We start from the raw sequence: 57671 nt of genomic DNA, 5'->3' as shown, positions 1-57671 counted from the left end.
TCCGGCCTGGCGCGGAGCCGGCCGGCCGGGGACGGTCTCGTTCCGCCTCCAGTACCCGCGTTGTCTGCCGCGTTCTCGTCGGTCGTGGGGATGCCGTCCATGATGACGCCCTTCTCACCGGTCCACTAAAGGTCCAATAAAAACGAAACGCGGCCGCGGTTTCTTGAAGAGCACACAGAGCAGTGCGTAGGCGCATCGCCGAAGAGAACCTGTGAACGCTGCAAAGAACTGCGGGATTATTTGCATGGGACATGGAGGAGCGCTGTCACATTAGAGAGGCGCATCAGGGCCGGTCAACCCTCGTCATTAGCGCCTGACCTGCACCTTTTAGCGATCGGGAGGGTTTTGGATCACATCCTTAGCGTAAATTTAGGGAAGCAATAGAGCTAAATAAGCACACGCCCGCCTTGTATATGAACGGAAGATTGAATCGCGTCCGGGTGCGTCGTTCCCCGGAGCCCGTCGAGGTTCCCGTTGAGTTGTGCGGGACCGCCGGAGGGGTTGTCAGCAGGGCAGCCGTGACGGGCTGCGCGCCGATATCGAGCCGGCGAAAGGGAATCGGTGCCTACGGCTGAACCGCCGTGCTGCCACCCGAGGAGGGATCACTTTCGGGCCAGCGCCGTCGAACTGCTCGCCAGGCGGCAGGAAATGGTCCACAGGCCGATTTCGGCCGCCTGTCGGCCCGCCGCCTCCACCTGGGCGCGCTCCTGCTGGTACCAGGCGAACGGGTCCGCCAGCAGACGGTCGACCAGGCTCCGCGGCATCGCGTGGCAGCGGATGGGCTCATCCGATACGGGCGGATCCCCGTACCCGCCGCGGCGCTGTGCTTCTCCGGTGAGATACGCCAGGGTGTCGAGAACGCGCCGCAGTGCCGCCCGCTGCTCCTGCGGCGACTCCTCGGCCGCCAGGCGTTCCAGGGCGAAGGCCCGTACGAAGGCGGGGAAACGGTACCGGACGGCTCTGGACGCCTGGTCCACCACCGCTTCGAGCAGATAGGACTCGGTGAGTTCGTCCAACAGGTCCTGGGCGCGATGCGGTTCGCATTCGAGCAGAGGAGCGCCGATCCAGGGGGCGAAGTCGGGTATCTCCAGCTGGGCGAGTTGGCGCAGGGCCCGCTGGGCCTCCGGACTGAGCGCCCCGTAAGCCGGGGTCATGCACATGCGGACCGCCTGCTCCACGTGGCGCAGCTCGTCCGGGCGGCGGGCCGCGTCGGCGCATCGGCCCACCGCCTCGGCCTGGGCGACGGCGTCCGCCACGGTCCGGTGCGGCCGGGCGGCCAGACGAGCTGCGACCGCGCGCAGCACGAGCGGCAGATCGTCGCAGGCACGGCAGAGCTCCTCGACGGCCAGCGGTTCGGCGGCGACCCGCCGCCGGCCGATGATCTTCATCAGCATTTCCACGGAGCTTTCCCGTCGGAACCGGGAGAGCTCGATGCGGGTGTCCGCGGGCAGCCCGGTGAAACGCCGCCACGAGGTGATCAGCACCCGCGATCCGGACGACCCGGGGAGCAGTGGGGCGACCTGGCACTCGGATGCCGCGCCGTCCAGCACGACGAGGACCCGGCCCTCCGCCAGCAGGTCACGGTACATCTCGGCGCGCTCCTCGACGCTGCCAGGGACGGCTTCGTCGGTCACCCCGAGCGCCCGCAGGAAACGCCGGAGCACCTCGGCGGCGCTTGTCGGGTGGCCCGGGGCGTCGGACAGTTTCGCGAAGAGCTGCCCGTCGGGGTAGTCCGGAGCGAGCCGATGGGCGACGTGTACGGCCAGGGTTGTCTTGCCGGAGCCACCCCGGCCGGTGATCACGGTGACGGGGACGACGGTTCGGGGTGCGTCGGTGCGGGTGGAGGCGGCCAGGATGCGCCGGATCGCTCGCGCGCGGCCGGTGAAGTCTGCGATATCGGCGGGCAGCAGCCGCGGAATCCTGTGCGCCTGAGGTGCCGGAACCGCCGGAAGTGCCGGAGATTCCGGGACCGCCGGGCCGCTGCCGGGCCCGTTCGGCTGGGCGGCGTCCGCCGTCACCATGATGAAGGGCTGGATCCGGGGTGGCGTGCCCCACTCCTCTTCCCCGGCCAGGATCATGCGGTGCAGTCGCTGCAGTTCCGCGCCGGGCTCGATGCCGAGCCTCTCGACGAGGGCCGCCCGCGCCTGGCGGTAGGCGTCCAGGGCCTCGGCCTGCCGTCCCGCGCGGTGGAGCGCGGTCATCAGGAGCACCCGCAGGCGTTCCCGGAGGGGGTGGGCGACGACCAGAGCGCCGAGTTCACTCACGGCGCGGCGGTGATTGCCGAGCCGTAGTTCGAGTTCAAGACATTGTTCCTGTACGGCGAGGCGGCGCTCGTCGAGTTGGACGGCCTTCGCCCGTACCGGCTTGCTGCTGATATCGGTCAGGGCGTGTCCCTGCCACAGCTCCAACGCGGCCCGTAACTCCTTTACCGCCTGCTGGGGTTGCTGGGCGGCAGCGGCCCTTCCGCCTGCGGTGACCCGTTCCTCGAAGGCATGGAGGTCGAGTTGCCCCTCGGTCATCCGTAAGAGATAGCCGGGCGAGCGGGTCACGATCGGGCCGGGCTGGGATCCCGCGGGGAGTATGCGCCGCAGCGCGCAGATGCCGATCTGTACCTGGGTGCGGCTCGTCGCCGGGGGCTTCCGCTCCCATATGGCCTCCACCAGACGGTCATTGGAGACGACACGTCCCGATTCGAGAAGCAGCATCGCCAGAACCGTGCGCTGACGCTGCCCGCTGACATCTATGCGCCTGCCGTCGTCCACGACTTCGAGCGGCCCCAGAATCCTGAACTGCATGGGCGCCCCTTCGAGGTGGTGACGGCTCGCAGAGGGCGATGGCGCCCGGCCTGACGTACAGGCTCGCCGACCTCCACCGCGCCTGGCGCGTTCGAATACTGGTGCAAGGTGTACGAAAAGCGGATACGGGATGTGCATTCGAATGATTGCATGATCGAAAGGCGTCAGTCAACGACTCACTTTCCTGGCCGCGCCTGTCAACTTCTTTTCTGCTCGGACGCGTTATGGGGCGAGTCTCTCTGCAAGTTCCGGAAAAAGAACGTCCGAAATTCCATGTTTGAAGTGCGGGCGCCCGGGTTTTCTCCGGGCGCGATTCCCTCGGGATGCTCGTACCCGCGACAGGCGATATGCCTGGTATGCGTGTCGAATTGTGGCCCCGGGACGCCGTCCCCCGTGTCGTTCGAGAACCTGTCCGGACCCTTTGGCATACGGGACAACCCTCAGCGATTCGGCGGCGGCCTCGGAGCCCGCTCCCGGCGAGCTGGGCCCGTACGTCTGAAGTGTCCGATGGAACAAGCCGTCCAAGCACGGAATTGCCCGGGACCCGAAGTTTCTGTGCGGTGGGCCGAGATGCCACAGAAGGACCTGCGCCGCCCCGACAGCGATCACCGGTTCTCCGTCGGCAGCAGCACGACCAACCGGGCGCCGGGCCGGTTGTCCTCGATGCGGGTGCTGCCGTGGTGGGCCCTGACGATGTCACGGACGATGGCGAGGCCGAGGCCGCTGCCGCCGGTGTCACGGGCGCGGGCGTCGTCCAGGCGGGTGAAGCGTCCGAAGACGCGCCCCCGGTCGGCCTCGGGGATGCCAGGGCCATCGTCGGCGACGACCAATTGTGCGGTGCCGTCGCGGTTGCGGAGGCTGACGTCGACGCGCGTGCTGGCGTAGCACAGGGCATTGTCCAGCAGGTTGCGTACGACACGGACAAGGGCGTCCTCATCGCCCGCCACACGTGCCGCGCCGACGGCGCGCTGGTCGATGACGAGCAAGGTGCGGCGGCGAGCCTCACGCACCTCGGTGAAGACGATGTCGTCCAGGTCCACAGGGCGCGCGGGCGGTTGGGGTCGGGCGTCCAGCCGGGCGAGTTGGAGCAGGTTGTCGACGAGCCGGGTGAGACGTTCGGTCTCGTGGAGCAGGCCGGGGGCGAGGGTCCGCCAGTCGGCGGAACCGGGATGACGGGCGGCGACTTCCAGACGAGTGTGCAGGGTACTGAGAGGGCTGCGAAGCTCGTGGGCGGCGTCCGCGATGAATCTTCGCTGGCGCTGGGTCGCCGTGTCCAGACGGGCCAGCAGGTCGTTGAAGGTCCTGGCCAGCCGCCCGAGCGCGTCGTCGGCGGGCGGTTCGCCGAGGCGATGACTGAGGTCCGACGCGGTGATCTCGGCGGTCTGGGCGCGCATGGCGTCCACGGGGCGCAGCGCGCGCCCGGTGAGCTGCCACACGACTGCGGTGAGCAGGGCGATGACTGCCGGCACGCCCGTGGCCAGACCGGTGGCGAGCTGGGCCAGACCGTGGTCCACGCTCTCGGTGGAGACGGCCACGTAGACGGTCATGGGGTTGCGGGCCGTGCCGGCGGGGAAACCGACGGCGCGCCATGTCCCGCTGTACCCCACAGGAATGTCGTGGACGGTGTGGGCCCGTGGGTTGCCGGACTCGCTCGCCGGAAAGTCGAACGCCCGCGGCCGGTTGCGCAGATTGGCCGAGCTGGAGAGCACGTTTCCCTTGCTGTCGACGATCTGCACCGCGACTTCTCCGTGGCTGGTGACGGGTATTTCCACGGGGACCCGGTCGCTGTCCGTGCTCGCTGCCACGACCTGGGCGCGCTGCAGGGCGGTCTGGTCGAGACCGCTGATCAGGCTGGTGTGCAGCCAGACGGAGAGCAGCACGGCGGCCCCGGCCAGTGCGACGGCCATGACCAGGGCTGCGGCGGCGCTCAGCCGCAGCCGCAGCGACCGACGCGCCCACCAGGACCGGACGCCGGCGGCCATGCTCACCTCGCACCGCTGCGCAGCAGGTAGCCGGCACCGCGGACGGTCTCGATGGTGCAGCGGCCGAACGGGGCGTCGATCTTGCGCCGGAGGTAGCTGACGTACACCTCGACGATGTTGGTGTCGCCGTCAAAGTGCTCGTCCCACACGTGGGTGAGGATGTCCGTCTTGCTGATCACCTCGTCGGGGTGCCTGAGCAGGTACTCCAGGAGTGTGAACTCCCGTGCCGTCAGATCGATGTCATGGTCCCCGCGGCGGCAGCGGCGGCGTGCGGGATCCACGGTGAGGTCGTCGGCGGCGAGCACGGCGGGCCGGGCGGGTGCCCCGCGCCGCAGCAGGGCCCTCAGGTGGGCGACGAGCACCACGTAGGAGAACGGCTTGCTCAGGTAGTCGTCGGCGCCGAGGTCGAGGGCATCCGCTTCGTCGTGCTCCCCGTCCTTTGCCGTGAGCGTCAGCACCGGCGTCCAGATCTTGGCGGCTCTCAGCCGTTTCAGGACCTCGTACCCGGACAGGACGGGCAGCATGATGTCCAGGACGATCACGTCGTAGGGCTCGTGGAGAGCACGCCACAGTCCGTCCGCCCCATCGTGTGCGAGGTCGGCGACGAAGCCCTCTGCGGCAAGTCCGTCGGCGATGGCCTCGGCGAGTGCGTGTTCGTCCTCGATGATCAGCATCCGCATGGCAGCCTCTCTCCATCCACCGTAGCTCCGGACCAGCGGCTGTTTGATCGAGAGGATCCTGAGGATCGGTTCGGCTCTCAGCTTCCTCTTAGCGCCGCGGTCACAGGCTGGAATCGTCAAACAGGCTCGGACAGGCAAGGTGAGGAACGATGAAGAGCCTCCGAGACGAGCGCCGGGACCGGGATACCAGGGAGCGCATGCGACGCGACGACGACCGCGACCGGCGGTCAACCACCGACGTCCGGCGAGTCGGCGGGCGGCCCGAGGGACGGCGGGAGACGGACCTCGACGAGCGGGAGTACCTGGTGCGCACGTCGCGCGTAGCCGATCGGCCGTTCGGCTGACAGGGGTGGGGACAACCGAAGAATCGAGGACTGTCCGACGGCGATCACGGCCGGTTCGTGCCGTACGGAGCACGGACCGGCCGCGTGCGCCGTCAACAGTGGCGGACGGCGATCGCTGCGACACGGTCCGAGTCCACGGCGACGTCCGCGATCGTCCAGCCCTCGGGGCATTCGGCCGGTGCCGTGCCCGTGCCGACGTAGTCGGCGGACAACCCCAGGGCCAGGCCTGTGCCGAGGCCCTTGAGGTAGGCCTCCTTGCGTACCCAGGCCCTGGCGAAGGCCGGGGGCCGTTCGTCCTCGGGCAGGCCTGCGAGCTCGGCCCGCTCCACCGGGTGCAGGTCAGCGGCGAGTCCGCTCACGACGCCGGACGGCGGGATTCGCTCCATGTCGACGCCGACGGGTGTGTCGGCGAGCGCGATCAGGCAGAGGCCGCCGCTGTAGGCCAGGGAGAAGTACGGTGGTGTGCCTCCCGCCACTGTCGGCCGGCCGTGCGGACCGCCGCACACCGGGCACGGCTCGCGAGTGAGCGCCACCTGCCGGGGCGGGACACCGAGCCGGGCGGCAAGGAGGCGGCGCAGTGCAGCGTGCCCGGCGACGTACCGGTTGCGGACCGCGTCCTTGGCGAAGGCGCGGGCCCGCCGCCGTTCCCCGGCGTCCAAAGTCGTCGGCGCAACCGGCGTGTCCGCGCGCACGAGCCACAGGGCGGGCGGTGCTGTCACCCCTGCATCACCGCTTCCACCAGGTCCAGGGCCAGGTCCAGGGTGTGCTGAACCTGCAGGCCGTGGTCGGTGTACCAGTCATCCGTGGCCTCCGGGTGTGGTCCGGTGACCGCCACAGGACCGCTGCCGAACCGGGTCACGAGGGCGGCGGGGGTGCCGTTGTCGTAGGTGGCAAGGATCCTCGCGTCGGCGTTCTCTTCGAGGACGAAGAGGGGGCCGTCCTGGAAGAACACCGTGCGCGGGCGACCCCGCCACGTCACCTGGACCAACGTGTTGCCCTCGTCGTGGACTGTGGCCCCCGGAGAGCGGATGTACTGGTCGGTGTCGCCCGGAAGGAGACCAAAACCCGGGGTGACCCCGGCGAGGTACCCGCCGAGGCAGAAGCCCAGATAGCGCCCGCCGCCGTGGACGAAGTCCCGGATCGTTCGGCGCTGCCGACGCAGAGTCCGCCAGGCGGCGGCGAGTGTGCCCCCACCGGGCTGGGCGTACAGCACGGCGCGGGACAAGGACTCGGCAGACAGCGGGCAGGTCTCGTCCGGGCCGGTGAAGCGGACATCCAGGCCCCACGGACCGGAAGCGAGGAGTCCGGCGACCGCCTCGGGACAGCCGGGCAGCGAAGCCGGCCCGCGATAGACGAGAGCGAGGCGACGGTGCCCGGCCAGGGGCTCGGCGGCAGCCATGGCAGCCTCACCGCACCTGCTTCGTCGGCCCGGCAGGAACGGACCGCACGGTGGGCCGCACGTCGAGCCCTTCGGCGGGGAGCCCGTGCCAATTCGTTCCCGGCGTCAGCCGCTCGCCCTTCATGACCAGGGACAGCGCCCCGAGCCGGACACCGGCACCCACCACCGCGTCGTAGAGCACGATCGTCCGCGGGCCGATGCTCGTGCCGGGGCCGACGGTCACCGTCGACATCTTCATCACGCGGTCCTCGAACAGGTGGGTCTGCAGTGAGACGTGCAGGCCGATCGCGGCGTCGTCGCCGACCTCCACCAGGTCGAACTCGGTGAGGTACGTGGTGCCGATCCAGGTGCGCCGCCCGATGCGGGCGCCGAACCGGCGCAGCACCGGGGGCAGGAACGGCGTTCCCGCCAGGACACCCACACCTGCCGGGACCGCGGCCGCCTCGAACAGGCCGGTGACGAACTCCGTACGACGCACGAACAGGCTCCACAGGGGCTCGACGCGCGGCCGGTACCGTCCGGCGACCACCCACTTGGCCAGCGCGCAGTACCCGATGACGGCCAGCGTGGCGCCCATGGCGAGGAGCGGCGACACGAGCAGCGGCACCAGCGACCCCGTCCGGTCGGCGATGCCGGCCAGGACCAGGAGGTAGAGGCAGGCACTGGTGGCGAGCACAGAGGCGGGCACGGTGGCGCGGAAGAACTCGATTGCCAGGCGGACGAGCACCGCCCTGCGTGTGGGCCGGAAGGTCAGTTCCTCGGGAAAATTCCCACTGCTCTGGCGCACCGGCAGCCGCAGTGCGGGCGAGCCCAGCCAGGTGCTGTCGGCGGGCACACGGTCCTGGGACGGCACCGTACCCACACCGATCAGAGAGCCCGGGCCCAGCCGGGTGCCGGCGGGAACGAGCGCCGCGTTGCCCACGAATGCGCGCCGGCCGACTTCGGTGGGCACGAACGCCACGCGGTCGACCGCGAAGGTGGCGACGCCGATGCCGGCCATGTCGGCGACGAAACTGCCGTCGCCGAGGTCGAGCAGGTCCGGGTCGATGTGTGCCGCGGTGGAGACCTCGGCGCTGCGGCCCACGCGGGCGCCGAGCAGCCGCAGCCACGGGGCCGTGTAGAGCGTTGCGTAGAGCGAACTGGTGAGGAAGAGGCTGTGCTCGAGCAACTTGTCGACGAACCACTTGCGCACGCCGAGTGCCGAGCGGGCCGGGTGGATCCCGGGGGGTGTCCTCCGCAGGACCGCCCGCTTCCCGACGGCGACGATCAGGCACGCCGTGGTCACGAAGAGCGGGCCGGACAACGCGGCGGCCACCAGACCGGCGGCCGGTCCGCTGTACAGCCAGGCCCACCAGAACAGGGCGACGCCCGGCAGTGCCATGGCGACCACCGCTGCTTCGAGCACGGTCAGGCCGAGCACGACGGCGGCCAACTGCCGTGGGCGCCAACGGTCCGTCCCGGCCCCGGTGCTCAGCATCTTCTCGACGAGCGGGGAGAGTGCCTCCACCGGGCGCGCGGGCGATCCGGCACGGCGCGCCCCGGCGGGAACCGCCTCGTCGGGGCCTGCCACGGACTGCTCGCCGAGCGCGGCCCGGGGGCCCAGGCACGCGCCGGGTTCGAGGACCGCGTTGGCGCCGACGTACGCCCGCTCTCCGACGGTGATCGGGGCGACCGTGACCCATCCGTCGGAGACCTGCCAAGGGCGCAGCGTGGCGCCGTAGCCGATCGCGGCGTCACGGTCGATGCGCAGCAGTGTGGGCAGGCCGACGAAGCTGGTGGCGATGGTGGCGCCAGGGCCGATGCGTGCGCCGAGAAGCCGCAAATAGTGGCCCATCAGAGGGGACCCGCTCAGTACCCGCAAGGGGCCGATGCCGTGCAGCAGCACGTCCAGCGCCCACAGACGCAGATACGTCGCTCCCCACAGCGGGTACCGGCCGGGCCTGATGCCCGCCGCCAGCGGTCGTGCCAGGGCGAGGGGAACGAGCCAGCGAATGGTGGTGTAACCGGCCAGCACGGCGAGCGTCGACACGACGGCCCCCCAGCCCGATGTCCGGCCGTGGTTCAGCGCGTAGGAGATGGCCACCGGTCCCGTGAGCAGGAACAGCAGCCCGTAGAACGCCGCCGCCTGGGCCAGTCCGGCCCGCGCGATCCGTGCGCGGCCGTGCCGGAGCGGCGCGGGCCGGGCCCGGCCCATCGGGCGAGGCGCGTCTGCCGAGGAACGCAGGCGTGCCGCGAACGTTCGCACGGTCGGGTTCTCGTACAGGTCGCGCAGGGTCGGGCCGGTTCCGCCGTCCCGACCCCGCAGCAGCGATACGACGCGGGCGGCGAGCAGGGAGTGACCGCCGAGGTCGGTGAAGAAGTCGGCCTCCGCCGAAAGCTCCTCGGGGGCGATGCCGAGCGTCTGCGCCCAGGCGTCCCGCACCGTCGTCTCCAACTCGCCGCGGGCCGGCGTCACGCGGCCGGTGTCGATGAACCGGCGGCCGGTCGGTGCGGGCAGCCGCGTGCGGTCGGCCTTGCCGCTCGGCATGACCGGCAACCGGTCGAGGAAGTCCAGTGTCGAGGGCACCATGTAGGCGGGCAGCGAGCGGCGCAGGCGCTCGTCCAGCCGTCCGGCGAGGATGTCGTCAGGGATCACGCCGTCCTCGGCGCGCACCACGTAGGCGGCCAGAGCGCGGTCACCGTCGTACCCGTTGTGCCGGGCCACGAGAGCGGTGGCCGCCTGGGCCACCCCGGGGTCTTCCAGCAGTACGTTGTCGATCTCGTCCAGCGACACGCGGTAGCCGCGGATCTTCACCTCGGCGTCGGCCCGGCCGAGGTAGTCGATCTCCCCGTCGTCGGTCATCCTCCCGAGGTCTCCGGTGCGGTACAGGCGGCCGCCGGGCGCCAGGCGGTGATCGACGAAACGGTCGGCGGTCAGGTCCGGCCGGCCCACATAGCCCCGGGCAAGGCCCGGACCGCCCAGACAGATCTCACCGACGGCTCCCTGCGGCACGGGCCGGCGCCGCTCGTCGAGGAGAACGACCGAGTACGTCGGCAGGGGGCGTCCTATGGTCACCGGGCGGCCCGGCCGGAGTTCCTGCCAGGTTGCCGTGACCGTGGCCTCGGTCGGCCCGTAGGTGTTGAGGATGCGCCGTCCTGGCCTGCTCCACCGTTCGACGAGCGAGGCAGGGCACGCCTCACCGCCCACGACGACGCTGCGGATCCGCGGAAGGTCGTACGGGATCGTCGCCAGCAGCGTCGGCACGCAGTACAGGACAGTCACGTTCTGGTCCTGCAGGAAGTCGGCGAGTTCGGCGCCCAGCCGTCCCGGACCGTCCGGTCCGGCAACGAGCGTGGCACCGGCCGTCCAGGTCGGCCAGATCTCCTCGATGGAGAAGTCGAACGAGATGGTCATGCCCTGATACACCCGGTCGTGCGGCCGGACGCCGTAGATCGGGGACACGACGCGCAGGAAGTTGCAGATGCTCGACTGAGCGATCTCCACCCCCTTGGGCCTGCCGCTGGATCCCGAGGTGTACATGATGTACGCAAGCGGATCGTCCGCGCCCCGGTCCTCGGCGGCCGGGCGCGAGGACGGCAGCGGGACGAGGTCTCCGGCGCACGCATCGATCTCGATCACCGGGCACACCTGGCGCAGCCCCGCCCAGGCGGCGCCGGCAGCGAGAGCGGACGTGGTCAGCACCGCGGTGGCGCCCGCGTCGCCCAGGATGAAGGCGACCCGGTCGGGCGGCGCAGCGGGGTCGATGGGAACGAACGCCGCGCCCGTCTTGCAGACGCCCAGCAGGCACACGTACATGTCCACGGACCGGGGCAGCAGCAGGGCCGCGCGGCTGCCCGAGCCAATGCCGCTGCGGCGCAGACGGTGGGCGACTCGATTGGCTCGGGCGTCGAGTTCTGCGTAGGTCAGGCGGCGCGGGCCGCATTCGAGGGCGACGGCCGACGGCGTGCGGTCGCAGGCATCCTCGAAGAAACGGTTCAGTCTGCCGACGGTGCCCGCCGTCCCCGAGGTGGTGCGGTCTCCCGTAGGAACGACGGGCGGGGCGGCGGTGTGGGAGGCCATGGGTTCTCCCTTTTCGATGCGAAAGGTGCGTGGTCATTCCCAGTGACTCTTTCAGCCTGGGTGATGCCCGCTGAGAGGACGCTGAGAGGCGGATCCTCGCGGGATGGCACAGCATTCGCGGACGCCCGCGAACAGAGGGAACTCCGTCGGTCCACAGCTGTCCGGCGTCCCCCACGACTGCGACCCGGCAACTTTCCGTGATGGTGACAGCGCATTTTCAGGCGCAGGCCGCTTCCGTGTAAGCCGGTTGTCGAACCGGGCGATCAACTTTGACGCACCATGTGACGCCGGACGTTGAAGATCAAGTTGGGGAACAGGGAAACCTCCGCTGTCCGCTGCAGGTAGTCAGCCCCGGATGTGCCGCCGGTTCCGGGTGCGGAGCCGATGATTTTGAGTGTTATTCCCCAGTGAGTGCGCTTCGACATGTGCCAGCCGGCATCGAGTCTCCGCATGCTTTCCTCCAGCCTGGTGACGGTCTGCGGGGGAAGTCCGGGCAACTGTCGCTCGAAAACTTCTTGCAGTGTTTCGCCTTCGGGAGCGAGAAGCGGTGCTTGAGGAGAATATGAGCCGGGATCTCGCGGCGCGCTCAGCAACTCCACCCGTCGATACGAGGTGGATTGAACGGCGCTCCTGCCGTAGGTGTTCTCGCGGATGACGGCGAATGCCTCGCGCGGCATCGTGGTCAGGACGCGGAAGAGCGCAGGCGTGGCCTCGAGCCGATGTGCCGCGTCACTCAGTTCGTCGCGGCAACCTTCGGCATCACCGTTGTCCAGGGCGGTGATGGCACGTCCGAGGCAGCGGCCGATATGGACGTACAAGCCCTCGAAGATCTGAATGGTCCTGATGAACATCTGCTCGTCATGAAGCCGGGTCACAGGCAGCATCGTGGCTTCCACGAGGCGTCGGACGGGCTGCTCGATCCGATCGGCCGCTGCCGAGATGGCCCTGGACGCGGCAGCCATCAGGGCTTCATCGCCATTGAGATCGTCCTCTGTGGCGAATGGGCCGGCCTTGCCCTCGAACTTCGCTCCCCAGGCGGGTGCGAGAGCGTTCATGCCTCTCAGGAGCCGGTAGGTCGCGCGCGCCCTGGTCCGCTGCCGTCGGCTGGGCTCGGCGGCGAGAGCAGATGTCTCGATGGAGAGAAGGTCCACGGCGAGAGCTGCCATGATGGTGTCGGAGAGGATGTCGCCCTTTTCCCCTTCCGACCGTTCCCTCATTCTGTCGTAGAGGTGGGTGCCCACGTAGGTGTGGTAATCACCTCCCTCCTGGTCGAAAGTGAGACGCAACCAGGAGGACAGCGGCGGCGTGCTCACCTCCTCGTCCTCGGGTGGTGCCTCGCTCTGCATCGAGGCGTGGAGAACGCGCAATTTGGCGATGAGAGCAGGGAGCGCGGCGCCACGCCCCACGCTCCGAAAGTGCTCGATGACGTCCCCGAAGGGGAATTTATCGGTTATCGTCCGGTATGACCCTTCGCTGTCGACCGCACTGCACCATTCCTCGACTGCGTGCAGGGCGCGAGTTCCAACCGCATCTGTGAATTCCGCCTGTACTGCATGCCGGCTCAGGGCCGCCACACCGATACCGTCAAGCAATGGTCCGGCAGGTCCTGATCCTTTCGCCGCGTTTGCGCTCATAATTCATCTCATTTCAGCGAACGCTATCGTCTGTGAAAAGCCTGAATCTGCCGATCGCTTCCTCGGTGTTCGCCGTTCTCGGTACGGCTCACGGGCTCGATGAGGCTCTTGGGGCGCATATCGGTCCAGTCGGCCGGACTCGTCTTCTGAATCGCGTGGTCGATCTCGACGTCGATACGGGTCGGCGCGGGGTGGGTGAACGGTCCGCTTCACAGGACCGCGGCGAGGGTGTCGAGGAGGGCGGCGGCGAACGGCGGCTTCGCGGACGGGGCCGCCGGTGGCGGCGTAGCGATCGAGTGCGTGGCGTGTCTGGGTGAGCACGTGCTGGGCGGGGCAGTGCTCGGCGCCGGGCCGGCCGGGGACGGCGCCGGGGGCGCCGAGGTGGGTGCGGTCGAAGAGGGAGGTGTCGGAGACGATCAGGTCGTCGGTGCCGCGGATCCAGCCGATGGGCGGTCTGGCGTCGATCCGGTGCAGGTCGTCGATGCGGAAGCGGGTGGGGGCCATGGCGTTGAGGTCACCTGGGGGACCGGGGCGGTGCCACGGTAGGACGGTGCGGGGGACCTTCCTATGGGGTGAGCGGTCACAGATTGGGGCGGGAGCGTGTGTGGTGTCGCCATCTGCCGGGGACGGGAGGGGCAGCGTCGCGCCCTGCATGCGGCCGGGCGCTCGACGCAGAAGTTCTCCAGGAGCGTGGGTGCCAGGTTGATGGCCGGCACGAGGGTGTTGCGCCGCTCGCCCGCGCTCCGCGCGCGGGCCGGTTGGCGGGGCGCGGGATGTTCCGCGCGGCCGTGCGCATTCGCTGGCACAGAGCCTGCTCGGCAGTGGTGCCGGACGACCGACTGCCGGGCGGCCTCAGCCCGAATCCGGGCCCGCTGGTGCTTGGATTCCGACCACTCACGCGCAGGGCTGCCTGGGGCCGCGGCACAGCCGGCCGACCTCACTGGCCCTGCGCCGTTCACCTTCGCCCGACCGGCGACGAATTGGTGGAGTCGTCGCGGATGTCACTCGGACTCGGAAAACGTCCCGTTCTCTCCCACATGCGGTGGTTCGGCGGCCGTCGTGATCTCAACTCGGCGGAACCGTCCCGTGACCGAGGAGATTCTGTGCCGTGAACCCCAGCAGCCTCCGCGCGGCCGAGGTGTCGACCGGCGCCGCACGACCCGGCAGCGGGCGCCGCAGCACAGTGGTGGGGTGATAGCGGCGCAGCAGCTCCTCCGTCGGGTACGGCACGATGATCTCAGGGGCGCAGAGATGTACCGCGTGCGCCGCACGGCCGGGTACGTCCAAGGCCAGCAGCGCGGCCCTCGCCGCGTCATGGACCTCGAGGTACGTCCACAGGTCCCTTGCCCCCGCGGCCGGGTCGGCCGTGAGCCGGGCGGCGTGGGCGTGCAGCCGTTCCTCGAATCCGCCCACGTACGGATAGCGCAGGCACACCACGCTCATCCCGTGCCGTCGCGCCATCATCTGCGCAGTCAGCTCGTCGACCTGTTTGGACAGGCCGTAAGGGTCGGCGACCTGGGAGGCCATCGCCTCATCGACCGGTGCGTACGGCGGATGCGGATCCTCGACGTCCGTCCAGGGCAGGCCCGTGACACCCCAGGAGCTTGCCACCGCCGCATGCCGGATCCCGGCCCGGCCGGCCTCCTCCAGGACGGTGAAGGTGGAGAGGCTGTTGCCCGCGAAGACCTCAAATGCGGTGTTGCGTGCGGGAGTCGGGATCGCCGCCAGGTGGATGACCGCGTCAGCGCCTTCCAAAGCCGCCCGCACGGTCTTCGCGTCGGCAGCGTCACCGGTCACGACCAGGCGCGCCGCGAGATCACCGGGATCATCGAGGACCAAGGCGTTCGCCTCGATCCCGCGCTCGGCGAGCAGCGCAAGGACCGCTCGCCCGATCCGCCCGGCGGCCCCGGTGACCATCGCTCTTCCGACCATCCAGTCACTCTCCTGCGTCGGTGCTGCTACTCGTAGGCGCGCACGGCGACGACGTGCGCCGACGCCGCCCCGTTGGTGGCTTCGACGACGATCCGGATCGCCGATGTGGTGACCGGCTCCGCCGGCGTGTGCGTCTCGCGTCGCCGGCGATTCTGCGCCGCACGGGCGATGATGCGCCAGGTGCCGTCAGTATCCAGTGCCTCGACGCGGTAGTCGCGAAGGAGGGTGGGGAGGGTGTCGAAGGGCGTGCGGTGGTGGTGCAAGTTGATCAGATCCTCGTTGACGTCGTCGTCGGCGATGACCTCGATCCGGCCCAGAGCGACCGGTTCGGGCCAGGCCAACTCGAGCCAGGGAGAAGGTACGTCCGCCAGGGGTGCGGAGACCCACATGTGCGGTCCCGCGTACGGGCGGGCATAGCCGTCGGTGGCCTTGGCGGGGGAGTAGGCCGCGGTCTCTCCCGTACGGAGGCAGAAGGTGCGGCGCAGCAGACCCACGTCCGTCCACTCGCGCAGCGGCTGCGGCGATTCGTCCGACGGGCGCAGCGGGGCGCGCGTGAAGCACAGGACGCCGGGGGTCGGGCGGTCGGAGCGGTGCAGAGCGAGGGCGTCATTGGCGCGGACTACCAGGAAGGCGTTGCGCGGGGTTTCGGGAGACCAGTCCAGGCCCGTCTTGAGCCACTGCCGGGCACCGGCGGCGACGGGCAGGGTGGTGGAGGTGACGAGGCGGCGAGGGACGTAGTTCTGGCCGAGTTCGGGGTCGTACAGATCGATCACGATCTCGGTGTCGCGATCGGCGTCGACGAGCAGTTCGACCCCGGAGAGGTCCGGGTCCGCGGGGAGGACGAGTCCGGCGTCCGCCGCGAGCGGCCACAGCGCGTCGGAGTCCTCGACTGCCAGGCCGGTCAAGGTGGATGAGGCGGTGGCCCTCGCCCGCAGGGCCAGGTCCTCCGGGTCCGTCGAGGCGAGGCCGATGAGCGAGGCATCGTGGCGCAGCAGCGCCCGGTGCAGCTCGGGTACGGGGAGTTCGCGCGGGGTGACATCTGCGGTGGCGCAGAGTGCCGCCGCCGTGCCGGCCGCCTGGCCCATCGTGGCGCAGGTCGCCATGACGCGGGTCGAGCCGAAGGCGACATGGCTGGCGGAGATGTTGCGCCCGGCGAAGAGCAGGTTCTCGGTGTTCACCGAGTAGAGGCTGCGGTACGGAATGTGGTAAATGCCGTCCGCGTAGAGCTGTCTGGCCCCTGCCTCGGTGGCGAACATGCCCTGCGGCGGATGCAGGTCGATCGACCAACCGCCGAAAGCGACCCGGTCGGCGAACTCGGTCTGGCCGAGGATGTCGCCCTGGTGCAGGACGTAGTCGCCGAGGAAGCGCCGGTACTCCCGTTTTCCGGGGACCGAGCCCACCCACTCCAGGGTCATGTTCGCCGCGTCGAACTCGCCGGAGTTCTTGATGTGGTCCCAGATGCCGTGGATCACCGACCACAGTTCGTCGCGGATGCGCTCGTTGTCGTGGACGGTGTCGAGCTCGCCACCGAACTCGATCCACCAGTACGCGCAGCCGTTGTCGCCCGCCTTGATGATGCGGCGCTGCGGGATGGAGGTCCGGGTGATGTCCTTGGCGAAGTTCGGCGGCACGAACTTGACCGGGTGACCGGCATCCTTCGTGTAGAAGAGGAGAGTTGAGCCCAGAGTGATGTCGTCGGCCGTCTCCGGAGCCCATGCCTCGTCGTACTCGGCGCGCGATTCCCGGCCGATGCGATGACGGGCGCCCGCCAGGTGGCCGATCAGGCCGTCTCCCGTGCAGTCGAGGAAGAGCGAGCTCTCGAAACGAATCCGCCGCTCCGAGCCCATCATCCAGCCGGTGACCGCGGTGATCCGCCGGGTCTCGTCCGGACCTTCGGCGTCGACCTCGCGCACGTCGGTGTTGAGGTAGAGCGTGATGCCGGGCTCGGCGCGCACGGCGTCCAGGACCACGGCATCCCAGTAGTAGGGGTTCCCGTCCGGGTTGCGGAACTGGTTCTCCACGAGCAACTCGCCCATGATGCCGCCCTCACGGGCATGGTGATTCTTGCCATGGCCGGTCGCGCCGCACACCCAGACCCGGACCTCGCTGCTCGCGTTGCCGCCGAGCACCGGCCTGTTGTTGATCAGCGCGACGCTCCGGCCGAGCCGGGCCGCGGCGATCGCCGCGCAGACCCCGGCCAGGCCGCCGCCGACGACGGTGATGTCGTGCCGTGCCGTTTCATTCCTCATGTCGTAGGTCACTCACTTCCAGTCGGGATTGGCGGCGAGACCGTAGTAGACGCGCGGGGCGCCGTCGAGGGTGAGGGTGATCTTGCCGCCGGAGGCTTTCAGGGAGCGCTCCTGGCCGATGCAGTTCAGCTCACGGACCGTGCCGTCGACCGTCCCCGAGTGGGCCACGACCGTGGTCCTGGTCGTCCAGGTGTCGATCCATGGCTCTGGCGATGCGTACCAGGGATCCTCGCCGTGCTCGGGGTTGAGGATGTATCCGTCCTTGCGGCTCCAGATGATCGACACCGGCCCGTCCGGAGTGGTGAAGACAAGCCCCTTGATGTCCTGGTCCGCGAAGGCGAGATGCCGGACGAACTCGGCCTCGTCCAGGACCCGGGCGGCGGTCGCGAAGGCGAGGAGCGAGGGCTTGGCGCTGGTGTCGCGGTTCATCAGGCCGTAGTGGTACTCGGGGTCGGCCGGGTCGGCCTCCTGGGGGTGGTGGATCGTCGAGTCGTGCAGCTGGTACCAGTTGACGGCGCGTACCTTCTCCGACTTGGCGAGAGCGAGCGTGAGCAGCGTGTTCTCGGCGGCGTGCCGGTAGGTGTCGCTCCACCACGCGTTGGGCCGGGTCGGTGCGTACGCCTCGGTGAGCCACAGCTCCTTGTCGCCGCCGTACTCCTCCAGGACCTGGTTCGCCTTGCGCAGTGCGCCGAGGAAGTTCCAGTACGAGCCGGACGACCCTTGTGTCCACTCCTCGGGAGGCGGTGCGAAGTCGGGCGTGAAGTTGCCGCGACCGGGGTGGAAGGCGAAGGCGTCGATGAGGTCCCAGCCGCCCGCGTCATGGAAGTTCTTGGTCCATACGTAGTCCATGCCGCCGAGGCCGGCGTTCATGACCTTCATCCGCGAGCCCGCCGCGTCGAGGCGCGTGGTGACCTGGCGCAGACCGTCCCGGACGTAGGCGTCGGCGCCGCGGCCCGACATCCAGGGCTGGTTGACCTCGTTGCTCACCTCGAAGTACGCGGCCTCGGCGTCCAGGGCCTTGGCGACATTCGTGTCGGCCCAGGCCGCGATCTGCTCCGGACTGCCGCCCACGGGGATGCCGCTCAGCTCCACGTTGTGCCCGATACCGTTCGCGTCCAGAGTCGCGGTGTCGATGCCCGGGGCACCCGCGTAGGCGATGCGGATCCACTTGATGCCGAGCGTCCTGACCAGCCCGAGTACTGCGTCCTTGCCGGGCTTGAGCAGCCAGGGGTAGTTGGCGAGGCCGAACATCGACTCCTTGCCCGCCTTGTACGTGAACTCCGGGAGCACGCTCAGATTCGTGCGGGCCAGCGCCTTGTCATTGCCGCTGACCGCTTCCACCTCGGTGAACACGATGTTCTGCGAGGGCGAGGTCAGGGGAAAGGAGGCGTTCCAGGCGGCGCCCGCCGCGAGGCTCTTGGAGAGCGTTCCGCAGGCGATCTTCTTGCCGCCGAAGTCCCGCGCCCACCAGGTGAGCGTCACCGTCCTGGCCGCGGCGGAGCCGTTGACGACCTGCGCCTTGAGCGTCATCGTCTGCCCGGCCGCCTGGTAGAGGTTGAACGGCTGGTCGGTCCACACCTCCACGCCGAGGGGCCTCTTGGCAGCGAGCGCACCCGCCCCGCGCGGCCGCAGATCGCCGAGGACCAGATCGGCTTCGGTGACCGCGGTGCTCGCGCCGGTCGAGGTGCCGGGGGAATGGACCCATGTGGCGTTCGTGCTCGCCGGGTTGGTGGAGGAAAGGCAGAAGAAGCCCTTCGATCCCGCCCACGTCTCCACGTACGCGCCGCCCGCGTTCACCTCGTACGGAATGCCGCCTCGGGCGTCCCGCTCCCAGATGGTCAGCGCTTCGTACGACTCCGCCGCGCTCGCTTCGTACACTGTGCGGGAGAACATGAAGCCGGCCGGTGTGAGTGTGCTGGAGCCGCTGACCTCCCACTTCATGTGTGCCTTGTGAGGGGTGACGTCGAAGGTGCCGCGCACCGTGACTCCGGGCACGCCGCTCGCCATCGTGTACGTGACCTGAATCGCGGGCCGCCCGTCGGGGAGCGTGATCCGGGCGGGCGTGCCGCCGAAGGTGCGCTGCTGGCCGAACGCGCTGTCCTTGATCATGAAGTGGTTGAGCAGGATGCGATCGGCGCCCGTACCGTCCTGCACGAGGACGCTGCCGTCGCCACGGCCGACCAGGGTGATGCCGTCGGCCCCGATGGTTACCGGGTCCGCGGCGTACGCGGGATCGGTCGGCAGCAGTGCGGCGCCGGTGGCGGCAGCCGTGCCCTGGATGAATCTGCGGCGGGCGACTGACATGGAGGTGCCCTTCTCTTGGTCGGGGTGTTCCGGATGCTCCGAAGGCTCCGAAGCGGGAGGTGTGGTAGGGGAGTTGAGGGCCCGGCCGTCGGCTCCGGTGGAACTCAGCCCTTGACTCCGGTGAAGCCGAGCCCGGCGACGATGTACTTCTGGCAGACGACGAAGACGAGCACCGGCGGGGCGACGGCGAGCACCATCGCGGCGATCAGCTGGTCCTGCGGAGCCTGTGTGGCGAGCTGGGCGAGAGCGACGCTGATCGGCTGCTTCTCGGGGTCGGTGATGGCCACCAGCGGCCAGATGAAGTCCTTCCAGGAGTGCATCACCGCGAGCAGACTGATCACGGCGAGCACCGGCTTGCTCATCGGCAGCACGATCTTGGTCAGCAGTTGCCGGGTACTCGCCCCGTCGACCCGCGCCGCGTCGAACAGCTCCTTCGGCAGGGCGTCGAAGAACTGCTTGGCGAGCAGCACCGTGAAGGCGTTCGTGCCGGCCGGCAGCCAGATCGCCCAGTAGGTGTCGCCCAGGTTGAGGTGGAGGAACGGCACATCGATCACGGTCATGAAGAGGCTGACCATGTTCACCGTGTACGGCACGAACATCGTCGCAAGGATCGCCCCGTAGACGGCCTTGCCGAACCTCGGCCTGAGCACCGACAGGGCGAAGCCCGCCGTGGCCGAGACGAAGAGCTGCACGAACCACGATCCGCCGACCACCAGGAAGGTGTTCATCAGATAGCGGCCGACACTCAGATCGGTGTACGCCGCCGAGAAGTTGCCCAGGGCCGGCCGGTCCGGCCAGAGGGCCAGGGGCTGAGTGGTGAGCTCGGTGGGTGTCGAGACCGCGCCCTTGACCATCCAGTACAGCGGTCCGATGCCGATGAGCAGCAGCAGGATCAGGGCGAGCACCTGGATGGAGCGCACTGCGGCGCGTACGCCGGGGCGTCGGTGGTCATTGGTGGAGACGAAGGTGGTGAGCGTGGTCATGACGTGCTCCAGCTGCGGGTGGCCCGCAGATACACCGCGGAGAGCAGGGCGAGGGCGAGCACCATCAGGAAGGAGAGTGCGGCGGCCTGGCCGTACTCACCGTCCTGGAAGGCGTACCGGAAGATCAGCAGCAGGACCGTGAGGGTGGAGTTCTCGGGTCCGCCGCCGGTGAAGACGTACGGCTCGGTGAAGACCTGCACCGTGTTGATCAGCTGCACCAGTAGCAACAGTCCGATCACAGAACGGAGTTGTGGCAGCATCACATGCCAGATCCGCCGCCGGATCCCGGCGCCGTCCACCTCGGCGGCCTCATAGAGTTCGCCGGGGACGCCGACCATCGCCGCGAGGTAGATCAGGACGGCGCCTCCCATGCCCGCCCAGGTGGCCTCCAGGACCAGCGAGAGCATGGCGCTGTCGGAGGACTCCAGCCACGAGTACGGGCCGAGCCCGACCTTGCCGAGGACGTTGTTGAAGAGCCCGCTCCCGGGATCGTAGAACCACTTCCAGAGCAGGATCGCCACCACTGGCGGGATGACCACCGGCAGATACACCAGGAAGCGGTAGACGCCCGCGCCGCGCCGCACCGTCGACATGATCGCGGCCAGGATCAGCGGCGCCGGGAAGCCGATCAGCAGGCCGAGGACCACGAAGAACAGGGTGTTCCCGACGGCGGTGCCGAGCAGCGGATCGTCGAACAGGGCACGGAAATTGTCCAGGCCGACCCAGACCGCGGGCTCGACGAGGTTGGTCTTCTGGAAGCTGAGCAGCAGGCTGCGCACGATCGGCCACCAGGCAAAGAGCCCGAAGACCAGCAGCGCGGGGACGAGGAACAGCCAGGCCGTGAACTGTTTGCGGGAGCCGGTGCCACGCCGCCGCTGCGGCAGGGTTCGCGGCACGGGCTCCTCGGCCACAGCGGCCGGGCGCCGGGACGGAGTGAGCAGGGCCATGGGCCGACTACTTCTGGTCCGCGGCGAGCTTGGCATTGACGTCCTTCTCGGCCGAGGCCAGCAGGGAGTCGATGTCGGCGTCGCGCTTGGTGAGCACGGCCTGGACCACCGGGTCGAGCACGGTGTACAGCTTCTGCGCCTGGTACGGCGGCTCCGGCTTCGGTTTCAACGAGGAGAGACCGTCGATGTACGGCTTGAAGTTCTGCAGCTTCACATTGACGTACGGCTTGATCGCTGCGTCGATCTCGGTCTGCCGTTCCTTGTCGAAGACCGGAAGCGTCGGCACGCCCACCGCGGACTTCGGGTCGGCGGAGAGCGCCTTGGCCTGCTCGGCGGCGATGTCGGTGCTGTACTGCGGCTTGGCGTAGGCGAAGGTCAGCCACTCGACGGCCGCTGCCGCGTGCTTCTTGTCGGCGGACTTCGGGACCATGTAGATGTCGCCGCCGGTAAGTGTCGCATCGCCGCCGGACTGCGGCATCGGGGCCACTCCGAAGGCGTCGGTGTTCTCCATGCCGAACTGCATCTTCGCCAGCCGGTACGTCCCCGGGCTGCCCATGAACATGCCGACCTGCCCGGCCGCGAACTGCTTGATCACGTCGTTCTGATTGTTGAGCAGGGTTCTGCCGAGCGAATCGTCCTTCCAGCGCATGTCCTTGAGCAGCCGCAACGCCTTCCTCGTCGGCTCCCCGGTGAGCGTGGCGGCGTACTTGCCACCCTGCTCCTTCTCCAGCTCGCCACCGAAGGCGTACGACAGCATCGTCAGCTGCCAGCCACCCTGGTTGTCCTTGGACTCGTGGACGAAGCCCGCCTTGCCGGTACTGTCGCTGATCCTCTTGGCGGCTGTCCGGACCTCCGCCCAGGTGCTCGGCGGTCTGTCCGGGTCGAGGCCGGCCTTCTCGAAGAGCTCGCGGTTGTAGACCAGGCCCTGGGCGTATGGATTCTGCGGTACGCCGTACACGTCGCCGGCGCTGTCGGTGAGCGGCTGGAGGACCTGAGGGTTGAACTCCCTGAAGTGCTTCCACTCCTTGAGCTGCCCGGTGATCGGCTGCACCTGCTTCTGCTGGATGAGCCGCTGCGGCTCGGTCAGCGGCACCTTGATGACGTCCTCGACATTGCCGCCGGACAGCTTCGCGGAGAAGGTCAGCGGGTCGAAGACCGTGGTCGAACCCTTGACCTCGATGCCCGGGTTGGCCTTTTCGAAGTCGGCCACCTGCTTCTTGAACAGGGCGACCCCCGGCTTGTCGGTGGCCGGCGGCATGCCCTGCACGCGCAGCACGAGATCGCCGTCCCCGCCGGCGCTGCTCGGGGTGAGGGAGGAACAGCCCGCGAGGGTCGCGGTCAGCGCCATGCAGCCAAGTATGGCCGCACAGCGGGAGTTTCTGGGCATAACGGCTCCAAGAAGGGCAGGAGTGGGCTCGGTGCGGTGGAGTGCGGTGCTTTGCTCGTTGTGGTGGTGTGCGCCGTGGTTCAGTGGGCGGGTGCGGGGCCGGTCGAGGCGCGGGGGATCAAGCGGGAGCCGATCTCCACGACGGGGGAAGTGACGTCAAGTCCGCGTCCAGCACGGTCTGTTGCGCTCGCGATCGTCTCGATCAGGAGGTCCCCCGCGCGCGTGGCGATCTCTTCGGGGTCGATCCTGATCGTGGTGAGGCTGGGGGTGGAGACGGAGGCGAGCAGCGTGTCGTCGATGCCGATGACGCTGACGTCGCGCGGCACGCTCACGCCGAGGTTGGCCATCTGGTGCAGCACGCCGAGGGCGACCAGGTCGTTGTGGGCGATCACGGCCGTCGCGTCGTGGGCGGCGACGAGGGTGGCGGCGTGCACACCCGTCTCGAACCGCGGCTCGTACGGGCCGAGCTCGGACAGGGAGAGGTCGAGCGCTTTGAAGGACTCCTGGATGGACTTGCCGCGGCTCAGCTCGGCGCGGGACGCGTTGATGAAGACGCAGCGCCGATGGCCGTACGCCTTCAACTGCTCGGCGGCCTGTGCGATGCCGGCGGACAGTGAGATCCGGACCTCGGGGATACCCGGCACATGACGGTTCACCACCACCAGCGGCATCTGGCCCGCGAGTTCATGGAGCCGGTCCTCGGTGAGGGTGGAGGCCCACAGGATCAGGCCGTCGACCCGCTTCGACACGGCCGCGATGACGGCCAGCTCGTCCGCCTCGCGCTCGTCGCTGTCGGCGACCAGGACCGTGTAGCCCAGGTGCCGGGCGCGGGCCTGCATCGCCTTGATGATCGGCGGGAAGAACGGGTTGGCGATGTCCGGGACGATCAGGCCGAGTGTTCCGGTGCCGCCGCCGCGCAGTGAACGGGCCGCCGGGTTGGGGGAGTAGCCGAGCTCGGCCGCGGCGTCGAGGATGCGCTGCCGCGTCGTCGGCTGCACCTGGTCGGGTGCGGTGAACGCACGGGACACCGTCGACACCGAGACGCCCGCGGCGCTCGCCACCTCCCGGATCGTGACTGCCACGGACGGCCTCCTCGTCTTTTGAGCCGGGGGAACCCGGTCGTCTCGCATCTGGATCCTGCGAATGCGGTTGATGTTTGCGAACGTTCCCAGAGCGTGTCAAGACGTCTGGCGAGACTATTTCATTGAGGAAAACCGTCTGGATGCACGGGACTTGTGCTTCGACTCGACTGCTGCCGATGATGTGTTCTCAAGAACGGTGCTGAAATTGCGGGAACGTTTTCATAGAGGAGTGGCATGAAGATCACCGGCCTGGAAGTGCTGACTCTCCCCGATCACGGCGACAGCATGATGCTGGTCGTGGTCGACACCGACGAGGGCATCCACGGCTTGGGCGAGGTCGGCATCAGGTCGCGCCAACGGGCGGTCGCGGGCGGCCTCGAGCACCTCGCGGAGCTGATCGTCGGCGAGGACCCGCGACGGATCGAGCACCTGTGGCAGGTGATGTTCCGGCGCGGGTTCTTTCCCGCCGACCGCATACTCGGCGCCGCCATCGCGGCGGTGGACGTGGCGCTCTGGGACATCCGCGGCAAGGCGCTCGGCGTTCCGGTGCATGAACTCCTCGGGGGCCGGGTGCGTGATCACGTACCCGCCTATGTGCATGTCGGCGACGGCTACCACGACCGCGCATGGTTCCTGGACCGCTGCCGCGACCTGGTCTCCGAGGGCTGGCGTCATCTGCGGTTCGCCTCGCCGCACGACGCCGACGGCACGCTCGACGCGCGCCGCTGCCTGCGCGACTCGGTCGACCTCTTCCACCAGGTACGGGACGCGGTCGGTGACGAGGTGGAGCTGATCCTTGACGTCCATACACGCCTGGACCCGCCGGAGGCGCTGACCCTGTGCCGGGAGATCGAGGCGGCCCGCCCGTACTTCGTCGAGGACCCGCTGCGCTGTGAGAACCCGGACAGCTACCGCATGCTGCGGACCCGTACCGGCGTACCACTGGCCGCAGGTGAGCAGTACGGCTCCAAATGGGAGTTCAGAACGCTCATCGAGGACGACCTCATCGATTACGCGCGCGTGGACGTCGGGGTGGCCGCGGGCCTGACCGAGGCGAAGAAGATCGCGGCCATGGCGGAGGCCCACCACATCAAGCTCGCCACCCACAACCCGCTCGGCCCGGTCACCGCCGCTTCCTCCCTCCAACTCAACCTGGCCTGCGCCAATGTGGCGATCCAGGAGCACCAGACCGACCCCGATCCGGCCATCGCCGGCCTCTTCACCGCGCGGCCGACGATCCTGCCGGGGCGGGTGGAGCCGAGCGAACTGCCCGGCATCGGCGTCGACATCGACCGGGAGGCGGCGCGCCGGTACCAGGCCGCGGCGGCCGAGCGTCCGCACCTGCGCACGGCGGACGGGGCGTTCACCAACTGGTAGCCGGGCAGGGCCGGTCGGCAATGCGGGCCCGCCCGCCCCTGCGTAATCGAAGCCGTGCACAACCCTTGTGTCCCCTCCGGTACCGAACAGGAGGCCGGACGAGGAGCGCGTCCCTTCCGGTTACTGGCTGGGAAGCAGCACACCATGACGACGGGGCATTCGTACCACTGCCCCGGCGGGCCCACGGCCCGCGTCTGCACACTGAGCACGAATCCCGACTGCAGAAAGTGAGGCGAGTTCCGTCGTGTCGTTCACAGGAGCCGCGAGACCGGTCGAACTGGGCCTTGTCGGAATGGCGTTCATGGGCGTGCTGGTTGGCGCGTCGGCGACGCCGGCCGGCAGCCAGGAACGCGAGAAGCTGCGGGTGACGGTCGTGTCGTCGCGGCCCGGCACGGTGTCGGGAGACGACGCCCTGATACGTGTCGAGGTGCCCGCCTCCGTAGCGGCCGACAACGTCCGGGTCGAGGTGGAGGGCCGGGACGTGACCTCGAGCTTCCGGTCCTCCGGCGAAAATGCGCTGATGGGCGTGGTGAAGGAGCTGTCCAAGGGTGACAACAGGCTCACGGCCAGGGCTCGGGGCGCGGTCTCCGGACAGCTGACCCTGAAGAACCACCCGATCACGGGGCCGGTGTTCGCCGGGCCGCACGAGCAGCCGTTCGTCTGTGACACCGCCGAGTTCAAGACGGTCACCGGCGGCACCCTCGGGCAGCCGATCGACAAGGACTGCTCGGTCAAGACCCGCGTCGACTACATGTATCGCACCACGGCCGGCAAGTTCGTTCCGTTGCCCGACGAGAACGTCCGTCCCGCCGACCTGGCGACCGCCACGACGAGTGCGGGCAAGAAGGTGCCGTACATCGTCCGCGTCGAGACCGGCACCATCAACCGCGGCATCTACGAGACGGCCGTGCTGCACGACCCGGACGCCGGTACCCCCGACCCGCTGCAGCGTGGACCGGGCTGGAACGGGCGCCTCGTGTACGGCTTCGGCGGGGGCTGCAACGGCGGCTGGTACGTCCAGGGCCGCAACACCGTCGGCATCATGAACGACACGTATCTGAGCAAGGGCTATGGCGTCGCATCGTCCACGCTGAACGTCTTCGGCAACAACTGCAACGACCTGTTGGCCGCCGAGACCGTGAGCATGGTCAAGGAACGCTTCGTGGAGACGTACGGCGAACCCGCCTTCACCATAGGAAACGGCTGCTCCGGCGGCTCGTACCAGACCCACCAGATCGCCGACAACTACCCGGGTCTGCTGGACGGCATCCTCTCCGGCTGCAGCTTCCCCGACGTCGGCTTCGGGACGATTCACACGCTCAGCGACGCCCAGCTCCTGAACCACTACTTCAAGGAAGTCGCGCCGGACGCTTTCACCAAGGAGCAGCAGAGGGCGGTCTCCGGGTTCGGGAAGTGGGAGAGCATCGGCAGCCTGGCCAGGGCCGGCGGCCGGATCGACCCCACGGTGTTCTGCCCGTCCCAGCTGCCCGAGGGACAGCGCTACGATCCCGACACCAACCCGGACGGTGCCCGCTGTGACGTGTACAGCCACGCCGTGAACGTCTACGGCGAGGTGCCGGAGACCGGGAATGCGCGCAGGCCGCTCGACAACACCGGTATCCAGTACGGACTTGAGGCCCTGAACGAGGGGACCGTCGACATGGACCAGTTCATCGACCTGAACCGGCGCATCGGCGGGCTCGACGAGGACGCCAAGCCCGCCGCGGAGCGCACCGTCGCCGATCTCAAGGCGGTACGGACGGCCTACCGCACGGGCCGCATGCTGAACGGCGGTGCCGGCCTCGCCGACGTTCCGATCATCGACTACCGCGACTACACGGACGACGCGGCGGCCGGCGACATGCACATGCGGTTCCACTCCTTCTCCACCCGGGCACGCTTGGACAAGGCCAACGGCACCCACGCCAACCAGGTCATGCTCACCCGCTCCAATGGGCACGGATTCACTCTCGCCGGGATGCTGTCCGACATGGACCAGTGGCTCACCGGCATCAAGGGAGACGCCGGCAACGACGCCCCTATCGAGAAGATCGTCCGTCACCGGCCGCAGGGTCTCACGGACGCCTGCTGGACCCGTGGCATCGGTGCGAAGAAGATCGCGGAGCCCCAGGTCGAGGGCATCGACAACACCGAGTGCAACACCCTCTACCCGGTGTGGACATCGCCGCGGATGGTCGCCGGAGCCGATGTGGCCAACGACATCATCAAGTGCCGCAAGCGTCCCGTGACCCGCTCCGACTACCGAGTGCCGGTGACCGACGACCAGTTCAAGGATCTGAAGGCGATCTTCCCGGACGGTGTCTGCGACTGGTCCAAGCCCGGAGCGGGCCAGCAGGACCTCGCCGGTACATGGCTCTCCTTCGACCGGAAGTGACAGGATCGCGGCAGGTGAGCCAACACGGGGCAGGCGCGACCTCCCGCTTTGGTGTCAGTGGTGGTGCGCTCCCGCGTTCGTCGAGGGCAGTGCCTCTTTCCGGTCCGCTGAATCATCGTCACCCCTCCTTGTCGTCAGTGGGGGAGGAGAGCATCGGGGGGGGTGCCTCTATGTCCTTCGTCAAGTTCGTGCTGCCGGTTTTGAGGGTTTTCATCCTGGTCATGCGGCGAGGGTGACGGTGGGGGTTCGGGACTCGTAGAAGGTGCCGTCTCGGAGCATGGCGAACAGGACGCTGGTGCGTTGGCGGGCGAGGCGGAGGAGGGCCTGGGTGTGGGTTTTGCCGCGGGCGCGTTGCTTGTCGTAGTAGGTGCGGGAGGCGGGATCGGCGTTCATGCAGGCGAAGGCGGAGAGGAACATGGCGCGTTTGAGTTGCCGGTTGCCGCCTCGGGGTGCGTGCTCGCCGTGGATCGATGTGCCGGACGATTTCGTGGTGGGGGCGAGGCCGGCGTAGGAGGCGAGGTGGGCGGCGGTGGGGAAGTTGGTGCCGTCTCCGACGGTGACCAGCAGGACGGCGGCGGTCCTGACGCCGACGCCGGGCATCGACGTCAGGACCGGGGAAAGAGGGTGAGCCTCCAGCAGGGTGTTGATCTGGGCTTCCAGGGCCCGGCGCTGTTCCTGGACGGCCGCGAGCGAGCGGGCCAGGGAGGGAACGACGATGTCGAGGGTGCCGGTCCCTGGCACGACGACGGTCTGCTCGTCGAGCGCGTCGAAGACGTCGTCGATCAGCCGGGTGGCCATGCGCGGGGCCTTGGGCCGGACGAGTTCGACGAGGCGGCGGCGTCCGGCCTTTCGCAGTGCGGCCGGGGATCCGTGGCGTTCAAGAAGCCAGGTGACGGCCTGGTGGTCGAGACGGGGGCCCAGGACACGCTCCAGGCTTGGGTGGAACTGGGTGAGCAGGCCGCGTATCCGGTTGGACGTGCGGGTGGCCTCGGCGGCCAGGTCCTGGTCGAAGCCGACGAGCACGGTCAGCTCGGCGGTGATCTCGTCGGTCAGTTCCAGAGAGCGCAGGGTGTGCGGCAGGGTGCGGGCCGCGTCCGCGATCACCGCCGCGTCACGAGCGTCGGTCTTCGCCTCGCCCGGATACAGGTCGGCGATCCGGCGCATTGCCAGGCCGGGCAGGTAGGCGACCTTGCAGCCCGCGTCCCGGGCAACGGCCAGCGGGAGGGCGCCGATCGAGGCGGGCTGGTCCACGATCAACAGGACGGTGCCGAACTTCGCGGTCAGCTTGTCGAACACGGCCCGCAGCCTCGGCTCGCTGTTGGGCAGCTGCTTGTCGAGGACCTTCTTCCCGGTCCGGGTGAGTCCGTGGCCGTGATGAGCACTCTTGCCGACGTCCAGGCCGAGGAACACGCCCACGTCTTCGGTATCGAACATCACGCCCCTCCAGGCGAGTTGAACGTGCCGGCCTCGGCAGTGGTGTCGTACGCGCGCATCCACGTTATGCAGACCTGCCGCCCGCGAGCTGTCCGGCATTGCGCCGGACCGGGCAGTGGCCGGACCTCTCATCAGCGTCTCCGACGGCACCTCCCGGGCTCGGTGACACCACCCCCCAGGTCATCTGTTCGACAGGGGGACACAGTCATGCCGGGCCCGGAGGCCAGCGGCCCTCTTGCAGGACCGCGAAGAACATAACGGGGGGTGGGGAGCGGCCTGGGAGCATGTCGGCGACGGTGTCGAGCTGGGTGCGGACGGCCTGGGCGGTGGGCTATGCAGAGATCGCTGCTCCATCACTCGGCGGGAAGCCATCCGACAGCGTCTGCAGAACTTCGCCGGCACGCGTGCAACTCCGGCCAACCGCTTGCCACTATGAACATCACCTGATCAACTCAACTCGGACATTCCACAAGAACGACGGGCCCCTGGGGTCCGTCGAGGAACAACTTGCGTGTTGGTTCGCCGCTGACCTGCAGTGGGATGGCGAGAGACGCACAGTTTGATCAACGTCGGCCCCTGGTGTCCGAGGACGTCCCGGAACTCTCCGTAGGCGTCGTCCCGTTGCGGCTGGGGCAATGGGGCGAGCCGTGGTCGCCGAGTTGGCTCGGCAGGCGGCTGCAAGCGGTTTTACTCGGATCTGCCTGAGTGCCGAGCGGGGTGAACCGCACGCGCCGCCTCTACTGTGACGGGTTCTGCTGGCCTGTCACCCGTATGGAGTAGTTCCACCTCACTCGATGGATTAGAGCGAGGTACGCTCATGAAAAGGGGCATCGACATTAAAGGCGCATTTGACCTGGCGTGATGTCTACTGCTTGAGACGCGGGATTTATTTCATCAGGGTGCTGGCTCCGAAATAGCCATCCAATGTACCGCACCAGCAGATCGTTCGACCCGCGATAGATGACCCCACCTGCGATCGAATCGATCACGACTGAGCGCAGTATCCAGCAGATTGCCGCAGATTGCCCAATACGGCTCCCGAGGTCCCAGCTGATGCGGGAGTGCGGCGCGAATCAATCCTTCTGCCACCTATTTCGATCGGATTCAAGGGTCGGCTGACGCGAGTACGGCCCACGCGATCGAGGGGAACGATTGAGGGGAATGAGAACAATGCAAATCACGGGCTTCAATCCTACGAATGGCCCCATCGACACGAGGGTCACCTTGTCGCTGACGGATATGCCATCAGATGCGAGTATCAACAACACCACGGTACTGCTGAGCGGATCGCCCACGGTCAATGTGACTGCCGTCGACTCACGCGGCGGCACGATCGACGTCACCATTCTGGCCAACTCGCAGAGCGGCGACTTCGAAGTGACGGTTCAAAGCCCGACAGGTCCCGTCAGTGCGCAGAGTTCGACCATCTTCACCGTAGATGCAACGCCTGGGGCAGTGCAGATCACGGGCATGCAACCGCGCACAGTCGTTCGAGGTCAGACACCATTGACCCTGACTGGTCAGAACCTCAACCAGATCAAGTACCTGCGCATCGGCAGCGTCAATGTCCTGACCCTGCAGCACCTGAACTCTGAAATGGTCCGCGCGACGGTTCCGGCGGCCGTACAGCAAGGTCAGCAGCGTGTCACCGGACAGACACAGGATCGCCAGGTGAACTGCCCCTTCATTCTCACCGTGCAGTAGCCGAACTCCGTCGCAGAAAGGAGATGGCATTCATGACCACCCCGCAGGATGTGGTGGACGCCTGGGCGGATATCACGACATGGGTGCAGGACACGCTGCCTGAACTGGCGCAGCAGCAGAGTTTGCCTGTCGGAACGTACGACGCCGGCGACCTCGGCGCCTGCAGTGCTTTCAACGACCCCGGGGAGGGCTCGGTGGGCTGGGGGAGTGACGGTGACGCCACCATTACGCTGACCTCTCTCAAGATCGCCAGCATGTCCGGCGTGAAGATCCAGACCGCAGCCGAAGTGGACGGCGCCACGGTGCACCTGCCGTTGTCGTTCTCCCAACTTGGAGTCTCCGGCAACTACAGCTATGGCCAGCCCTGTGCGTACTACGACTTGGGAAAGAAGGCGGATTCCGCAACCGCCAGCGGTCATGGCGCCATCGCCCAGACCATCAGCAACAACTCGCTCTACTACGTAGCCGAGTTGGGAGACACCGTGACCCTGAACAGCGTCGTGGTCAATGGCGCTCCGACGGTCACCATCACCCCGGATACGGGTGGGATGCCTTCCTGGCTGGTAGCGATCGGCAGCTTCTTTTCCACTTTCAAGGAGGAGGATGCGCTGCGCTCGACGCTACAGAACGTCTTCCTGACTGCTGACTTCAGCAAAACGTTGATCGCGTTGCTCAACCAGCGGATAGGTGGCCGAACATGACTGTAAATCTGGAGAGCTCGACGGTTGAGGTGCATCTGCAGACTCCCTCTGGGGATGTGCCAGTCGGTCAGTTCATCCTGAACGATGGTCAGGTCACGGGAACGGATCGCCGCGGCATCACTTACCGAGGTACCTGCACGCCCATGCCGGACGGTGGCCTGGACGTCGAGCTGATGGCCAGTGTGCCGGCCGGTACCAGAATCGGGGAGAGCAAGGTCACCGAGACGAACGCCGAGCAGAAAGTCGTCTTCCACCTCGACCAGGAACAGGTGGCGGGCCGGCAGACCAAGGAGATCCTGCTGTCCGGCTTCGGATCCGCCGATGTGCGATTCGAGGTGCGCTGACAGAGTTTTGTCGTGGCAGCGCCTGAGGGCGCCCACCGCAACGTGATGCCACGCTGTACCGACACCGGTACCCGCTCTGATCCGCTTTGTGGAGAGACGTTATGACCGGGAGCCAACAACCGCAGCCGCAGAACCCGCTACAACTCGGCCAAACACTGTATGAGGTGCTGGATGTCACGGTCATCGGCACTCCCCGGAGCGCACCCGCCCCCCGCTATAACCGGGTGATATACAACGCGGACGGTGGAAGCCCGGTCGAGCCGCTCGACCTGCAAGCACAGGATCAGATCCGGGACGTCAAGGCGGCCACCGATATGCATGCCGCAGTGCAGAACGTCTATGTGCTGACAGCCGACAACGTACAGATCATCGGAAGCGACCACGACAAGGCCACCTCGCGAACCTGGCCCGTCTCCAACCTGAACAACATCGTTGATCTCGATCCGCAGCAGATTCAGGACCCGCACCTCCTGCTGTTCGGCCAGGACACAAAGGGTATCTTCCTGCAATCGCTCGATTGCTCCACCGGGCACCTGTCCAGCCCATTGCGCCTGCCCACCACCGTCACGGGCAGGGTGGTGGGCGCGCTGCTGGCACGCAATCAACTCGATGCGCACGTGATCGTCTGCACCGTGCACGACGGGGAGTTGACGGTCAACGATCTCGGTTCGAGTGCGCTCGGTGCGAATCCGGCGATTTCATCGGTCAACACCATTTCGCTGGGCGCGGTACAGAATTCGGCTGTCGTCGACATCACCACAGCCTCGCTGGAGGCAGGTACTTCGGACCATCAGGTGGTAGTGGCCTATCCCGATCCGAAGGGCGTCCTGAACGTTGCCGTGCTCGGCTGGACCAAGCAGACCCTGGTTTCGGTCGCGACGGCCACCCCTGATCTCAGCTTCGCCCCGCCCGAGGGCGCGGTGTTCCGGGTGGCCGCCGGCGACCTGCTCGGAAATGGCGTGGACCAGCTGGTGGTCGGATACGGTGCGACCTATCAGTCCGTGAAGGGCTGCGCCGCGCTGTTGCTGTTCGAGCTGGAGGAGGGGGCCCACGGAACTCAGAGCCTGAAGCAACTCAGCAAGTACGCCGCAGCGAACACCGGTTCACAACCTCTCGCCTCGATCGACCTGCACTTGGCGGTCGGTCTGTTCGGGGAGGCACTGCCTCCGGACCGGACGGCGGTATCGGCCGATGCGCCCGCAGGAGTGCTGGGGGTGCTGGTCGTCGGCGGTGGCGCCACCTTCGACCAGCTCATGAAGGGGGAGGCTTCCGTTCTGGCCGGTCTGGTGCCCGTCGATGCGGTCGAGAAGACGTTCCCGCGGTTGAACAATTCGCCAGGTCTCCCACAGCACCTGACGGACGTGATGACCATCGACTACCAGTCCGGTTTCTTTGCGTTGCCGAGCGATGTCACTGGGCAGAGCGTGATCCTCGGTCCGCCGACGCTCAGCCAGTCGGTGGGCAAGGGGCAATTGCTGGCCGTCATTCAGGCGCCGCCGTTCGAGTCCGGTGATGTGTCGATCAGCAACCCGACCCTCACCTTCGGTCAGAGCGTCTCCAAGGTCACGGGATGCAATGTCTCGTCGAACAAGGTATGGACGTTCAGTCAGGACACCGGCCTATCCATCGGAATTGCCGGGCAAACCTTGGGACAGCACGTCAGCAGCTCCTATGGCTACGGCTTTGACCAGCTCGATGACTACTCCACCAGCAGGCTCGTGCAGTCGACCACAACGATCTCCGTGGACGACCTGATCGTGCTGTACGCCATGAGCTACTACGTCTGGACCTACCAGGTCTACCGCAAGGCCAGCCAGGACGCCCCGGACGGCACTATGGCGGTCATTTTCCCGATGACGCCGGAGCCGGTCCAAAGCATCATCCCCGCGAGCGATCCCAGCCTGGGCTACATACCCCGCTCGCAAAACGGTGTCCTGTTGAGCTATGTCAACGTGCAACCGGATGGTTACGACGAGTCCCAACTGCTGTTCAACTTGACCAGAATGTCGGTAACCAACGAGTCCGGCGGAAGCACCCTGAACTACGACCAGACCCAGATGGTCAGCGAAAACACCAGCAAGTCATTCATGGTCCACAACTCCACGACGGACAGCGCGCACTTCTCTGTCAGCACCAACCTGCTCGACTACATCCCGATCGATTTCGGGCTGGACCTGAGCGAAGGACAGACATACTCGGAGTCGGACGTGCAGACGACGATGCTGTCGCACACCACCACCATGAACATCACCGTCACGTCGGGAAGCGTCAAAGACATCGGCTACGAATACCAGATCACACCCTACATTTATTACCATCAGACGATGGGATGCCTGATGGTAAGTTATCAAATCGCCATGCCCGGCAAACTGTGGGCCAACTATTACGGACCCCATGTCATGCTGCCTTCGCTGTATCCGAATTCCGCGGATCCAGTGTTGCAGGGATTCAGTCGATCGATTTCTTTCCAGGACAAAGAAGATGGCACGGTCGACGTCGACGTGGAGGTCTTCAACAACAGTTTGAAGGGGATCCAGAATGTCGCCTGCGAGTTCTACCACGGTGCGCCGTCGGTAGTCGAAAGCAAGCTGACGCCGTCTGGGAATATGGTCGGACGTCAGAGCTTGGAAACGATACTTCCCGCTGGGCGCGCCACGATGAGCATGAACATGAGCTTGCAACAGAAAGACCAGGTGGTTGTCGTTGTAGTGTACGGCGTTCCGCCACCGGACGGCACGCAGGTGCGTGAGGTGTATTGGGGTATCTACCCGCCCTCAGCCTTCGCGGACTGGCATGCGCAGCAGGTGTCATTGCCGGCTGGGGAAGGGTGACTCGGCTATGAGATTGTCGGCCGTCGAGCGGGCGTCGTGTGGATTCACCGAGGAAGGTGCGGATGATCTGGGACCGCTTGCGGGCGGGATATCATCCGACGCTGCCACAGCGGTGCTGCGGGCCCGGAAGTTCGGTCGTGGCTTGCACGTGACCTGCGCGGCCAGGCGTGCCGTAGCCAAGCTTCGTGCCCGCGCGCCGGAACTCGCCGAGGGCGGCCACCTTGGGCTGATCCTCGCCACCGAGCGTGGCGACCAGCATATGGTGGCCCGGCGCACAGCCGATGTCGCCCAGCGGATGAGCCTCGGGGAGCGGGCGCCGGCCGATCTCTTTCGGGCGATCGCCTACTTTCCGGTGGGCCGGGTGGCGAAGAACATCGCGGAGAAGCTGAAAGCCTGGGGGCCGGTCGTCAGTGTCCCCGCCGACCTCGAGCGAGCTCGGACTCTGGCTGAGGTGTGGTTGACGGCCGGGCGTGTCGAGCAGGTGGTGCTGGTGGCTGCCGACGCGACGGCCGATGGTGCCACGGCGCATGCGGCAGCGGAATTGTGGCTCGGAGGCCGACGAGCCGACACCGCGCCAGCCCTTACCGTGACCGCCTATGTCCGGCGGACGCACCAGAGCGAGGGCGTGTCGTGCGCGGAGCTGGCCGGCCAGGTCATCGAAACGCTGGCCCCGGCCGGCGGTCGGCGTACCGCACTGATCGTGGGTTCCATGCTCGCCGACGCGGGCGAGTCGTTGCTCGCCGAGGCGTCCCCCCGTGACCCCGGTCCGCCCTTGGAAGGCGCCATCCGCTCACTGGCGGGCCGGCTTGGCTTCAGCGAGCTGTTCGTCCTCGTAGGTTCCTCCGGGGCCAGCATGACCGCCCTCGGGCTGGCCCAGGACCTCATAGCACTGGACCGGGTCGACTCTGTCGTGGTCTGCGGCGTCGATCTGGTCCACGGCGTTCTGGCACGGGCCCTGGGGCTGCTCCGCTGCGACGACCTGCCGCACATGCGCGGGGGAGCAAGCGCTCTGATGCTGCAACCAGGGACGCCGGACGGCGACCACCCCATCCTGCAGGCATGCTCACTGGTCAGCCCAGCCGTCCCCTCCCAGCCCACCGTCGCGATGGACCTTGCCGGCGTCCCCACCGGTCTGCCGAACGACAGGAAGCCGTCGCATGTCGTGCTCAGCGGACTGAGCTCCCTCGATCTGCAGTGCGCCGAGCAGCTGGCCGGCCACGTCTGGCCAGGCGCCCCGATCTCCAGCCGCGGCGACGTTCGTGGTGTCGGCGACGATGTCCTCCAGCTGGCGGGAACGGCCAGTGGCCTGGACCTGCCCATGGGCATTGTCGGGGTCCACTCCCTCGGCGGGACGGGATGCTGCCTACTGACTTCGGCGCTTTGAGGAATTTCCAGCAGCTCGCGCCGTCCGGGATCGACGACTTCGGAGAACCGCCCGGTTCGAATGGAGATGCGATTTCGTGAAAGGACCGAGTCGTGGCCGACCTTCCCGTTACCCACTTGAACTCCGTCGCCGTGCGGTGAGCATGGTCGCCGAGGTGCGCGACGACCAAGGGCTGTCCCGTGATCCGCGGTGGATCAGCGTGCGGCGTCGGATGCGGTGCATCGCAAGGCGGAGGGGCGTCCGCGTACCGGATGTATGTGGACGTTCCGACAATGCGGCGAGGTGCCGTAGCTGTCGTCGCGTGCCCGCCGGGGATCACGGGACAGCCCTTGGCCGAACCGCCCAGGCCGTCACGCCGTGGGGAAGGGGACGGGGCGGACATCGATCTCGTGCATGCGCTTGGCGTAGTCCCGGTAGCGGCGGCGGGCTTCGCCGTGCCGGCCCGCCGCGGAGAGTGCGGCGATCAATCCGAGGTGGGCCGATTCGTCGTAGCCGTCCTCGCCGATCAGGCGCAGGTACCAGCCGGCTGCCGCGTCGCAGCGATCCAGCCGCAGGCAGCGGCGGGCGAGGGTACGGACGACGTCGCGGTGCAGCTCGGCGAAGGCCGCGCGCGGGCGTTCGCTCCACTCCCCGGTGAGCTCGCCGTCGTCGCCGAAGTCGCCGGTGTACATGCCGACGACCACTTCCAGGCGCTCCACCATGTCGACGCCGGCCGCCGTGTCCCGGTTGCCCTCGACCGTGGCGTTCGCCGCGATGGCCGCACGGGCCGCGTCGTGGAACCGGACCGTGTCGAGGACGACGTGCCTCGTGTTGAGCCGCACGCTGGAGGGATCGGTGACCAGGAAGCGGTTGGCCGGATGCCGCCGCGCCGGGTCGAGGACCGCGCGCACCGTCGAAATCAGCACCGACAGGCGGCGGTTGGCCACCTCCGAAGGTGTCTGCGGCCACAACAGGGCGGCGAGCGCGGTCCGGGTGACCGGTCTTCCCAGCTGACCCGCCAGAACCTTGACGAGCTCACGGGCCTTCCGCGACTGCCATCCGGCCGGGGGGACGGGCGTTCCGGAGAGCAGTACCGCCAAGTGGCCCAGGGTCTGCACGGCAACCTCGGGGACCGGCGGCGGACCGATCGCCGCCAGCGGCCCGGCGATGTGCCAGACGTCGTCGCACACCCCCAGCCGGTGCAGCCGCTGCCAGGCGACGTCCTCGGACAGCCGGTCGCCTGCGTGGCGTGCCCGCAGCAGTGCGTTGGTGGCCAGCGCCACCTCGTTTCCCGTGTCGGCCCAGACCGCGGCCGCCTCTACAAGCCCGGCGGCACGGCGGGCGGTAGGGCGCCCCGGCATCGCGGCCGAATCCCCCCGGTATGCGGCGAGCGCGGCGAGTTCCATCGCCTCGGCCAGTCCGGCCGGGTCGCGGCGGCGGCCGGCCTCCGAGCGGACGTCTGCGGCGTACTGGGCTGCCGAGACGGTGTCTCCGCTGCACAGTGCGACCCAGCCTGCGGCCAACTCGCCGGTGACCGGCCCGGCAGCGTTCGGAAGCGTGAGGGACAACTCCGCATACCGTGCCGCCTCGCCCGGATCGTCGGCGTAGCAGGTGCGCGCCAGCCCCGCCCATGCCTGCGCCACGACCTGGGCGTTGCCGTCCGGTTCGGCCATCGCCACGGCCTCGCGGTAGGTCGCCGTCGCCTGCCAGGCGGAGCCCCGGGTCAGGTGCACCCGGGCGATCATCAGCAGTCCGAACGCGGCCAGCGGTGAGCCCTCCCGCTGCCACAGGGTGAGCGCGCGATCGGCGTCGGCGCGGGCGGCGTTGAGATCGCTGAGCCCCAGCCAGGCCTCGGCGCGGTTGTGCAGGGCCAGTGCGAGCAGCGTCTGCTGGGGGGCGCCCTCACCGAGTCGGATCGCCTCGGTGAGGGCGTCGACCGCCTCGCGCAGACGCCCCTCCTCGACTAGGCGGGAGCCGACGTTGGAGCGGATCCGCAACTGCAGGCCTATGTCCCCGGCTCGTTCGGCCGCTGCGAAGGCCCTGGCGTAGGCGTGTTCGTTGGCGGCGCGGTCGCCCTCGCTGAAGGCGACCAGCGCCTGGGCGAGGTAGGCCGCCGCCAGCGCAGCGTCGTCGCGGCTCTGCTCGGCAGCCCGCACCGCCTTGTCGGCGAGGCTCCGCGCCAGCGTTCGGTCACCACGGGCCCAGCGTGCTGCCGACCGGCCGGCCAGCAACTGGGCCTGGTCTGCGCCGACGTCCCCGGCATCGGCGGCCGCGCGTTCGTACAGCGACTCGGCACCCTCGAACTCGCCCCGCTGATGGAGTACACGGCCGAGCCTCCAGGCCAGTTCGGCAGGCAGCAGCGCGTCCGTCGGGAGCGTCGCGACATGCCGCAGCGCCTCGTTGTACTGCCCCTGTCGCAGGGCCGACTCCGCCAGTCGCGCGACAGTATCGGGGTCGCGCACCCGGTCAGCACCCGCAGCCCCTCCCGCGCTGGTGGTCACCGCGTCAGAATACTCTGAACCGCCCCAGGTCCGGCAGAGATCTCCGATTGTGGTTGTGACCTGAGGGTTCGTGGATCTCCTGTAGTGGTTGGCTTCATACTCGGCGGGTGGGACGTGGCCTGTCTCACCGGGAGTCGGCGGTGGCAGTACCAGCCGATCCACTCGGCGGCGGCGAGCTCGACCTGGGAGAGTGTCCTCCCGGGCCGGCCGGGTTTGATCAGCTCGGTCCTGCACAGGCCCGATCGTAGATTCCTCAAAGCGTTGTCGTAGGCGTCGCCGATCGACGCCGCGATCCCTGCTCGGTCCAGATGCTCGGCCGGCGCGAACGATGTGTACTGTAGCCCCGCGTCCGAGTGATGTATCAACTCGCCCTGTTCGTAAGTGAGTCCATGACGATCGCGTTGCCACAGGGCCACCTTCGGGGCGTCCGGCCGGCGTCGTGCTTCCCGTCGTCCGTCGTCGCACACGTACCGCGAAGCCGGTCAGGCCCGCGATGACGTCGGCGGGGACCGTCTGGATCGCGTTGTTGCAGGTGAAAACCGCGTCGTTGTCCTACTGCCGGGAGTAGGCGATGCGGTTCTCGGTCACCGACAACTCCTCCTGTGTCTGCCGCTCGTGCGCGGCCTACCCGCTGACGGTTTCCACGCGGTTGGGGGACCAGATCGTGGCGCGCCGCTTGAGCTGTACCTCGATCTCGATCTGGGTCCCAGGCGTGCCCACCGCACCGCGTTTGCGGACGAGACCGTTGTAGGGCACGACGAAGGCAAGGCTGAACAGCAGCACGACGAGAACGACAGCGACGGGTAGGAGCGCAGGGGCTCCTGTGGATGGGACGGGTGCGCACGGCGGACACGGGTCAGATCCGTGTGGCCACCTTTCGGGCCAGCTCTTGCAGCGGTGTGCGGTTCTCCGCCGGGTCGTTGAGCCGCACCAGACGGATCGACACCCACCGGTCGGACCTGCGGAGGAAGACCGCCTCGTCCTCGGCGTACGCCTCGTCGCCGATACCGGCCAGCGGCCTGAGCGTGTGTCCGAGATCGCGTTCGATGTCGAGGTACTTCTTCGCACCGTCCCCGACGAAGATCTCCACCTGGGCCGTCGGCCCGGTGACGGGACCCGTGTAGGTGCACGTCTCCCGTACCGGTGTCGCGGGGTCGAGCGCTGTTCCGGCCAGCTTCTCGGCCTCCTGCTTGGTCACCAGGGCGCAGGGGTCGACGGCTGCCCCATTCGGCGGCGGCGCCTCGGTGCTCCGCTCCGTAGTCCGGGTTGCCGTGGCCGGCTCGCTCGACGAGGGGCCGGCTGCCGGGGACTGCCCGTGGCCGCCGCACCCGGACAGCGCGAGCAAGGCGAGTACAACCAGGGGCACCAGTGGCGACGGCGGGCAGCTGCGGTTGCGGTTCATCGGGATCCTCACTGTCTGCGTTCGTCTCGGTGTCAGGACTTGCACAGCGGTACGTCCGGCAGTGTCTGCTGTCTGTGGACGAAAGGTGTCAGGCTCTCCCGCAGCAGCTGGAACTTCATCGTCGGCAGGAGCTTCTTGAGTGCGGCCATGGCCACGGCGGAGACGGAGACCCCCACGCCCCCGCCGACCTTGCCGTCCAGCGTCGCTCCGACACAGCGGGTCAGCGGGGCGCCGAGGGCCGAGCCGTTGGTCACCCCGAAGTCCATGACGAGCTTGGCGTAGGGACCGGCGAAGGCAGCGGGCACACCGACTCCGACCTGGACCTTGAACTCGACGGCGGTGGCGATACCGCTGACTCCGACGGAGATGCCGGTGACCGAGTCCATGATGCTTTTGATCACCGACAGCTTCGGGGTGACGATCGAGCCGTTGACCATGCCGATGGCACCGTCGAGCCCCCACTCACCGTCGGCGGTCACCGTGGTGTTGTTGCCGCCGAGTGCGGTGGCGACGCTGAACTTCCAGCTGATGTCGAAGGCGAAAGGGGTCCCCGCGATCGGCAGGGTCATCTGGACCGGTACCTCGGCCCGGATCTTCGAGTTGTCGATGACACCGTTGGCCGCACCGGCGGCGATGCTGATCGCGACGCTTTTGATCCCCTCGACGGCGAACGTGGCCCCGTCGGCGACCCGACCGCCGGAGATCGGTACATCGGAGCGGATGTGCAGCTTCTCCGTCTTCAGCGAGAAGTCGACAAGGACCTTGAGCCCCGCCGCGGCCTTGTGATTGAATTTCAGGCCGAACGCCCCCGGGCTGCGGTACGGCTGGGCCTTCCATTCCCCGAGATCTGCTGTGACGCTGCTCGACCTGGCCGGCGGCAGCGTGCCCCCGGCGGCGGCGACCCCGACCGGTCCCCGTGCGACCACGGTGCCGACGCGCCCCGAATGCGCGGCGCGCACCGATGTCTGTCCGATCGTCCGCGCCGTCGTCGGAACATCCCGCGCGGCGTCCTTGGCAGCGCCCTTCTCGGCCTCTGTCGCAGCGTCCGTCGGGGCATCCGCAGACACGGTCACCGCCCCGGGCAGGTCCGGGATCTCCAGGTAGTGGAGCGCGCCGTCGTCGATGTCCTGGTCGAGGGTGAGGTGGGCATCGCGGAACACCTCGGTCAACTCCACCGGGCCCAGGGTGGCCACGACGTCTCCGTGTACTCGACGCACCTCCTGCACCCGCCCCACCGCGCGGCTGGTGGCGTACAGGACCTTTCCGAGCCGAACATCCTGGGCACCGCGGGCTTTTCCGTCGATGGTCCAGGTCAGACCATCACTGGATGCCGACCGGATCGCTCGCGGTCCGCCCTCGACGATCACGACGTCGGGCTGGTAGGTGATCGACGGATCACGGACCGGCCGGGTCCCGTAGGTGAGCGCGGCCTCGGACGTGTCGGCCGGACCGGAGCCCTCGTGCGCACGCCCGGGTGCGCCACCGCATGCCGCTGTGGTGGTCAGCAGGAGTGCGATCGCGAGCGGCGCGCACCGCCTTCCCGGGCGCGGCGCGCTCAGGGCCCACCCCAGGCGGAGGGCCGAAACCCCCTGTGACACAGCCGACAGCAGCCGGATACCTCTCATGCCGTGATCCGTTCGCCATGGCCGACGCGCGCGGCGCCGTACCCCGTAGACCATCATCGATTGGCGTGTTCGCGCCCTGTTCAGGAATCCTTCGGGCCACCGGTCGCCGCGTCGCCTCCCGTGGTCGCCGCGGCTGCCGGGCAACGGCGGCAGACGGCCTCGTGGAGTGCTCCGCCACCGCCTCGCCTCGCACGCGGACGTGCAGGGCTCGGGGACGGTCGGACGAGGTGGGTCCCGGGAACGGGCCGCGCGGCACGACAGCACTTCCGCCCGCGCCCGGCCCCCACCCCCGGCACGTGCCCCGCCGACCGCGCGCCGTGCTCGTGGGATGCGGCCCGGCGCGGGCCCGGCTGCCGGTGTCAGATGCGCGCGGCCACCGTCCGGGCGAGTTCGTTCAGCCGCCCGGCGTTGTCCGCCCTGTCCGCCACCACGGTCATCGCCACCCAGGTCCCCGACTTCCGGAAGAGCACGGCGAAGGTCCCATGATCGGAGGCGTCGTAGGAGTAGGCCTCCTCGCCCACGCCGGAGAGCGGCTGCTTGTGGGCTCCCGCGAGAGTGTCGTCGGCGAAGGCCTTGGCCTCGTCGCCCCGTACAGTCGAGGAGATCAGCACCCCTTCGTGCGAGTACTCGCAGCCCGTGGTGTTGAACTCGCTCGTCTTCGCCGTGACGGACGCGCCTCCCAACTGCTGGACCTCTTGGACGGAGATGAGCCCGCAGGGGTCCGCCGGCGGTCTTTTCGCCGGGGCTCCGTCTCTGCCGCCCGTGCGGTCCGTGGCGTCCGACCGCGGCCGGTCGGCAGCCGAGGGAGCCGTATCGCCGGAGCCGCCGCACCCGGCTGCGGCGAGTGTCACGAGCAGCGTCATGGTCAGCACCGGAGCATGCCGCAAGCGTCTTCGGGACATCATCAGCCAGACCTCCTTGTCACCGCCGCCGACTCTGCGCCGTGCGGGGGCGGCAGCTCCGGCCCCGTACTGTCCGGGCCGGTCTACCGCCCTGATCAGCATGGACGCATGTGTTCGTGCCGGGTTAGGGAATTCTTCAGGTGAACGGAGGCGCCCCTCGCCGCCCACTCTTCGGGCACAGCCCGCGCGCCCGCGGGGAACCGGTGACGGGCGCACCGGAATCGGTCGGGCCGGCCGACGCGGCCGGAGCGTATCCGTGGCAGCTCTCGGCGGGATGCATCAGAGATCGGCGTCGCCCGCACGTTCGCGTACGAGCCCTGTGCTGCTGATGGACGGGCCGTTCGCGGCTGTCGACGCACAGACGCGCGCCGATCCGAAGGCCCTCGTAAGAGGCTGCGGCGGGAGCGGGGGACCACGATCCTGTTCGTGACGCTCGACATCGACGAGGCCGTGTACGGGGGCGGCCCTTGGAAGACCAGGCCCTCGCCGGGCGTGTAACTGAATTGAATTCGTGATGTCGGCCTGATCGTGGTCAAGCGTCCATGGGATCTGTCAATCGCCGAAGGGACTCTGGCCGGTACGGACCAGATCCGGGTTCTACGAGGCCGGCAGCAAGCGGCGGGTCACGGCGACCCCGTTGCTGCCGGGCGGTGCGCGCCGGGCGGCCCTGCCGACTCGCACCACTTCGAGACCTGGGCCGTCGGGTCAGAACGGGCCGTGGAGGCTGCCGAGTCTGTCGGTCAGACGCAGATTCTCGGAGTAGTCGACGGGGCAGGCGATCACGGAGACCGTGTCGTCGTCGAGGGCGTGGCGCAGCACGGGCAGCAGTTGGTCGGCGGCCGTGATCGCGTAGCCGCGTGCGCCGAAGCTCTCGGCATAGGCGACCAGGTCCGGGTTGGTGAATCGGGTATGGCTGTGGCGGCCGAGTTCGAGTTCCATTTTCCAGGTGATCAGGCCGTATTCTTCGTCCACCAGGACGAGGACGACCAGCGGGACTCGTTCGCGGACGGCAGTCTCCAGTTCCTGGGAGTTCATCAGGAACGAGCCGTCGCCCATCATCGCCAGGACTCGTCGGTCCGGCCGAGCGAGCTTGGCGGCGATGGAGCCCGGTAGTGAGAAGCCCATGGTGGACAGGCCGTTGGAGACCAGGCAGGTGTCCGGTTCGTAGGTGGGGTAGAGGCGGGCCATCCACATCTTTCCGGCGCCGGTGTCGGCGAGCACGATGTCGTGGCGGTCCAGCGCGGCGCGGACATCGGTGACCACGCGTTGCGGCACCATGGGGAACGCGTCGTTCTCGCGTCCGTACTGGAGTTCTTCGTCGAGCAGCGTACGGATCTTCTCGCTGCTTGCCGAGTCGTAGGTGAGTCCGTCGGGCAGTGCTGCCGCCAGTGCGTCCAGCGCCTGTGAGGGGTCCCCTTCGATGCCCACCGCGACCGGGTAGTGGGCGTCCACCTCGGCGGGGAACCGATGCACGTGAAGGATCCACTTGTCGCCGTTCGGGTTGATCTTGACCGGGTCGAACTCCTGGATCTCGTAGCCCACGCAGATCAGCACGTCGGCTGCGTCGAAGCCGAAGTTGCCGTAGTCGTGACGCATGAAGCCGACCGCACCGAGAGCGTTCGGATGATCGTCGGGGAAGACGCCCTTGCCGTGGAACGTGGTCGCGACCGGGATGTTCAGCCGCTCGGCGAACCGCACCAGGGCGGCCGAAGCGCCGGCTCTGGCGGCACCGTGGCCCGCCAGCACGACGGGGTGCCGTGCAGCGGTGAGCACCTCGACCGCCCGCGCGATCTGGGAGGGGGACGGCGCGTCGGCGCGCACCGTATCGATCTGCAAGGGTGCCAGCTGCTCGGCTGGACGCTCTGCTTCGATGTCCTCGGGCACCGCCAGGAACACGGCGCCAGGGCGCTCGCTCTGTGCGGTCTTGAACGCCTTGCGCATCATCTCCGGCACCGCGGCCGGACACTCGATGCGGGCCGCCCACTGCGTGACGGGAGCGAACATCGACACCAGGTCGATGACCTGGTGCGACTCCTTGTGGGTACGGCGCAGCGATCCCTGCGCGGCCAGGGCCACCATCGGCGCGCTGTTGGTCATGGCGTCCGCGGTACCGAGGAGCAGATTGATCGCGCCGGGCCCCAGCGTCGCCGAACACACCCCGGCCCGGCCGGTCAGCCGCCCGTAGATCTCCGCCATGAACGAGGCAGCCTGCTCGTGGCGCACCAAGACGTAACGGATCCCGGAGTCGTTCAACGCGTCGACGAAGCGGATGTTCTCCTCACCGGGGATGCCGAAGACGTACTCCACGCCCTCGGCCCGCAGACAACGCACCAACAGGTGCGCGACGTCCTCCACTGCTGCCGTGTTCCGCGATCCCGTCGCGCCTTCGGTGCTCATGAGACGAACGTAGGCACGCCCGCCTGGCCCGGCCACTCATCAGCCGGTGACCGGGGCCGCCGGTGATGGGTACCGGCCCGCGCCCGCGCCCGCGCCCGGGCACCGCGAGCGCCGTCGGCGCCATTCGGAGGTGTTGTGATGGCGGATGCCGTGGTCGGCCCGCACGCTGGAGCCGGATGTGGACGCGCCGCCGCGCACGGTGCGGCGGCAGGGCTCTGGGAGGACCGTATGACTGCTTCGTCGCCTGCGACTGACGCACCGCCGGCCCGGTACGACGACCTTCGTGCCCTGGTGATCAACTGCACGCTCAAACGCTCGCCGGAGACGAGCAACACCCAGGGACTGATTGACCGCAGCATCGCCGTCATGGACCGGCAGGGAGTGCACGTCGATGTCGTACGAGCGGTGGATCACGACATCGCCACCGGTGTGTGGCCCGACATGAGGGAGCACGGCTGGGAGACGGACGCCTGGCCGGACCTCTACCAGCAGGTCCTGGCGGCCGACATCCTCGTGCTGGCCGGTCCCATCTGGCTGGGCGACAACAGTTCCGTGATGAAGAGGGTGATCGAACGCCTCTACTCCTGCTCCAGCCTGCTCAACGAAGCCGGCCAGTACGCGTATTACGGCCGTGTCGGCGGCTGCCTGGTCACCGGTAACGAGGACGGCGTCAAACACTGCGCCATGAACGTGCTCTACAGCCTGCAGCACCTGGGGTACACCATCCCTCCCCAGGCGGACGCCGGATGGATCGGCGAGGCAGGTCCGGGCCCCTCGTACCTCGATCCCGGCTCGGGCGGTCCGGAGAACGACTTCACCAACAGGAACACCGCGTTCATGACCTGGAACCTGCTGCATCTGGCGCGGGTGCTGAAGGATCTCGGTGGCATTCCCGCCTACGGCAACCAGCGCACCGCCTGGGACGCTGGCTGCCGCCGTGACTACGAGAATCCCGAGCACCGCTAAGGGCTGTCCCGTGATCCGCGGTGGAGCGGCGCGCGGCGTCGGATGTGGTGCGTCGCAAGGCGGAGGGGCGTTTGCATACTGGATGTATGTGGACGTTCAGACAATGCGGCGAGGTGCCGTAGCTGTCGTCGCGTGCCCGTCGGGGATCACGGGACAGCCCTTAGGGACCTCACTCGGTTGCCTTGATGGCGGGATTCATGGGCGATGGCGTCCGAGGACGACCAGCCTCAGCAAGATGGAGCGCAACATGTCACCGGGGCGAAGCTGGGCACCAGCACCAGGGTCTCTGCCGCAGGTGACGCAGTGGGCCGGTAGTGGTGGAACCGCGGGGCCGCCCCGGTGGTGACCAGGTAGGCCGGAACGGACAGGACGCCTGCCGCCGGATGGGCCTGGACGGTGCGAACCGGAGAGCCGCGGAAGGCCGGCCGCCGGTTCGCTTCGGTGCTGAGGACGGAGATGGCGAGAAGTGAGGCGAGATCGGCCACCGGGGGAGGGGCCCAGTGGCACAGCTCCCAGTACAGCAGGGTTCGACCCGCTGCGGAGGCGACGCCGATGACGACGAGCCAGCGTACTTGTCAGCCTGGTGCGGCCGGGCTGGGCGGAGGCACTGTGCCGTGCGCCGAGGCGTCGCGCGCCTCCATCGTGAGGCACGAGTGCAGGGTCTTGCGGGATCACCGGGGACAGCGGTTCGACTGTTCGGCTGTGGACAGACGCCCGCATGCACCTCAGGCCCGGACAGCCGACCTGACCTGTGTCAGCTTGTAGGTGTCCTGTTCGTTCGGCATGGAGCTGTCTCAGCGTGAGAGCGGCTTGGGAACTGGAGGAGACGGCCGATGGCAAGTGGCGGACGCCCGTCGGGGCCGGCTCCATCCGATGGGTCGCGACTTCGGAGATCGGGCGGGAAACGTAGACGGGCCCGGCGTGAGCGCGTGGACGCCGCTGTTGCGGTGGCCGCCGCTCGTACCCGGGCGGCCGCACGGCGCATCGGACAGATGCCCCCACCCCCTGGTCCGTTCCGTCCCGGGTTCTGGCGTAGTCCGATCCGTGGGCCCTGGCTGACCTCGGTGTTCGGTTTACTGCTGCTGATCGGCATCCCGCTGCTGTTCGTTACCGGACTGCTCTCCTACGCCTCTTACAACCCCGAGCTGAGCCCTCTCAACGACAAAACCCCCGACAAGGGTGTCCTGGGCTTCTACCTGTTCAGCTGGCCCACACACCCGTACTGGCTGTACCGGCTGACTCAGGGCGTGCATGTCACGCTGGGCGTGGTCCTTGTGCCGGTGCTGCTGGCCAAGTTGTGGTCGGTGATCCCGAAGCTGTTCGAGTGGCTACCGGTGCGCTCCGTCGCCCACGGGCTGGAGCGGTTGTCCCTGCTGATGCTGGTCGGCGGGGTCATCTTCGAATTCGTCACCGGCATCCTCAACATCCAGCTCTACTACGTCTTCCCCGGCTCGTTCTACCGCCTGCACTTCTATGGCGCCTGGGTGTTCATCGCTGCCTTCGTCGTTCACGTATGCCTCAAACTCGGCCGGATGACACGTGCCCTGCGCTCTCGCAGCCTGGGCGCCGAACTGCGCACCGACCTCGCCCACACCCTGCCCGAACCACCCGACCCCGACGGTCTGGTGGCGGCCGCCCCCGCCTCGCCGACGATGACCCGCCGCGGCGCGGTGGGCATGGTGGGAGCGGGATCGCTGCTCCTGCTCGCCGTGACCGCCGGACAGAGCATCGGCGGTTGGTTGCGCGGCACCGCGCTTCTCGCACCGCACAACCGCGATCCGGGCAGCGGCCCGAACAGCTTCCAGATCAACAAGACGGCAGCGGCCGTCGGCGTCACACCCGCGCTCGTCGGCCCCGACTGGCGGCTGGAGGTCCGCGGCCACGGACCGGCACGGGTCTTCACCCGCGAGCAGCTTCTGACGATGCCCCAGCACGCCGCCGCACTGCCGATCGCCTGCGTGGAGGGATGGTCCACCGACGACCAGCACTGGAGCGGCCTGCGGCTGGCCGACCTCGCCGCCGAGGCCGGCATGCCCGGCGCCGGAGATGTCCTGGTCGAATCCGTCCAGCCCTCCGGCCCGTTCGCCAGGGTGGTGCTGCGGGGCAACCAGATCCACGACCCCCGAGCACTGCTCGCCCTCCGCGTCAACGGCGCACCTCTCTCGCTCGACCACGGCTACCCGGCCCGCATCATCGTCCCGGCCAACCCCGGCGTGAACAACACCAAGTGGGTGCACCGGCTCACCTTCAGGACGTGACCATGGCACGCTTCGTCCGCTGGTACGGCTCCGGCCCCCTGCACCTACTCGCCCTGATCGCCTCGTTCGCCCTCACCGGCTACGCCATGGTGCGCCTGTTCGCCGTTCGGCCGCTGGAGGTGGCGATCTGGTTCGTGGGCGCGGCGATCCTCCACGACCTGATCCTGTTGCCGCTGTACTCGCTCGCCGACCTGACGGCCCACTCCGTACTGCGGCACCGCCCTGCTCGCGTACCGCAGGTGCCGTGGATCAACTACCTGCGCGTACCCACATTCCTTTCCGGTGTGCTGCTGCTCGTGTGGTTCCCTCTCATCTTCGATCTGGCGATCCCGTACCCAGGCGCCTCCCGGTTGCCGGAAGGCGTGTACCTCGGCCGGTGGCTGGCCATCACCGGCGTGCTCTTCGCGGCCTCCGCGGTGGCCTTCGCGCTCAGGCTTCGCCGCATGCGGAGGGCCGGCCGCGGCGACGAGAGACGACCCGCCAGAGGGCATGGCGCCACACCGTGAGGACCGACGAAGACGAGCTGTACGACGCCGACGAGCATCTCTACGCCCTGGCCCTGCAAACCGGTCGCGCGCCGGTCCATCCGCGGTTGACGGACAGGCGCCGGTCCCGGCTGCCGGTGCATCGCTGGTGCGCGCAGCCCACCAGGGCTGACCAGACCCTGCTGGAACGCTGTGTCGGCCCCGTGCTCGACATCGGCTGCGGACCGGGCCGACCGTGCAGGGCACTCCTGCGCCAAGGCGTCTTCGCCCTCGGTATCGACGTCGCACCCCACGCGGTCGCCCGGACCATCGCCCTCGGCGGGACCGCACAGTGCCGGTCGGTGTCCGGCCCGCTTCCGGGCGAGGGGAAGCTGGCAGACGTTCCTGCTCGCCGACGGGAACATCGGCATCGGCGGCGACCCGCACGCCTTGGTACGCCGCTGCACCCACCTCATCTCCCCGACGGGTGTGCTGCTCGTCGAGGTCGACAACGTAGGGAGGCTTTGATGGACGACCCACCGGTTCCCGGAGTGGTCTGCGTAGAGGGCGACTGCCCGGGTCGTCCAGGCCCGGCCGCGTCGCCGGTCCGGAATGGGATGGGCCGTGCCCGGTGAGCATGCGACCGATCGGTGACCACGCCCTGCTGTCCGACTGCCGCTCGGCCGCCCTGGTCACCTCCGACGGTTCAGTGGACTGGCTGTGCCTTCCCCGCTTCGACAGCCCGGCGATCTTTGCCCGCCTCCTCGACGAGAACGCCGGCCACTGGTCCATCTGTCCCGCCGGACCCGCAGACGTCAGCCGCCGCTACGTCGAACAGACCCTTGTACTGGAGACGACCTTCCGCACAGCCGGAGGAACAGCCGTCCTGCGCGACGCGCTCGCCCTGGGACGGCGCGAACGCGGGCACGCACTCGGCACCGCCTCCCCCGGAACCCTCCTACGGCAGATCACCTGCACCGAAGGACAGGTGCCCGTCGAGATCACCTACGCGCCGCGCCCGGAGTTCGGACTCGTCCACCCGCTCCTGTCCACCGTCCGCGGCGGGCTCGCGGCCTACGGGGGCGCCCACGTACTGCTGCTGTCGAGCCCCGTCGACCTTGCGGTGAGCGGCTCCACCGCGCACAGCCGGATCACGCTGAGGGCACCGAACCGCCTCGGGTTCGCCCTGCACATCGGACCGGCCTGGGGGAGCGAGCCCGAGCCCTGGCGCCCGCGACGCATCCGCCGACGTCTCAACGACACCGCCGAGGGCTGGCGTTCGTGGTCCCGGCTCCACCGCGGCTACGTCGGGCCCTGGCAGGACGAGGTGGGCCACAGCGGACGCGTGCTGCGCGCCCTGACCTTCGCTCCCACGGGAGCCATCGTCGCCGCAGCCACCACCTCCCTGCCCGAACGCACGGGCGGGACACGCAACTGGGACTACCGCTACACCTGGATCCGCGACGCCAGCTTCACCCTGCAAGCACTGGCCACCGCCGCCTGCGAGAAGGAGAAGGACAAGTTCTTCGACTTCCTCGCCCGGGCGGCGGCGACCCAGCTCCACCGAGGCGTGGATCTGCAGATCATGTACGGCATCGGCGGTGAACGCGACCTGAGCGAGCGGGTCCTGCCTCACCTGGCCGGCTGGCGCAACAGCACCCCCGTGCGTACCGGCAACGACGCATGGCACCAACGCCAACTCGACGTCTACGGCGAACTGCTCGACGCGGCCCACCAGACCCTCCCGCCCGGCGGGAGCCTCGACCCGCCCACCCGGGCCTTCCTGCTCCAAGCGGCCGAGACGGCCGCAAGCCGCTGGACCGAACCCGACCACGGCATCTGGGAGCGACGCGGGCCGCACAGACACTTCCTGCACTCGAAACTGATGTGCTGGGTAGCCCTGGACCGCGCGATCGCCATGGCCCCCGCCCTTCGGGCCGACGAACACGTACCCCACTGGCGGAGCGAGCGTGACCGGATCCGCCAAGTCATCGAACAGCGAGGATGGAACCCCCGGCTGAGCGCCTTCACCCAGGCATTCGAAAGCGACGACCTGGACGCGTCGTCACTCATGCTCCCCATCGTCGGCTTCCTGCCCCCGCACGACCCCCGCGTCCAGTCCACCGTGCTGGCCATTGCCACTCACCTCACCGACCCGGGCGGCCTGGTCCGCCGCTACCGCGGTGACGAGATCGAGGAAGAGGAGGGAACCTTTCTGCTGTGCACCTTCTGGCTCGCCCACGCCCTCGCCCTGACCGGTCACACCACCCGCGCACGGCAAGTGTTCCGAACTGCCGTCGCGCACGCCAACGATGTCGGCCTGCTGGCCGAGGAGGCCGACTCCACCACGGGAGAGGCCCTAGGAAACTTCCCCCAAGCCTTCAGCCACATTGGGCTCATCAACGCCGCCCGTGCCATCCGCGACGCCGAGCAGCAGCCCGCAACACGAGGAACCGGACACTAATCCAGCACGAAGCAGCGTGTGGCGGACGGGTGGGTGATCGCTGAGTGCTGTTTGAAACCACCGACAAACGTTGCCTGCTCCCACTTGCGACCAGCAGGTGCACGATCACGCCTCTGACCGGGGAGAGGGTGAACGGGACGAGGCTGAGCCAGCGGCGGTGAACTGCGGAAATGCTGCCGAGGGCGTCGAAGACGTCGTCGATCAGCTGTCCCGCCATGCGCGGGGCTTCGGGGTGGATGACCTCGACGAGCTTGCGACGGCCTCGTCAGGGGTTGCTGTTCCCCTGAGGTGTCTGCTGGACGCGGGCGTCGGCCTGGCCCACCCGTTGGCTTGATCAGCAGCTTGTCCGCCTTGCGGCTCGACGGCGTCATCGGCGTCGATACCCACCGTGCCTGCTTGCGGCAGCAGCCGTCAGTCCCATCGGCGCCGTGCTGGCCAGCACCGAGCCCACCAGGCGCGGCGCGGAGTACGGCGTCCGGTCCGGTCCGGTGTCGGTCGACCTCGCCGCCGTGAGGGAGCGCAAGCGGGCGATGGTCGCGGGCGCGCGGGAGAACTACGCGAGCCGCCTGGTGCAGGACGGGCTTCACCTGATCGAAGGTGAGGCCCACGCCCACCCCGACCCAGCCGCTGGCCTGGGCCTGGCAGCGTCGAGGAGTTGGGCATCCCCGACGTACACAGTTGATCGCCCCGCTCCCGCCCGCGCTGACGTATCCGCCGCTGGAAGACAGAGCGTCAGGTCTGGTGGCGGGTGGGTTCGAATCCGTGATGCAGGTAGACGGTGGTGCCCTCGGTCAGGGCGCGGGAGCAGGGGCGGGCCATGTGCGGGGCAAGTACGGCTTCCCACTGTTCTGGGATGGCCAGCTGCCAGGCGGTGAGCTCGTTGTGGTTGAGGCGGATCCGTGTCCGCGCCTCGCGCTCGGTGATCGAGCCGCCGTCGAAGAGGTAATTGGCCAGCGACGGGCGGCCGTCGTCCTGCTCCTGGACCCGGTCGACGGCCAGCAGTCGGCCCGGCCTGAGGTCAAAGCCGAGCTCTTCCCTGACCTCTCGCCGAACCGTACGCAGCGGTTGCTCTCCCGTGTCCAGTGTGCCGCCGGGAATCTCCCAGGGGCCGTCGCCGTAGGACGGTCGGACCAGGAGAATGCGGCCGTCGGGGTCGTGGATGAATGTCCCGGCGCCAGCGACGCCACGCCGCTGCTGCCGGCCATCCGGTGAGGCGGGGCCTCGGACAGGAGAGCGTCAGAACGAGGTCCACGTGAAGGCGACCTGGTCGCCGTTCTCTATCTCGAACTGGCAGCCTCCCACAGGCGTCGGGGTGCCGTTCACGGATATGCTCCAGTAGGCGGAGCCGCCGCCGTTCACGCCCTTGATGGTGTCGACCGAGTAGTCGTCGAAGGACGCGTACCAGGCTCCGTCCCAGGAGAAGTTGTTCCACTTCGCCGCGTGGTCCAGGGCGGCCGTCGGAGTCGGGACCTTCGATGTGTTGGCGCCGCCGTTGGTGCCGTCGCACTTGTGGGTGCCGCCTGTGGCTGTGGTGACGTCGTGACCCCAGGTCGTGACCTTCTTCTGGAAGAGCAGGCCGTCGGGGCTCTGGACGGTGACGGTGACTCTCACCGGTGCGTTGGTGAACCGCACGGCGGCGGTGTCGGCCTGCGCGGCCGAGGGTGCGGTGGCGAGGGTGAGGCCGAGAACCGCTGTGGTCACGGCGGCACGGCGGATCAGATTCTGGCGCATGGGGTTCCTCTCGATCGTGTGGTGCGATGTGCGACCAGCGGCAGGGCCGGTGTTCAGCCGGTCGCGGAGCCCGGGCCCGCATCGCGGCGCGCGAAGTGGATCGGTGCCTGAAAGCGGGCCTTACGGGCGGCGCGGCTGAAGACGGTGAGGACGGCGGGGCCGGCCAGGGTGATGCAGATGAAGTTGGTGACGGCGCGGCCGGTGTCCCAGCCGAGGGATGTGGCCAGGTCGAAGGCGATGTAGCGCTGGAACTGCTCGGTGAACGGGAGCCCCGGCAGGTAGGCGATCGAGCTGTTCGGGTCCAGAGAGAAGGGCCAGAAGGACAGGTTCAGCAGGAAGCCGAACAAGTAGCCGGAGAGCGAGCCGTAGACGGCGAGCACGAGGACCTCTTTGCGGCCGGTCGCCTTGGGGAGGAATCCGGCGAGCATGCCGACGAAGGCGCAGCCGAACATCTGGTAGGGCATCCACGGGCCCACGCCGCCAGTGATCAGTGCGGAGGAGAAGAGGGAGGTGCACCCGAGGGTGAAGCCGAAACCGGGCCCGTACACCCGGCCGGCGAGGACGAGGATGAAGAACACCGTTTCGATGCCGGCCGTGCCCGCGCCCAGAGGGCGGATGGCCGCGTTGACGGCGGACAGTACACCCAGCATGGCGAGCGCCTTGGAGTTGATGCCGCCCTCGGCGATCTCGGAGATGACCACGCAGAGCACGATCACCAGCAGCACGCCGAAGATCAGGAGCGGGGTGTAGTTCGAGCCGAACTTCCCAGGTGCTACGAGGAACGGCCAGAAGAACGCGACGACACCCAGAAGAGCGGCCATGGCGATGACGACTCCGGCCCGGGCACGGATGCGGATGGCCGCGGCGTACGTACTCACGAGTCGGGGTCCGTTCCGTCGGCGGGGAGCAGAGTGGCCAGCTGGTCCACGGTGAGGAAGGGCAGTGGGGCGAGGATCTTCGCGGTCTGCGGAGCGAAGACGGGCGATGCGACGATGACCTCGTCGGTGGGGCCGTCGGCCACGATGTCACCTTCGGCCATGACTATGACGCGGTCGGCCGCCCTGGCGACGAACTCCACGTCGTGCGTGGAGATCACGACGGCCCGCCCCTCGGCCGCCAGCCCGTTCACGATGCCGATCAGCTCGCCCTTGGCCCGGTAGTCGAGACCGCGCGTGGGCTCGTCCAACAGCAGCACTCGTGGTGCTGCGGCGAGCTGGATCGCCAGGACGAGGGCCAGTTTCTGGCCCTCGGACAGGTCGCGTGGGTGAGTGGTGTCGGGGATACCGGGTGCCAGGCGGTCCAGGATGGCGCGGGCCGGTGTGCCGTCCGCCGCGACCCCGGACTCGGAATCGGCCTGGTCGAGCTCCTGCTTGACGCTCTCCAGGTAGAGCAGGTCGGTGGGAGTCTGCGGGACCAGACCGACGAGCTGCCGGGCCGCTGCCGCCGAGACCTTCTGTGGGTCCTGCGCCTTTGGGCCGCTGGGCTCACCCACGGTCACCGAGCCGACCCTGCGGGGCCCGGAGCCCTGGAGCGCCCAGAGCAGAGAGGACTTGCCGGAGCCATTGCGGCCCATGAGGGCGGTGATCTCCCCGCCGCGCAGGTCGATGTTGACCTCACGGACGGCGGGAATGCCCTGGTACGCCACGGTGATCCCGCGCGCGGCGAGTAGTTTGGCGCGGCCCCCGTCGGGGGCGGACCGCACTGCTGGGGGCGCGACCTGGGCCAGCCGGGTGCGCAGCGGTGCGGCGGCACGGCGGGCGTCGCGGATGGAGAGGGGAAGCGGGGACCAGCCGGCGGTGCGGCCGAGTTCGACGATGGGTGGTGCGATGGACGACGTACGGAAGATCTCGGCGGGCGGGCCTGAGACGACGTGGCCGTCGCCGGGGAGATGGATCACGCGGTCGGCGTACTGGACGACCCGCTCCAGGCGGTGTTCGGCGAGGAGGACGGTGACGCCGAGGTCGTGGACGAGCCGGGTAACGGCGGCCAGGACCTCTTCCGCGGCGGTCGGGTCGAGGGCGGAGGTGGGTTCGTCCAGAACCAGGACCCGTGGGTGGGCGGTGAGGACGGAGCCGATGGCGACGCGCTGCTGCTGGCCCCCGGAGAGTTCGTGCAGGGCGCGGTGGCGCAGATCGGCGAGGCCGAGCAGGTCGAGGGTCTCCTCCACGCGCTTGCGCATGGTTGCCGGGGAGACGGCCAACTGCTCCATGGCATAGGCGAGTTCCTCCTCTACGGTGTCGGTTACGAAGCCGTCGAGGGGGTCCTGGCCGACGACGCCCACGACGTCGGCGAGTTCGCGAGGCGGATGGTCCGCGGTGTCCCGGCCGTCCACAGTGACGCGCCCGAAGAGGGTTCCTCCGGTGAAGTGGGGGACGAGGCCGTTGACGGCGCCCAACAGGGTGGATTTGCCGACGCCGGTGTGGCCCACGACGAGGCAGAGTTCGCCTTCTTCCACCGTGAGGTTCACGTCCCGCAGGACGGGTTCGGTCGTGTCCTCGTACTGGACGGTGACCTGGTCGAAGGTGATCACATGGGTTCCTCGGTGCGCTGCGCGGGGACGGCCGGACGGATGGGCGTGCTCGGTGGTGGGGCCAGGAATCCGGCGGCTCCCGCGAGGAGGATCGCGGCAGCCGGGACGAGTGGCAGGGGCGGCCAGCTGAGCGGGTAGATGGAGGGATTCAACTCGGTCGCGTCGAAGCCGACGTTGGTGAACAGGAGTACGGCGGACAAGACCCCGCAGCCCGCGACGGCCCACTCGGCGGCCCGCCAGGGGTCGGGCCGGTAGGTCGTGCGCGTGATCCTGCGCCCACCGAGGCGCAGTCCGGCCACGCACAGCAACCCGCCGGCTGCGAGTGCGGGAAAGCCGAGCACGGCAGGCGCGGTGGCGTCCAGGAGCCCGTAGGCGCCGGTGCACAGGCCGCACATGCCGAGAAGCATGAGGGCGCCAGTCGCACGGCGGGAGCGGCGGGTGGCGGTCCCGGCACGTCCGTAACCGCGGGAATCCATGGCGGCAGCCAGCCGGAGGGAGCGTTCCAGGGCATCTTCGAGGACGGGGACGACGATGCCGCGCAGGGCCCGCAGGCCCTTGGAGCGTCCGGTCCGCAGCCGCCGGGCCCGGTGCACGCGTTGGACGCTCTGGACCAGTTGGGGTGCCACGCTGATGGAGACGGTGACGGCGACGCCCAGCTCGTACAGGGCGCCCGGCAGTACGCGAAGCGCACGGTTGGGGTTGGCGAGGGTGTTGGCGGCGCCGATGCAGCAGAGCAGGCAGGCGAGGCGCAACCCGTCGGTGGCGGCCGACAGCAACGCCTCCAGGGAGACAGGGCCGCCGAGTTGAATGCCGGCGTACCAATCGGGGGTCGGGATGTGGGGGAGTGAGAAGAGGAAGTGGTCGTGGGGCGTGATGCCGGTGGCGAAGACGGCACGGAAGACCACGCGGATCGCCACGACGGTCAGGGCCAGGTAGAGGTAGTACTTGAAGCCCCTGGCCCAGGGAGCCTCCGTCCGCCGCATGGTGATGACGTATCCGAGGACGGTAAGAACCAGGAGCAGCAGCAGTGGATTGTTCGTGCGGCTGACGGCGGTTGCGAGGGCCAGGGCCCAGATCCACCATGCGACGGGGTGCAGGGTGCGGGGCAGCCTGCGGCCACCTGGGTCCGGCGCGAGGCCGGACCCAGGCAGCCTGGCAGCGTCCGTGCTGGTGTGGGGCACGCGGCTACTCCGTGCGGCGGCGCTTCGCCGCGTACCAGGCGGCGCCGCCGATGAGCAGGACGAGTGCACCGGTCGCCAGGGCGGGCAGATACGAGCCCACGTCGTGCTTCGCGTCGGCCGCGGGCGCTGCGTCGACGACTCTGGGCCCGGAGGCGGGCGCGCTGGACGGCGGCGATGCGGAGGGGGTCGGCGAGATGCTTCCGGAGGTGCTCGGCGACGCCGACGCGCTCTTTGATGCCGAGGGGCTCGGTGGTGGCGTCGTCGAGGGAGGCATCGGGTCTGCCGGGGGCGGGTTCTCCGGTTTGGGGCCGGTGTTGGTGTTCGGCGGAAGGGACGGGGCGGTGCGGGTGTCCTCGGGAGCGGGTTTGCCGCCGCCGGTGGGCTTCGTGTTCTTCGCACGCAGCTGATCCGGGGTGACGGTGGGCCGGCCCTGGGTGCCCTCGATGTTCGTTCCACCGAAGATCCACAGGTCGACGCTGCCGGGCTTCGGTTTGTAGAGCATGGCGCCGAGCTGGCTGTACTCCCAGGTTCTCTGCCCCGGGCGGGCGTGCCAGTACGACCAGTAGGCGGAGGCGGGCGGTGTCAGTACACAGTCGTCCTGCTTCGGTGTCGGATACTGCTTGCCGCCCTGGTGGCCGCTGTACCCGATGCGGCAGATGAAGGCAGCACCGTCGTGGCCGGTGCCGGTGGTCCGCCAGCCGCCCTGATTGAGGAGCTCGTACCCGGTGGTAGGAGTCGTCCCGCAGGAGCGGTAGATGGGCCCGCCCCAATGGCTGAAGTCCACGGCGAGCACCACACCAGAGGAGGTGGTGCACTGCCCCATCGGCTGCGGGGCGGCCCCGGCCGGGTCCGCAGTGGCGGTGAACGCCGCCAGCATCAGCCCCATGGCGGCTGCGGTACGGGCCAGGGCGCGCAGGACACGACTGCTCCTCATGCCTTGCTCCCGGCCTCTTCGCGACGGCGTTGCGCGGCGCGGGTCGCGCCCCAGCCGCCGAGGACCAGCACCACAGCGGCGAGCGCGAGGGCGAGGGTCTGTGCACCGGTGGAGGCGAGGACGCCGCCCGAGCCCGAGCCGTCGTCCGTACTGGTGCCGTCCGTTTCCTCGCCCGGGGTCACGATGTCTGGCGCCGAAGGAGAGCCGGATGGCGGGCCCGAGCCGCTGGGTTTGGGCTCCGGAGTGGTGCCGTCGAGGCTGCGCGTGAGGGTGCCGAAGGAGATTCCGGTGGCGCCGCCGACGGCCTGTGCCGAGGCGCGGACGTCGGATTCGGGCTGCCCGCCCTTGATGACCTTGAACCCGCCGTCGGCGTTCTGCTGCGAGGCGAG

Annotated in this window: 41 protein-coding genes and 1 pseudogene (2 of these 42 only partly in view); 13 read left to right on the top strand and 29 right to left on the bottom strand. The window is 68.6% G+C overall.

The annotated features are described in order from the left end of the window. The 4 genes from ACIQCZ_RS32450 to ACIQCZ_RS32435 form a co-directional block, all read right to left on the bottom strand. Positions 1-101 carry part of the coding region annotated (locus ACIQCZ_RS32450; protein ID WP_402287654.1) for an amino acid adenylation domain-containing protein on the bottom strand (this coding region is incomplete at its 3' end). 4604 nt of the annotated region lie to the left of the window's left edge, so 101 of the 4705 annotated nt are shown. 501 nt (positions 102-602) lie between these two features. Continuing rightward, the gene (locus ACIQCZ_RS32445; protein ID WP_402287652.1) at positions 603-2795 is read right to left on the bottom strand and encodes a BTAD domain-containing putative transcriptional regulator; all 2193 of its coding nucleotides are present in this window, start codon (positions 2793-2795) and stop codon (positions 603-605) included. A 605-nt stretch (positions 2796-3400) separates the two neighbouring features. Then, complete coding sequence (locus tag ACIQCZ_RS32440) at positions 3401-4777, bottom strand: ATP-binding protein (RefSeq protein WP_402287649.1); 1377 nt, start codon at positions 4775-4777, stop codon at positions 3401-3403. Positions 4778-4779: 2 nt separating this feature from the next. Continuing rightward, on the bottom strand, positions 4780-5457 hold the full coding sequence (locus ACIQCZ_RS32435; protein ID WP_376563208.1) for a response regulator transcription factor: 678 nt from the start codon (positions 5455-5457) through the stop codon (positions 4780-4782). Between the two features lie 149 nt (positions 5458-5606). Here ACIQCZ_RS32435 and ACIQCZ_RS32430 point away from each other — a divergent pair, with 149 nt between their 5' ends. Beyond that, on the top strand, positions 5607-5801 hold the full coding sequence (locus ACIQCZ_RS32430; RefSeq protein WP_402287645.1) for a hypothetical protein: 195 nt from the start codon (positions 5607-5609) through the stop codon (positions 5799-5801). A 92-nt stretch (positions 5802-5893) separates the two neighbouring features. Here ACIQCZ_RS32430 and ACIQCZ_RS32425 read toward each other — a convergent pair whose 3' ends face one another. From ACIQCZ_RS32425 to ACIQCZ_RS32375, 11 genes are all read right to left on the bottom strand, one after another. Further along, positions 5894-6520 carry a 4'-phosphopantetheinyl transferase family protein gene (locus tag ACIQCZ_RS32425; RefSeq protein ID WP_402287642.1) on the bottom strand — a complete coding sequence of 209 codons (627 nt, stop codon included), beginning with the start codon at positions 6518-6520 and terminating at the stop codon, positions 5894-5896. Beyond that, a complete protein-coding gene (locus ACIQCZ_RS32420; protein WP_402287639.1) occupies positions 6517-7200 on the bottom strand; it encodes a BPL-N domain-containing protein in 684 nt (227 codons plus the stop codon). Before ACIQCZ_RS32420 ends, ACIQCZ_RS32425 begins: the two co-directional genes overlap by 4 nt. Before the next feature lie 7 nt (positions 7201-7207). Next, positions 7208-11260 carry a Pls/PosA family non-ribosomal peptide synthetase gene (locus tag ACIQCZ_RS32415; RefSeq protein ID WP_402287637.1) on the bottom strand — a complete coding sequence of 1351 codons (4053 nt, stop codon included), beginning with the start codon at positions 11258-11260 and terminating at the stop codon, positions 7208-7210. Between the two features lie 263 nt (positions 11261-11523). Continuing rightward, positions 11524-12894 (bottom strand): hypothetical protein, encoded by a 1371-nt coding sequence (locus tag ACIQCZ_RS32410; RefSeq protein ID WP_402287634.1) that lies wholly within the window; start codon positions 12892-12894, stop codon positions 11524-11526. A 1065-nt stretch (positions 12895-13959) separates the two neighbouring features. After that, positions 13960-14826 carry an NAD-dependent epimerase/dehydratase family protein gene (locus tag ACIQCZ_RS32405; protein ID WP_402287631.1) on the bottom strand — a complete coding sequence of 289 codons (867 nt, stop codon included), beginning with the start codon at positions 14824-14826 and terminating at the stop codon, positions 13960-13962. A gap of 26 nt (positions 14827-14852) precedes the next feature. Then, positions 14853-17075, bottom strand: a complete 2223-nt coding sequence (locus tag ACIQCZ_RS32400; RefSeq protein WP_402287629.1) for an FAD-dependent oxidoreductase — start codon at positions 17073-17075, stop codon at positions 14853-14855. Between the two features lie 12 nt (positions 17076-17087). Continuing rightward, a complete protein-coding gene (locus tag ACIQCZ_RS32395; protein WP_402287626.1) occupies positions 17088-19379 on the bottom strand; it encodes a hypothetical protein in 2292 nt (763 codons plus the stop codon). 104 nt (positions 19380-19483) lie between these two features. Further along, complete coding sequence (locus ACIQCZ_RS32390) at positions 19484-20362, bottom strand: carbohydrate ABC transporter permease (RefSeq protein WP_402287624.1); 879 nt, start codon at positions 20360-20362, stop codon at positions 19484-19486. Continuing rightward, positions 20359-21309, bottom strand: coding sequence for a carbohydrate ABC transporter permease (locus ACIQCZ_RS32385; RefSeq protein ID WP_402287621.1), 951 nt, complete (start codon positions 21307-21309; stop codon positions 20359-20361). The genes ACIQCZ_RS32390 and ACIQCZ_RS32385 overlap by 4 nt, the downstream gene beginning before the upstream one ends. 7 nt (positions 21310-21316) lie before the next feature. After that, positions 21317-22657, bottom strand: a complete 1341-nt coding sequence (locus ACIQCZ_RS32380) for an ABC transporter substrate-binding protein (protein WP_402287619.1) — start codon at positions 22655-22657, stop codon at positions 21317-21319. A gap of 119 nt (positions 22658-22776) precedes the next feature. Next, on the bottom strand, positions 22777-23778 hold the full coding sequence (locus tag ACIQCZ_RS32375) for a LacI family DNA-binding transcriptional regulator (protein ID WP_402287617.1): 1002 nt from the start codon (positions 23776-23778) through the stop codon (positions 22777-22779). Between the two features lie 234 nt (positions 23779-24012). Between ACIQCZ_RS32375 and ACIQCZ_RS32370 the strand changes: the two genes are divergently transcribed. Further along, positions 24013-25155 carry a mandelate racemase/muconate lactonizing enzyme family protein gene (locus ACIQCZ_RS32370; RefSeq protein WP_402287614.1) on the top strand — a complete coding sequence of 381 codons (1143 nt, stop codon included), beginning with the start codon at positions 24013-24015 and terminating at the stop codon, positions 25153-25155. A 244-nt stretch (positions 25156-25399) separates the two neighbouring features. After that, the gene (locus ACIQCZ_RS32365) at positions 25400-27550 is read left to right on the top strand and encodes a DUF6351 family protein (RefSeq protein ID WP_402287612.1); all 2151 of its coding nucleotides are present in this window, start codon (positions 25400-25402) and stop codon (positions 27548-27550) included. Between the two features lie 219 nt (positions 27551-27769). On the opposite strand, the gene ACIQCZ_RS32360 is transcribed toward ACIQCZ_RS32365, so the two are convergent. After that, positions 27770-28984 (bottom strand): IS110 family transposase, encoded by a 1215-nt coding sequence (locus tag ACIQCZ_RS32360; RefSeq protein WP_376294922.1) that lies wholly within the window; start codon positions 28982-28984, stop codon positions 27770-27772. A gap of 1170 nt (positions 28985-30154) precedes the next feature. On the opposite strand from ACIQCZ_RS32360, the gene ACIQCZ_RS32355 reads away from it, so the two are divergent. The 5 genes from ACIQCZ_RS32355 (at position 30155) to ACIQCZ_RS32335 (ending at position 35948) form a co-directional block, all read left to right on the top strand. After that, positions 30155-30688, top strand: coding sequence for an IPT/TIG domain-containing protein (locus ACIQCZ_RS32355; RefSeq protein WP_402287609.1), 534 nt, complete (start codon positions 30155-30157; stop codon positions 30686-30688). Between the two features lie 32 nt (positions 30689-30720). Then, positions 30721-31389 (top strand): hypothetical protein, encoded by a 669-nt coding sequence (locus ACIQCZ_RS32350; protein WP_402287607.1) that lies wholly within the window; start codon positions 30721-30723, stop codon positions 31387-31389. A gap of 143 nt (positions 31390-31532) precedes the next feature. After that, positions 31533-31733: a hypothetical protein gene (locus ACIQCZ_RS32345; protein WP_402287604.1), complete on the top strand. Its 201-nt coding sequence runs from the start codon at positions 31533-31535 to the stop codon at positions 31731-31733. Positions 31734-31834: 101 nt separating this feature from the next. After that, positions 31835-34564 (top strand): hypothetical protein, encoded by a 2730-nt coding sequence (locus ACIQCZ_RS32340; RefSeq protein WP_402287601.1) that lies wholly within the window; start codon positions 31835-31837, stop codon positions 34562-34564. 13 nt (positions 34565-34577) lie between these two features. Beyond that, positions 34578-35948: a hypothetical protein gene (locus ACIQCZ_RS32335; protein WP_402287599.1), complete on the top strand. Its 1371-nt coding sequence runs from the start codon at positions 34578-34580 to the stop codon at positions 35946-35948. Between the two features lie 350 nt (positions 35949-36298). Here the strand turns inward: ACIQCZ_RS32335 and ACIQCZ_RS32330 are convergent, their stop codons facing one another. From ACIQCZ_RS32330 to ACIQCZ_RS32310, 5 genes are all read right to left on the bottom strand, one after another. After that, a complete protein-coding gene (locus ACIQCZ_RS32330; protein ID WP_402287596.1) occupies positions 36299-38428 on the bottom strand; it encodes a BTAD domain-containing putative transcriptional regulator in 2130 nt (709 codons plus the stop codon). A 624-nt stretch (positions 38429-39052) separates the two neighbouring features. Then, positions 39053-39211 (bottom strand): hypothetical protein, encoded by a 159-nt coding sequence (locus tag ACIQCZ_RS32325; protein WP_402287594.1) that lies wholly within the window; start codon positions 39209-39211, stop codon positions 39053-39055. Between the two features lie 73 nt (positions 39212-39284). Next, positions 39285-39830 carry a DUF3558 family protein gene (locus tag ACIQCZ_RS32320; protein ID WP_402287591.1) on the bottom strand — a complete coding sequence of 182 codons (546 nt, stop codon included), beginning with the start codon at positions 39828-39830 and terminating at the stop codon, positions 39285-39287. A gap of 32 nt (positions 39831-39862) precedes the next feature. Beyond that, positions 39863-41455, bottom strand: coding sequence for a hypothetical protein (locus tag ACIQCZ_RS32315; protein WP_402287589.1), 1593 nt, complete (start codon positions 41453-41455; stop codon positions 39863-39865). A 359-nt stretch (positions 41456-41814) separates the two neighbouring features. Further along, complete coding sequence (locus tag ACIQCZ_RS32310; protein WP_402287587.1) at positions 41815-42360, bottom strand: DUF3558 family protein; 546 nt, start codon at positions 42358-42360, stop codon at positions 41815-41817. 188 nt (positions 42361-42548) lie between these two features. Here ACIQCZ_RS32310 and ACIQCZ_RS32305 point away from each other — a divergent pair. Next, positions 42549-42819: pseudogene (locus tag ACIQCZ_RS32305) on the top strand (ABC transporter ATP-binding protein); the annotation flags it as partial. A 243-nt stretch (positions 42820-43062) separates the two neighbouring features. On the opposite strand, the gene ACIQCZ_RS32300 reads toward ACIQCZ_RS32305, so the two are convergent. Next, on the bottom strand, positions 43063-44754 hold the full coding sequence (locus ACIQCZ_RS32300; RefSeq protein ID WP_402287585.1) for an acetolactate synthase large subunit: 1692 nt from the start codon (positions 44752-44754) through the stop codon (positions 43063-43065). Between the two features lie 228 nt (positions 44755-44982). Between ACIQCZ_RS32300 and ACIQCZ_RS32295 the strand changes: the two genes are divergently transcribed. From ACIQCZ_RS32295 to ACIQCZ_RS32280, 4 genes are all read left to right on the top strand, one after another. Continuing rightward, entirely contained in the window at positions 44983-45720 is a 738-nt protein-coding gene (locus tag ACIQCZ_RS32295; protein WP_402287583.1) for a flavodoxin family protein, read from the top strand. Positions 45721-46712: 992 nt separating this feature from the next. Next, on the top strand, positions 46713-47978 hold the full coding sequence (locus ACIQCZ_RS32290) for a molybdopterin-dependent oxidoreductase (RefSeq protein WP_402287581.1): 1266 nt from the start codon (positions 46713-46715) through the stop codon (positions 47976-47978). Between the two features lie 2 nt (positions 47979-47980). After that, positions 47981-48484 (top strand): hypothetical protein, encoded by a 504-nt coding sequence (locus ACIQCZ_RS32285; protein ID WP_402287578.1) that lies wholly within the window; start codon positions 47981-47983, stop codon positions 48482-48484. Positions 48485-49079: 595 nt separating this feature from the next. Beyond that, complete coding sequence (locus ACIQCZ_RS32280; RefSeq protein WP_402287680.1) at positions 49080-50906, top strand: glycoside hydrolase family 15 protein; 1827 nt, start codon at positions 49080-49082, stop codon at positions 50904-50906. A gap of 732 nt (positions 50907-51638) precedes the next feature. Here ACIQCZ_RS32280 and ACIQCZ_RS32275 read toward each other — a convergent pair. From ACIQCZ_RS32275 to ACIQCZ_RS32245, 7 genes are all read right to left on the bottom strand, one after another. Beyond that, a complete protein-coding gene (locus tag ACIQCZ_RS32275) occupies positions 51639-52040 on the bottom strand; it encodes an NUDIX domain-containing protein (RefSeq protein ID WP_402287678.1) in 402 nt (133 codons plus the stop codon). A 102-nt stretch (positions 52041-52142) separates the two neighbouring features. Further along, a complete protein-coding gene (locus tag ACIQCZ_RS32270) occupies positions 52143-52637 on the bottom strand; it encodes a DUF4430 domain-containing protein (RefSeq protein WP_402287575.1) in 495 nt (164 codons plus the stop codon). A 53-nt stretch (positions 52638-52690) separates the two neighbouring features. Next, a complete protein-coding gene (locus ACIQCZ_RS32265) occupies positions 52691-53515 on the bottom strand; it encodes an ECF transporter S component (protein ID WP_402287573.1) in 825 nt (274 codons plus the stop codon). Next, complete coding sequence (locus ACIQCZ_RS32260; protein WP_402287571.1) at positions 53512-55167, bottom strand: ABC transporter ATP-binding protein; 1656 nt, start codon at positions 55165-55167, stop codon at positions 53512-53514. Before ACIQCZ_RS32260 ends, ACIQCZ_RS32265 begins: the two co-directional genes overlap by 4 nt. After that, positions 55164-56348: an energy-coupling factor transporter transmembrane component T gene (locus ACIQCZ_RS32255; RefSeq protein ID WP_402287568.1), complete on the bottom strand. Its 1185-nt coding sequence runs from the start codon at positions 56346-56348 to the stop codon at positions 55164-55166. Before ACIQCZ_RS32255 ends, ACIQCZ_RS32260 begins: the two co-directional genes overlap by 4 nt. 4 nt (positions 56349-56352) lie before the next feature. Further along, positions 56353-57282 (bottom strand): hypothetical protein, encoded by a 930-nt coding sequence (locus tag ACIQCZ_RS32250; protein WP_402287566.1) that lies wholly within the window; start codon positions 57280-57282, stop codon positions 56353-56355. Then, positions 57279-57671: the 3' portion of a prenyltransferase/squalene oxidase repeat-containing protein gene (locus tag ACIQCZ_RS32245; protein WP_402287563.1), read on the bottom strand. 2385 nt of this gene lie beyond the right edge of the window; only the last 393 of its 2778 coding nucleotides appear in the window; its start codon lies off the right edge, out of view; the stop codon is at positions 57279-57281. Before ACIQCZ_RS32245 ends, ACIQCZ_RS32250 begins: the two co-directional genes overlap by 4 nt.

The sequence above is a fragment of the Streptomyces sp. NPDC093149 genome (assembly GCF_044754145.1).
GTDB lineage: Bacteria > Actinomycetota > Actinomycetes > Streptomycetales > Streptomycetaceae > Streptomyces.
The sequence above is the reverse complement of the archived record's forward strand: the minus strand, read 5'-3'. Positions and strand labels throughout refer to the sequence as shown.

Excerpts from the sequence above, each read along its gene's own strand:
- ACIQCZ_RS32310 (WP_402287587.1), bottom strand. The coding sequence starts at position 42,360 with ATGATGTCCCGAAGACGCTTGCGGCATGCTCCGGTGCTGACCATGACG.
- ACIQCZ_RS32395 (WP_402287626.1), bottom strand. The coding sequence starts at position 19,379 with ATGTCAGTCGCCCGCCGCAGATTCATCCAGGGCACGGCTGCCGCCACC.
- ACIQCZ_RS32350 (WP_402287607.1), top strand. The coding sequence starts at position 30,721 with ATGACCACCCCGCAGGATGTGGTGGACGCCTGGGCGGATATCACGACA.
- ACIQCZ_RS32420 (WP_402287639.1), bottom strand. The coding sequence starts at position 7,200 with ATGGCTGCCGCCGAGCCCCTGGCCGGGCACCGTCGCCTCGCTCTCGTC.
- ACIQCZ_RS32355 (WP_402287609.1), top strand. The coding sequence starts at position 30,155 with ATGCAAATCACGGGCTTCAATCCTACGAATGGCCCCATCGACACGAGG.
- ACIQCZ_RS32390 (WP_402287624.1), bottom strand. The coding sequence starts at position 20,362 with ATGACCACGCTCACCACCTTCGTCTCCACCAATGACCACCGACGCCCC.
- ACIQCZ_RS32445 (WP_402287652.1), bottom strand. The coding sequence starts at position 2,795 with ATGCAGTTCAGGATTCTGGGGCCGCTCGAAGTCGTGGACGACGGCAGG.
- ACIQCZ_RS32320 (WP_402287591.1), bottom strand. The coding sequence starts at position 39,830 with ATGAACCGCAACCGCAGCTGCCCGCCGTCGCCACTGGTGCCCCTGGTT.
- ACIQCZ_RS32415 (WP_402287637.1), bottom strand. The coding sequence starts at position 11,260 with ATGGCCTCCCACACCGCCGCCCCGCCCGTCGTTCCTACGGGAGACCGC.
- ACIQCZ_RS32440 (WP_402287649.1), bottom strand. The coding sequence starts at position 4,777 with ATGGCCGCCGGCGTCCGGTCCTGGTGGGCGCGTCGGTCGCTGCGGCTG.
- ACIQCZ_RS32385 (WP_402287621.1), bottom strand. The coding sequence starts at position 21,309 with ATGGCCCTGCTCACTCCGTCCCGGCGCCCGGCCGCTGTGGCCGAGGAG.
- ACIQCZ_RS32280 (WP_402287680.1), top strand. The coding sequence starts at position 49,080 with ATGCGACCGATCGGTGACCACGCCCTGCTGTCCGACTGCCGCTCGGCC.
- ACIQCZ_RS32295 (WP_402287583.1), top strand. The coding sequence starts at position 44,983 with ATGACTGCTTCGTCGCCTGCGACTGACGCACCGCCGGCCCGGTACGAC.
- ACIQCZ_RS32380 (WP_402287619.1), bottom strand. The coding sequence starts at position 22,657 with ATGGCGCTGACCGCGACCCTCGCGGGCTGTTCCTCCCTCACCCCGAGC.
- ACIQCZ_RS32250 (WP_402287566.1), bottom strand. The coding sequence starts at position 57,282 with ATGAGGAGCAGTCGTGTCCTGCGCGCCCTGGCCCGTACCGCAGCCGCC.
- ACIQCZ_RS32285 (WP_402287578.1), top strand. The coding sequence starts at position 47,981 with ATGGCACGCTTCGTCCGCTGGTACGGCTCCGGCCCCCTGCACCTACTC.
- ACIQCZ_RS32410 (WP_402287634.1), bottom strand. The coding sequence starts at position 12,894 with ATGAGCGCAAACGCGGCGAAAGGATCAGGACCTGCCGGACCATTGCTT.
- ACIQCZ_RS32300 (WP_402287585.1), bottom strand. The coding sequence starts at position 44,754 with ATGAGCACCGAAGGCGCGACGGGATCGCGGAACACGGCAGCAGTGGAG.
- ACIQCZ_RS32435 (WP_376563208.1), bottom strand. The coding sequence starts at position 5,457 with ATGCGGATGCTGATCATCGAGGACGAACACGCACTCGCCGAGGCCATC.
- ACIQCZ_RS32400 (WP_402287629.1), bottom strand. The coding sequence starts at position 17,075 with ATGAGGAATGAAACGGCACGGCACGACATCACCGTCGTCGGCGGCGGC.
- ACIQCZ_RS32430 (WP_402287645.1), top strand. The coding sequence starts at position 5,607 with ATGAAGAGCCTCCGAGACGAGCGCCGGGACCGGGATACCAGGGAGCGC.
- ACIQCZ_RS32270 (WP_402287575.1), bottom strand. The coding sequence starts at position 52,637 with ATGCGCCAGAATCTGATCCGCCGTGCCGCCGTGACCACAGCGGTTCTC.
- ACIQCZ_RS32315 (WP_402287589.1), bottom strand. The coding sequence starts at position 41,455 with ATGAGAGGTATCCGGCTGCTGTCGGCTGTGTCACAGGGGGTTTCGGCC.
- ACIQCZ_RS32340 (WP_402287601.1), top strand. The coding sequence starts at position 31,835 with ATGACCGGGAGCCAACAACCGCAGCCGCAGAACCCGCTACAACTCGGC.
- ACIQCZ_RS32360 (WP_376294922.1), bottom strand. The coding sequence starts at position 28,984 with ATGTTCGATACCGAAGACGTGGGCGTGTTCCTCGGCCTGGACGTCGGC.
- ACIQCZ_RS32405 (WP_402287631.1), bottom strand. The coding sequence starts at position 14,826 with ATGGTCGGAAGAGCGATGGTCACCGGGGCCGCCGGGCGGATCGGGCGA.
- ACIQCZ_RS32290 (WP_402287581.1), top strand. The coding sequence starts at position 46,713 with ATGCCCCCACCCCCTGGTCCGTTCCGTCCCGGGTTCTGGCGTAGTCCG.
- ACIQCZ_RS32345 (WP_402287604.1), top strand. The coding sequence starts at position 31,533 with ATGCCGGACGGTGGCCTGGACGTCGAGCTGATGGCCAGTGTGCCGGCC.
- ACIQCZ_RS32370 (WP_402287614.1), top strand. The coding sequence starts at position 24,013 with ATGAAGATCACCGGCCTGGAAGTGCTGACTCTCCCCGATCACGGCGAC.